Below are 52791 nucleotides of genomic sequence, written 5' to 3'. Positions count from 1 at the left end.
GCCAAGCCCGATGACAGTGACGAGCGCGTTGAAGCACGACCATCCGACCGCCGGCGCCGGGCGGTCCGACTCCGAGTAGTGGACCCAGAACACGCAGCCGAGCTCGTACGCGGCACCGCAGAAGAACGTCAGCGCCAACATCAAGAGGTCGCGCGACATCAGGCCACCACTGCCGAGCCCGCCGCCCCGCAGACGCACACCACGCCCGCCAGATGCGGTCGCGCACAGCCGAAGATCCGCGCGCCGCGCTCCCAGCCGTGTTGCTTGACGAGCTCGATCAGTCGCTGGCGCTGCTGCTCGACCAGCTCGGCGAAGGCATCTTCGATGGCCTCGACGTCAGGCATTATCTCGCCTCGCCTGCCGTCACGAACCCATGCCAGTGGCCTCGATTGCTCGCATCCACCGACGGCGTGAGCGTCAGCGTCTCGAAGGTGTCGCCGGTTCGGTTCCATCGCGGGTCGCCCGGAATTGGATCGCCGCCGCCGATCGGGTTGCGGAAAGGCACGTAGATGCGTTCCCTAATCGTTGCGTTCCCGCAGCAGGACCCAGGGCAGTCAAATGTGATGCCGATGTGCGCGTCGTCATCGGTGCCGCCGGCCCAGCGCGGATTGAGATCGACGAGCCTCACCGAGGCACCGCCGCCCGAGGCACGATCTCGCGCGCCGCCAGCCTCGCCAGCGCCGCCCCGACGTCACAGCTAGCGTCGGCCTCGGTCAGCGCGCAGCCGCATGTCAGGGAGTGCGTGGCGTGGTCTCGAAACCAGCCGGCAGGCCCGAGGCGCGCCACCTCGGCGAGACGCTCGTCATTGACGGGGAGACGGACGGGGCGGAATGGCTCGTTCACGACCTAGGCCATTCTCCAGGCCATCCTGGAAATAGGACGGTCGAGTACCCCGGGCAGTCCGACCGAAGTAGAGAATGATCCATGAACGCATTGCCACAGTTAGCACACAAAGGAAGCGGTCTACCGTCGCGATCGATCGGAAGTGGATACGCCAGTTGGATTGACGAGACGGTGATGCCGGACGACCCGTTGGACGCAGTGGTGCCGTTCATGTCGAGGAAGCTCACGTCATCACCTCGCAGACAAAGGTCACTGGCAGACCTGCCGAACCGGCAGCCGCCCGCTCGCGCACAGCCCGGCGATATTGCCCGAGGTGACGAGCGTCCCGTCGGGCACGACCTCGCCGACGTGCCAGATGCCGCCGCCGTTGGGATGGAAGCAGCACCAACCGCCGCCTCCACCACCGCCGGGGAGCCCCGCCTTGATCGTGACCGGCGCCTGGCCTCCGTGGGCCGCAAGCCAAGCCTGCGCGTGAACCAGCTTCGCGTTCGCGAGCGGGTCGTGCGCCGAGAGCGCCGTCGCATCGGCCGATACCGCGGCCTGGTCCTTCGCGACCGCGTCGCGCGCCACGCACAAGGCGAGATTGAGCGCTGCGATCTCAGCGTCATAGGCATCGTGGGCAAGCACCCGATCGACCGCCGCGACAACATCCGCCGTGGCGTTGCAGTCGGTGGCGACCTTCTCGACGTGGGCGCACGAAGGCACGGCGGGGATGGCGATGAGAAAGAAGGCAACGATCAGCGCGTACGCGAACAGGATCCTCTTGATAGCTTTCATGCGGCGGGTCCTCCGTTGGTGTGCAGGTGTCGATCGACGAGGGCAACCATATCGGTTGTCGCGATCGGTTTGATGACGGTCTCGGCGAATCCGAGATGAGCAAGGCTCCCGAGATCGGTGGCCCCGGTGACGGCAACGATCGGGAACGACCCGAGCGGGCGCAGCTCGGCGATGAGGTCGAAGCCGTTCATGTCGGGTAGGTCGAGGTCTGTGATGACAAGGTCGGGGAGGATCTCGATCGCTGCCGCGATGGCCTCGCCTCCGGATGCCGCCCCGTGTGCTGCATGACCCGCGCGATCGAGCACGGACAGCCAGAGGCGACGCAGGTACAGATTGTCTTCGACGATGAGAATCATCCGCGACGCCCCGGGTGCGTCTCCAGCGCTTGCAGACGCCGGCCGGCCTCGTCGACGCGCTCCTTCAGCACCGCGACGTCTTTCTCCAGCGGGAGCAAACGCGCATGGGACATCGTCCTGATGTCGGCGCGCAGGGCCTCGAAGCCGTCGACCAACGCCTTGATCTGAGCCTCTTCGACCCCGGCCGTGGTGCCAGCGCCGCGGATCATCTTGATCAGCGTCACCAGGGAGACCGCGGCCGTCAGGCCCATGATGATGTGTTCGGGCTTCAATGAGCGCTCCTCCAGGCCGCAAGCGCACCGAGCAGGGCCGCCAGGGCGGCGATCACTTTCGCGGCAGTGGCCCAACTCCAGCGTCGCCGACGACCGATGGCCGGAAGGTCCCGCTGGGTATCGGCGCTGCCACGCTTGACGTAGGCCCGGAGAAGGCGAGCAGCTTCGAGGCAGGCAGCCGACGTGTGCTCGGCCGCGCCTGCGGCCTCGAGGGCGATAGCTCCGAGCTCAACCGAACCAGCGTTTCCGAGGCGCGATCGAAGTGCTCGTCCATCTTGGACAACTCCAGCAAGACGCGCGACCCAGTGCTCGAGGATGAGGCCAATCGGCTCGGACGGGGCCTCGGACGGCGTGCGTTCAGCGTCATTCATGGGCCTCCCGTGAGTGGTTCGAACGGTTCATCATTTCGTTTCAGTCACGACCGGGGCCGGGGCGGTCTCCGGTGGTGCAGTGGCCTTCACGATCTCGCGAAAGATGGCGTCGCGAGCTGCTGCTGCGACCTGAGCGACCCTCGCGTCCAGATCGGCGATTGTCTTGATGGCGTCAAGATCAATCTTTCCTTCGATGATGAGGGGGAATATACGGGGCATGCGCCGGTCTCCTTGTTCATCCCTGCCAATAAGGGATCCTGATTGTGTTTCCGCTAAAGCGGCACCGCAGCCATCCGGTCTGAGCCGCCGACGTAGGACCGGGACTGCCGACTTGGGCCAGAGTTGCAGATGCTCCAGCGCCCGGAGCATCGACTACAGAGAACTGAATTTCTCCGGTCAAGATGATATCGCCGCCGGCCACAATGTCACTTGATGAGTTCAATCCAGCGCATATCACGCCAGCGGGAAATGTGGCGCCGGAAGATAAGATGACCGTGGTGCCGACAATAAAACCTCCGGCGGTGGTCTCAATGTTACCGTTCACGGTCAGATGACCAGAAGGAACGGACACATTACCGTCGACGGACAGGTTGCCGCCGACATGCGCGTCGTGCTGGAGATCGGCATTGCCGGCCGTTACGGCGAATGCGGTCCCGGTTGCGTTCGCCGTCAGGATCGCATTGTTGACGGCCAGCCCATTGTTCGCATCGACGTGTCCGGTCAGCGTCGACGTGTCCGTGACGTGGAGTTGATTGCCGACGGTTATGTCACCGCTGGTGGCGACGTCGCCTCCGACGTGAACGGTGTGCGTGGGCGTGGTCTGATTGACGCCGATACGGTGATTGGTCGCGTCGACGACGATGACGGAGTCGCTATCGTATCCCCCGCCAGATCGCCCAAACAGTACCGCGTTCGTCGTGGCGGCCGGCAGGTCGGTATTGAGGATTCCGAAGAAACCCAGGGCATTAGACCGGCGCCCCAGAAACTGAGCGTTCGATCCAGCCGTGATGTCAGCCACGTCGGCCGTCGAAGATCCGCTGACGCCGACAACAGATAGGCCCACGCCCTGGCGAAACTTCGAATTCGTCACGGCGTGGGATGCGATTGTCGCCGTGAACGTCCCCGTTCCCGATCCGGTCACATCCCCCGCGAGCGTGATCGTCTGGTCGCCGGTGTTCGTTCCGCTCACGGCGCCCAGGGCGGTCGCGTTACCCGCGATAGCAAGCCGCCCAGTCGATACGGCCGCCGCCACGACCCCTCCAGCGGACAGGTTCGCGATGTCCACGTGCCCGGCCGGCTGGATGGTGACCTTGAGTCCACCTACCCCATCGAAGGCGAACCCATCGAAGCTCGATTGCTCACCGTAGAAGCGAAGAAGGCCAGTCGTTGGCTGAGCGCTCCGATTGTCTCTGCCGATCTCAAACAGCGCAGACGGATGCCCGATGTTTACCTGGTGCGACGACAGACTGTCGGCCGTCTGAAACGTGACTACCTTGGTCGTTGTGTCGATCTTGACTGTGGTGGAGTCTCCCGTGAGCAATCCGCCCACGGTAAAAACGATGGACCCATCAGCTAGTGAGCCACCGGTCAAAGCGGTGACGTCGGCTAGGTTGGTTCCACTGGTTGGTACTCCACCAGCCGAGGCCACATGGAGCGCGCCCTTGCCTCCGAAATCTATCGGGTCAGCGCCATTTCCAATCTTAACCACAGTGCTCATGTTTGCTCGTACTCGACCCTGAATGCGTCTACATCGGTCGAAGCAGATGTTGAGAGCGTGTCGTTCACTACCACAAGTTCGATCGCCGTTAGCCACGCGCTGACCACGTTCAGGTCCACGGTGTCGCGAGCCGTTCTCACGAAATCGGAGCTCGCATTTAGAAACAGCGTCGTCGCGCTGCCCTGGCTTTGGCGGAAGCGGATGCCCGCGGTGAGGTGGCCGCCGGTGATGGCTACCTGGGGCGGTAGTTTCCAGTTGCGCGGAGAGATCGAAGAGAACCCGAAGGACCCAGAATCGTCTGGGAAAACGCTGTGTACGATTGTCTCTCCAGCCGGGTACGTCCGCGCCGGAGGATCGTAGACGACGGCCATGCCCATCGTTGTCGTCAGTGGCCTATACGCGCCTGTGTTGACCGACGTCGTCCAATATCGATGCCCGGCCGTCTCGTCGAAAGCGAGCCTGATGTGTCCTGGGCCTGCCACATTCGCCGCACTCCCGAAGGCGACGTCCATGTAGCAGTCCAGGCTTCCCGCGTGCGCCTGGCCCCAGAGGATGCCCGCGCCAAAATCACAGAACCTGCCGCCGCAGTAGAGGACGAAGTTCCCGTCGCCCTCATACTGATCGATGATCAGGCCAGGGGCGTTCAGATCGAACGCGCCGTCCCAGTAGTCGTGCGCGAAGAACCCCACGTGAAATGGAGTGCTGCTAGTCGAGGCGACGAAGTGGTGGGGATGAACGTTACCAACCACGCGCGTGGTTGGTACGACATCGTGGAGGGTGTTGAACTCGATCCCGTGGGTCATCGTCGCCATCGGGATGCCCTTCTGAAAGGTGCCGAATTCGACGAAGTTGTGATCGCCGGTCTGCATCCGGATCGGCGTCACCGAGTCCGACTGCTGCCCGATGAGCATGCCGACCCGAGATTCCCCGACGCCCGTGTCTCCGGCAACCACGACCGTGCCTCGCAGATCGAAGGCAGGGGCAAGCACCTGGAGCTGGTAAAGCTCCGTTGACGGATTGACGCCTCCGATGAGTGAATTCGTTCGGATGAACGCGCCGACGCTCTCGCCACCCTGGGTAAGCGGAAGCTGAAACGAGTTCGGCCCAAGCCGCTGCCAGGTGATGGTGCCGACGCGGGCGGTGATGCCGTCGTCGATCTGATGGAACGCCGGCAGGTCCTGCGCGCCAACGGCGTCAGCGGCGTTCAGGGCCCGGAAGGCGCCGAAGTCGAGGTCGCGCTTGAGAATCTCGCGGCTCATCAGTACCCGACATTGAACTCAAAGACATGGCCCACGCTCCCGCCGGCGCCGAAGAATGAACCGCTACCCGTCCCGCCCGGGCCTTTGCCTACGCCGCCGGGGCAGCACGCCGCCGCGCTGAGAGACGGTCCCGATTTCGTGCCGTAGTAGAGCAGCACCGCGCCGCCACCCCCGGCACCGCCGCCGCCACCCGCCGCAAACGCGCCGTCGGGAGTTGCCCCGCCATCGCCGCCGGGTGCCATGATGTCGGAACTCGTTGCGAGCACGACGTGCTGAGCGAAGATGACCACGAGACCGCCGCCAGCCCCCGACCCAGCCCCTGGATGCGTCGGAGAGCCTCCGCCGCTGCCACCCGAGCCACCGCCCATGAGGCCGCGGAGCGTGCCCGTCCTCGCGCCGGCCGAACCCGTGCGCTCGATGACCCAGCCGGGCTGCGAGAACGCTCGGGCGATGTCCGTGATCGTGCCTGCCGCGGGCGCCGTGAACGCTCCCGCCGCCCCGCCCGCGCCACCCGTGTTCCCCGCGCCACCCGCGCCACCCGCGCCGCCAAGGGCGAACGTCACGGCATCGCCAGGCGTACCAGCCACGGTGGTCACGGCTCCGTTGGCACCGCTGGCCCCGCCGAGATAGACACCGGTCGATGATCCGTTGCCGCCGAGCCCCGCCGAGCCTATGCCGATCCCGCTTGCGTCACCCCCGTTCTTGGGTGCCGCAGCGGCGTCGATTATCTTGCCACCCGAGACGACGGTCAGCGTGCCCTTGACGTTGATCAGGAACGAATTCGCGACCAAGATCCCGGTCGCCCCGATCGTCAGGTTGACGTAGTTCGCGCTGGCCGAGAGGTTCGTCGTGCCCGACGAGATTGTGACGTCGCCATCAGCGCCGGTGCCGAATATGGAGACAGCCGAACGCTTGGCGTTGAAGGCTACCCAGTCGAGCAGGACCTTGTAGGGCTGGGCGAAGGTGGCGGCGTTGGGTGGGTCACCGTCAGCCGGTAGCGCGCCGACTGGCGCGCCATTGGCCACTGGCCCTGCGTCTGGCGGTTCTACACCGGTCGGATTCCCCGTCGTGTTCGTTGGCATGCGTCTCCTATGGACCCCTCACGACGGGTGTGCTGCCGTCGCCGGGGATAAAGCGGACCGAGTTGCCGCCGAGGTTCGGGTCGGTTCCGAGGATGCGGCCCACGGGCCATCCGAGCAGGCGCCCGGCCAAAATGACCCAGGTCCCAACGAACGAAGCCTTTCCTGGTCGCCACTCTTCCACGATCTCGTTCAGGATCGTCTGGCCCGAAGCGGACTCAAGATTCGCAGCCGTATTCTCGAAGATGATCCCGAAGCGTGAGTAGAAGTCCGTCCGCGTGTCGAACATCCAGCCAGGGCGCCCGCGGTCCACGCAGAGCATGAGGTCGCCGAACGTGATGTCCGCAATCGTCCCCGCCGACCCTGTGAGTCGCGACCAGCGCCCGTTGTCCTGGACGATGATCGGGCCGACATAGCCCGCGATCACCAGAGACCTCAGGATGCCGTAGTGGCTGCCGGCGAACATGTGAAAGTCCCAGGCCCCCAGCAGCCGCACGGCATAGGCAGCGTCAGACTCGCCCGGCCCGCGGCGCAGACTTCTGTCCGCCCCGATCTGGTCGAGCGCATCGGACGGACCGACGATGAGGCGCCTGAACGTTGCCGATGCCGGGTCCGTGTCGAGCTGCCCCGCAGTCGGGAAGCGCTTGAGGACGCCTTGTAGGATGCGGTCGGCCTGGGCGTCATACTGGGCGCCCGCTGTCTTGGCTAGCGCCTTTCCGACGGCATCCAGGATCCAACTCGGTCCCTGCGTCTGTAGCCAGGTGGAGTAGGACATGGCTCAGACCCCGACCCAGGTCAGCGTCGACGTGATGTCCGCCGGCGACCCGATCGCGTTGGCCGCGATGACGAGGTTTGTGGGCGATCCATTCAGCTGGAGACCCGACACGTCGATAGCCCCCGCATCCATGAGAAACGCCTCGAGGACCGCGAGGCGGATCGTTCCCGCGACAGCCGTGCCGGCGACATAGGGGTCCCAGCTGGCCTTCGCGGCGGCCTGGACGGTGGCGAGCTGGAGGATCGGAACGGTCACCGTACCCGTCGCGGTCACGGTGGTCACGGTGGCTGCCGCGACGAGCGACAGGTCACCGACCTCCTCGCGCTGGTCGATGTAGAGCTGCACCGCGGCCACGGTCGGCGATCCGAGTGGGTTGGTGACGCCGGCAATCGTGACGAGGACGCGGCCGGGGTAGTTCGTGTCGAGCGCGACCTTGACCCGCGTGACCAGCGGGCTCGCCGCCAGCGCCCAGACCTGGTGCTTGTCGGTAGTGTCGCCTTCCGCGTCGAGCGACGGCCAGCGAGCCTGGCAGCGGGCGAGCAGCGCGGAGTCGGTCTCCGGGTCGAGGCCCTGTTGCGTGATCGGCGTGCCCGGTGACGTGAACGAATACTTGTCGCCGACGAGGAACGATGGGTTCGACCCGCCGCCGTCGTTGGCGAAGTGGATCGTCGGCCCGCTCGGTATGGTGAAGTTGGTTGCCGTGGCGTGCCCCGTGTTCCAGAGGCCGCCGTTCGTCCTGTACTCGAACACGGCGACCCCGACCTGACCGGCCGTCGTGATCTGAACGTCGTACGCCGTGGGGGCGGCCGCGGGCGTCCCGCCGACCGTGACCACGCCGAGGCCGACCGCGACCGCAGTGACGGCGGAGAAATTGGGCGCGACGTTGTTGGCAGTGACACCCGGGAGAGGGTTCTCGCTGACGTTGGTCAGCGTCCCCGGACCGTCGGCGAAGTTGAGGCCGTTCGCCGAATCGTTCGCGCTCTCGGCCTGGAAGGTGACGGTGACGGAGCCATTGCTCGGGATCGTGCCGGACGTGATCGACGTGTAGCGGTTGCCGGTTATGCGCGAGCGGACCGAGAAGCTCCCCGACGTGACCGAGTAGGGCCCGTGGCTCGCGTCGCACGACAAGACCACCGCCTGCTGAGTGAACGTCTGCGCGAAACGGGGGCCTGCCAGGCTGATGTTCCGCGTGATCGAGAAGATCTGCTGCGCCAGGTTGGTCAGGTCGTCGCCGGTCGCCTCGATCGGGAAGCCGTTCTTGACGATCCTCGCCTTGAGGAGTCCGAAGTTCTGGAGGGGGGCCGTCCCGTGGAACTGCATGAGCGTGCGAATGAACGCGCCGCTCAGCCAGTCCGTCGTGGGGAGACGGGCGTTCTGCAGATACCCGATGAGCAATCCCTGGATCTGCTCCTTCGACAGGGCAGGCACGGCATCGTCGACGGTGGTCACAGCAGCTGCCACGTCATCGCCTCCGCGAGTCCGCCGTCGTTCCCGTCCTGAGGCACAACGCCGGGCCCGAGCTGCACGTTGGCCGGCACCTCGTCGAACGCGAGGCCATCGGTATCGATTGCCCCGGCGTCCATGATCGCCTGATCGAGTTCGGCCAGCCGCACGACACCACCGAGCGGGACGGTGCCGAGATAGAGCAGCCACGCCTCCTGTGCCGCCGCCTGCACTCTCGTCTTGTCGGCCGCGCTTACCTTGACGTTCCCGCTGGTACTGAGTCCAAAGGCGGTGGCCGGCTTCACGCGGACCGAGGCCAGGACGTTGCGCAGCTTGCCGGCGATAAAGGTCTCGATCCCGCGCGCCGCGACCGCGCTGATCGGACCGTGCGAGTCGGCAACGACGATGTTGATCTGGCCCGCCGTCACGGGGTCCGGCGTGACCTGGATGCGGCTGGCGGCGTTGTACGCGATGCGCGCCCAGAGGTAGAGCACCGGCTTGGTCGCGTTGAGCGAGAGCGTCGACCACCGAGCTCGGCACCGGGCGGCGAGGTCGGCGTTGCTCTCTTCGTCACTACCCTGGACATAATTCGGTCCGCCCGGTGAGATGATCGTGAACGTGTCGCCCTTGCGGAAGCTTGGCGTGGCCCCGCCAGACTGGGCGATGACCGTCCACCCTCCCGCGAGACCAGTGTTGGTGGCGAGGAGCGTTCCCTGAGCGGCGAAGGGACCGCCGTCGAGAGAGATCGAGAACTGCGCTGAGCCAACGTCGCCGGTCGCGTCGATCCTGAGCACCATCGTGTGCGGGTCAGGGATGGTTGCGCCCGAACGAACCGGCTTGATCTGTCCGATCGAGGATCCGCTCTGGGTGACGGGGTCGAAGTCGGCTGAGGCCGGCTGGAGCGTGAGCCCGGCGAAGGCGGTGACCATCTGGAAGATGACGCCGGCGCCGGACGGAGATGGATCGTCGGCGAACGAGGCGCCGGCGGTCGCGGCCTGAAACGGCACCGGGTCCGAAGCCTCACCCGGCTTGGTCGAGAACGCCGCCGTATTCGAGTAGTGGTTGCCGCTCGGCGCGATCACGGTCATGTCGCCGACCCCGAGGTTGTACGGCGGCGCGGCCGGGGCGGAGAAGAACTGCAGGTTGAACGTCGTCGAGGTCGCCGCGATTCGTTCGAGCTGGTAGACCTGCTGGGCGAGCAGGTCCATGAAGATCCCTGTCGCCTTGCCGAGAAACCCCGAGGCGACGATGTCCGGCAGGTCCTCCGCGATCTGCTCGTCGATGGCCCGCGCGATCATGTCGACGTAGGCCATCTCGACGCCGACCTTGGGTAACCACTCGGTCACGGCCGGGATTCCCGCGCCCTGCAGCGCCGCGAGATATGCCGCCCGGATCTGGTCCAGGTTCTGAGGCGTGAGCAGGTCGGCGAGCGTGTACGGGGAGGCCATCGGCTACCTGATCGAAATCGTGTAGGAGGTGAGCCGAGCGTCCTGGCCGGCCGCGCCGCTGGTGCCGACGATCTTCACGGGACGGAGACCGGTCGGGTTGGTGATCGACGAACTGATCTGGATCTCGACGAGGCTGGTGCTCGTCGTCGTGGTGGTACCGACGAGGGTCCCGTCAAGCGCGTCGTAGGTGCCTCCGACATAGATCCTGAACGTCGCCGTCCCCGAGGCACTGAGAGCGCGCCCGACGAGATCGACCAGCACGGTGCTCCCGGTGAGGCCCGAGAAGTCGACCGTGATCTGCTCGATGATCTCGGCCGCTCCCGTGTTCGTTGCGACGGTCTTCGGGAACGAAAGTTCGATCCCTCCCGCGCCGCTCCCGGCTGGTCCCGGCGGCCCCGAAGGCCCCGGCGATTCATCGCGCCCCGGCGTGCTGGTCACAGTCGCTTCGGCCACTGCAGCCCCAGCGAGCGCCGCAGCCGCGGTCTGGCCCTGGTTCAAGATCGCGACCGTGAGGTCGTTGACCGCCAGCACCAGCGTGAACGGCCCATCCGCGTCGCTGATGACGAGCGTGACGACCAGGGTGCTCGCCTGCGCGTTGAAGTCGAAGACGACCGTGTCACAGGACTGGACGCGCTTGTCGAGCTCGCACTGAGCGATGATGGAGCTGCGTAGCTGAGACAGACCCGACGCGGTCAACCCCGCGTTCAGGTAGCCGCGGAGATCGAGCCCGTATGCGGTGTCGTCGGGCAGTGCTCCGGTGGCCGTGACAAACCGCCGAGCGAGTGCGTTGATGACGTTCGCCCGGCCCGAGACGAGCCCCCAGCGCAACGGCACGCCAGACCGACAGTCGACGTCGGTGCCGAAGTCTGTCGCCGCGGCGGTGGCCACGGACAGATCGTCATCGGCCCCGCGGTGGAACTAAAAATCCGCGGTCTATTTTACGAGGACATTCGTGGCAGAGTATCGACTCGCCTGAGCCTTGAAGGCCGCCTGCGCTGCGGCCAGCGTCGAGGCTGCGCCGCCAAGCCCGAGCGCCGTCAAAGCCGCCGTGACCGCAACCACTACCGCGTCGAGGTAGGCGCTCTCGGCAGTCAGGTACGGGTCAGAGGTCACCGGAGCCACTGCGCCGAGAGAAGCCCCGAGCGTGATCATGTCCCCGTTCCAAGTCGCCGTGACGCCCCCCTCGCTGCCGGACCAGAGAGCGCAGTACGGCGCTGACGGGTCTCCGCCGCCCCACCCGACCAGGATCGAGGTGCCAGGACTGATCGCGTCGATCGAGAGTCCCGGAATGCCGTGGCGGAGCGGGACCGCCGGCATCGATGGCAGGTCGGTGTCGTCGGGAACGAGGTCGACCAGGCCGCCGCCGTACTTCACCACCTTGGCTGGGTGGAGTGCGCGAAGCTTGCGACGGGGGTCGGCGGTCGCGCCGATCGCCGCGAGCGAGGCGCCCGGCCCGCGGCCGAAGTCGGGAGAGGAGGACATGCGCCATTCTGGACAGACCAGAGCGCGATCCCAAGAACCGCGATCGGACGCTGCCTGATCCGGCGTTCAGCTTGACCGCTGGCGCCGGCGCGGCCGACGATGCCCGGTCGGAGGCGCGCATGGGTATCTGGGTGTGCAAGAACTGTCAGCACGTTGGCGGAGCGATCGTCAGACCGGGCTCGACCCTTCCAGCGTGCTCGGCGTGCGGGCACAGCACGATCGTCCCGCTAGTTACACCGAAGGGCCAGGAACTCGCCCGTCAACTCGGGATCGACGTTGGATCAATGCTCGATGAAGAAGACCGCCGTCTCCATGCGGTCGAGAAGTGGACCTGGCAGAAGGGGATGATAACCAAGGGCGTATGTGCAGTCGGGACAGGAGTGACCGCAGCAACCTGCGCGGTCGGGAATTCGTCGGGCGGGATCATGTTCTGGGGGTTCGGGACGGTGCTTCTGGCTGGGGCGATGCTGGTGTCCTACGTCAGGCGCCCTGGTCACTGAACACCTGGTCACCATTGCGTGCAACACGAGGGTGGGCGTACCGTTGCATCTATGCCGAAGACGAGACGGGTGGTCGAGTACGCAGGGCGGAAGCCTCGGGGGAAGGGCGGCAAGCTGTGGGGATACGGCTATGCCGACGTGTCCAGGATGCTCGGCGTCCCAGAGGGGACACTGCGGGCCCGGGTCTCCCGCGGCACCTTCAACCCTGGAGACATGGAGGCCCTGTTCACGGCGTGGGCGCGCGTTCGCGGCATCATCGCGGCGCTGATGCTGGCGATCGCTGCCATGGTCGCGGGCTGCGGTGAGATCACCGCCGAAGATTCCCCGGACGCTGGCGGCGGTGCCGGCGGTGCGCAGACGATCGATCCCGGAACCGGAGGCCGACCTGCAACGGGCACCGGCGGGGCCAGCGTTGTGACGGGAACCGGCGGAGCACCAGGCACTGGCGGCGCGGCGGCGGCCTACTCGTTCTGCGAGCCAACGGAAGCGCTCACGGTGGACACGGCGAGTTGCCAGAAGTTACAGCCCGGCGGGACGTACAAGAACAGCATGCGAGACGGGTACGTCTGCGCCTTGTGCGACCCGCCGACGACCGGCATGGCAATCAAAAATCTTCCTTGCCTCTACACGAACCGCCTCTGCACGCACGCCTGCGAGGAGTGCAACTAGCCCGCCGCGACCCACGCCTTCGTCCGCACCGTCTCCCCGTCGATCGAGTGCTGCACGAACGACAGCCGCCGCCCTTCGAGCGAGACGCCTGGGACAACCCGCGGCACCTCGAACCCCAGGTCGACCCAGCCCTCCGAGGGCAGCGCGACGAGTTCCTGATAGTCGGCCGGCGCCTTGAGTCCCGCGTCCGGCCAGGTTTCGCGCCCGATCCAGATCGTCCCGTCCGCCAGGACTCGCCAGGCCACGGCCCCGGCGTGGCGGCGGTCGCTGGCGATGGAGGTCAGCGCGGCTGCCACCGGCTGCGCCAGCTGCGTCCAGGCCAGCAGCTGCAGGGCGAGCACCGAGGAGTCGGCCGTGTTCGACAGGCTCTCGCCGGCTGCGCGAACGAGGTCAGAGACCACGGCTCTGACGGTGGTGTTGCGGTAGTGCTGGACGCGCGCCTGCCTCACCAGACCGCCGGCACCTCCGATCACGCGGATGTACTCGGTCGCCTGGAATTGCCCGCCGCGCACAGCAAAGCCAACCAGACGGAGACCGCCGTCGAGGGTGAGCGTGACGGCGCCAGTCACGTCGGTCTCCGTGTCGACGACCAGGTCAGCGGTCCACGCGCCGAGTTGGGGCATGTGGATGTGGCCTCGGATCACCGGGAGGCCGTTCAGCTCGGCGAGGGCCATCGGCTACTCGGCGCCGCCGACGGTGTCTGGCGCCGCGCCGTGGATGCCGCCGTCGGTTTCGCTCGGGGGTCGGGAGAGAGAGCTTCCTGGCTGCGGTTGCAGCTGCTGGGCGAGTGGGATGGGGGAACCGGCGGTCTTCGTTCGCGTCTTCGTGTCGATCGGGACGAACTCGATCCCCTTGATCTTGATCGACATGGACTGACGAATCGAACCGGGCTCCGGCGGAGCCACGCCGATGACCACGAACTTCGAGATCCCCCAGAGAGCCAGGGCGGGATGCTCGATCGTCGCGGCGAGGGCGACGGGGAACTTTCGCCCCGCATCCTTCGTCGGCCGGCGCCAGATGGACGGCGCGATCGCCTGCATGAACGCCCACTGGTCCGGCGTCCAGAGCAACCCCTCGATCTCGACGGGCCCCGGGATGTAGCCGTTCGCGGTGATGGCGAGGCCGTCGGAGCCGGCGTGTTTCTTCTTGTCGATCGCCAGCGTCGGCAGGCCATGCACCTTCCAGAGGCCCGGGAGCTGCGAGTGGTTGAACACAGCGAAGTCCCACGGATTCGACAGGAACGTCGGGCCGGTCCCGGGCGCGGTCGGGTTCCAGAAGACGATCTGGGACGGAGCGGTGAATGTACCGTTGACCGCCGCGACCTGGGCGGAATTGACGGCGAGACCCGGCGTCAGAATGGCCATCAGGCGGTCCCTCCCTGAAGCGCGATCGTTGCCAGCGCGCTCTCCAGTGCCCCCGGGAGCATGCTCTCGACGGCGCGAGCGGTGGCCTCGCCGATCTCGGCAGCCGTAGCGGACGCGCCACCCGCGACGGAGACGGATACCGACACGCCGCCCACGTTGATCGACCCGCCGGCGCGAGGAGGCTTCGCGGATCGGAAGTTGTCGTTCAGGATATCGGAGTCGAAGCCGTCGTCGAAGCCATCGGCGGACCACTCGCCGAGCTTCCTGAACTTTTTCGATGGCGAATGCGCGTCGATGCCGCCCGGGCTCATCACGCCGGCAACCAGATCGGCGCCGGCCTTCTCGCCGACACTCTTCCAGCCGAAGCTGAAGCCGGTGTCCATGTAATCGACCAAGGTCTTCCTCTTGGCCACGACGCTCCCAATCGGAGACTGGTCGCGGCTCAAGAATGCGGCCCGGGCCTTTCTGTCCTCGTTCTCGGCTTTCTTGGCTGCGATCGCGTAGGACTCGAATTCAGGCGTTGTTCCGTGTCTCTGGGCTGCCAGCACTTGCTCATTGCGGTCCAGTGATTCTTGCTGCTGCTTCTTCAGGCGCTTATCTCGCTTCGTCTCGATCGCGTTGGCCTGGACAAGAGCACGTACGCCAACGTCGCCCGTACCGGGGATGCTCCCGATCAACTTGAAGAAGTCGATCGAGAACTCCTCAAGTGCCTCAATGCCGAGCGTGATGACACCGGCCAGATCGAAGGTCTTGATGCTATCGCCGATCCCCTCGAACATCCCCTCAAGGGCGCCGAAGATGCGTCGGCCGTTCGGGCTCTCTGGGTCTAGTCCTTCCAGCAGCTTTCCGATTGAGTCCTTGAAGGTGTTCAGGCCGGGGCTCTTCGCGAGTTCCTGGTAATACTGATCCGGCAGGTCCTTGAGGTGCGTCAGCTGGGCGGACAGCGTTTTGCCCATCTCCACGCCGGCACCGCCGAGGCTCTTGCCGGTCTTCTTCCCGATCATCGTGTAGAGCGTCTCTAGCGCGACCTCGGTGTCGATCTTTCCCTTCTCCAACTGCTTCTTGAGCGTGGCTGCGCCCTGTCCGGTGCGCGCCGACAACTCCTTTAGGAAGTCCTTCTCGCCGAGACCGAGTCCGCCAAGGACGCGGTTGTCCACGCGCCCGGTTCTCTTGATTCTCTCCAGGGAGGCCAGCGCCTCCCCCATTCCTTCTTCTTTGTTCGGGGAGAAAGCGGCGATGTCGATCGAGGCCGCCAGGGCACGCGTGAGGTCCTTGCCAGCGAATCCAACCTTCGCCAACGACTGCGCTGCGCTCTTCAGGCTATCGTCGGTGAACTCGGTGTACTTCGCGATCCCCTCGATGTACTCGAGGACTTCACTGCCCTCCGCCGCCCCGAGGAGCAAGCCGAACGATCGGTTTGTGCGCTCCGCCTTTGCCGCCACGGAGAGCATCTCCTCGCCGATCTCCTTGAGCTTCTCAAACGCCTCCATAGGCGCATCGATCAGAGCGTCGACGCCGCGACGAAGGAACTCGAACTCGGCGACTGACTCGGCTTTCTTTATGAACGGTTCAAGCCCCTTGTGAAGCAGGTTCTTGAGAGCGCCGGTCAGTGTGTCGGCCTCCTCCTTGTGCTTCTTGTGGCCCTTCGCGGCCTTGTGGCTAGCTCCCTCGGACTTCTCGGTCTCGCCCGAGAGCTTCCGAAGGCCGTCGTTGATCTTGTCGAGCGTCTTCAGGAACGAGAGAGCTTCGGCCTGGTCGACGTCGAGACTGAGCAGCCAGTCTAGTCCTTCGTCAGCCATGGCCTACTTCTCCAGAAAGTCGATCACCCGCAGCACGAACTCCGCCAGCAGTAGCGCGCCGAGCTCGGCGTCTTCCCCATCCTCGCGCCGAATGAGAGCGGTCAGGGCGGCCGCGGCGGTGACCCGGCTGGACTTCACCGCCTCCAGCGCGTCTAGATTTTTTTGTGCTTGGTCGCTCGGCTGGCGCCGACAATCTTCCCGCACTGATTGGCGAGGATCTCCCAGCACGCAGGCAGAGACCGCTCCTCGATGAGCGCGCGGAACGCTTCGGCAGATGGCTCGACGATGCCGGCCAGCACGAGCATCTTGTGAGCTTGCATCTCCTGCGCGTCATCCTGGAGCAGCGCTCTGAAGCGTGGCCACTCCCTGGCCAGCTTCTTCGCGTCGACGACGATCTCGATCTCCAACTCGTCGTTGCTGATGATCCGCAGGTCGGCGCCGGCATACTTGGCTTTCAGGGCTTGGATCTCGTCGTCAGTCATGCCCCCGACGCTGCGGCCGTCGGGCTAGATCCTCAAAAACTAGACGAAGTCCGGCGGCGCGATCGGAGACCCGTTCATGAGGATGTTCGTCGGCTGGATGGTCAGCTTGACCATCGTGGGGTCGGTGCCCTTCTGGTTCGACGCGGATGCTTCGGTGATCCGGCAGCCGAGGATAGAGTCGCTGGTGAAGGCACCGGCGAACGTCTCCGAGTAGCTGACGAAGATGTCGAAGAAGGCCAGGCCGTACCCGCCAGCTCCCGCGGCGGTCAGTCCGGACAGGAGGTTGTCCCACTCCAGGCGCAGCATCTCGATGTCGCAGGTCAGCGTGCGGTCGCCTGCGGTCATCCCGATGATGTTCATCGACGTGCCCTTGACGATCCCCGGGTCCAGCTTGTCGGAATAGTTGATCGACGAGATGCCGAGCATGACCTGGCCAGCGATCACGGTCTCGACAGAGACGTAGCTGTATCGGTTGCCGTTCACGAGCGGGTAGCTGATGGGGCCTGGCATGTTGGCTCCTAGACCGTGAGAGCCGGGTTGCGGAACCCGAAGGTGGCGGTGATGAACTTGAGGTAGCCGAGCGGCGTGATGGAGATCGAGAGCGGCTCGCTGTTGGTGGAGAGGAGGTTCTGCGTGCGCGAGAGCTGCGCGAACTTCCCCGGCTTCACCGGGTCATAGCCACCCGACACGAACCCGGGCGCCAGGATGGCCGCCGCGATGGCCGAATCGATCGACGACTCGATGATGAAGGCATCACGCGGGTCGATGGCGCCCGTCTTGAGGTTCACGCGAACGGACCCATTCAGGTACTTGAGCAGCACCCGCCTCGCCGCGCGGGCCGCGACATCCATCACGCGCCGGTGCTGGATGAGACCGAAGTCCGAGCCAGGCGGCGCCATGATGAAGCCGTCGGCGATGAACGTCCCCGGCGTTCCGGCCGGGCCCGGGAACTGGCGCAGCGTCATGAAGCGCTGCGAGTCGAGCAGCGTTGGATCCCAGCCCGTCGACCCGAAGTTCGGGTAGAGGTTCGCCACGCCCGTGATCTGGGCCGTCGAGTTGACGAAGCCAGCATCCTCGCCGGCCGGGATGGCCGCAATGTGCGCGCTGGCTACCCAGGCGCTGTTGCGGCGCTCGATACGCCCGTCGAGGGGTTGGTTGGCGGCGATGTCACCGACCGAGACCATCGTCCGAAGCGACGACAGCGCCGTGAAGGCCGCTACGATGGTCGCGTCCGCTTCCACGGTCGGGCACTCGATGACGCCGTAGACGTAGCGGAACGCTGTCTGAGCCGCGACCAGGGCGGCGTCGACGGTGGCGAACTCGGTTGCCGCGGCCGCTGCACTCGCTGGAGTCGCCGCGACGTGGATCGACTCGAAGTCGATCGGAAGTGCCATGAGGGCAGTGAGCGCCGTGTTGAGGTCGGTGTTGTTGCAGGTCGCCGTCGTCGTGCTGAACGAGTAGGTGTCGCCTGCCACGAACGTCGACGCGAACGTGAGCACGATGCCCGTGTTCGGAATGGAGTAGACGCCGCCGCCCGGCGTGGCGATCGGCGCCCCGGTGTTGTTGCCGCCGTCCAGGGAGGCAGTAAACACCGCGGTTCCGAGGGCGCCGCCAGTGGTGATCGCGAGGATCACGGCATAGGCGTCGAGCGGGCTCGACACCTGCGTCACCCAGCCGACGGTGCCCGTCCCGCTGAGCGTGATGACTCCGAGGGTGGAGATCGTCCAGACCGCGGCGACGGTGTACGTCTGCGCGGCGAATGTGAGCGTGGTGAGCGTGCCGGGGACGACGATCGAGAACGCCGACGCGGTGCTGACCACCGGCGTGCCGTAGGCGCCACCACCGACGGAGAACGCGACGGCCATGGTGCCGAGGGCGCCCGCCGTCGTGATCTTCGCCAGGATCGCCTGCGCCGGAGCCAGCGTCACGGTCACGGTACCCGCGCCGGTCCCGGTCTGCGTCACCGACCCCGCTGTGCCCGCCGTGCTCGGCGTGAGCGGCATCGCGTACCGCGTCCCGCCCTTGTAGGCCAGGGCCTGGACGAGGGGCCCGATGCCCAGGGCCGCCTGCGCGGTAGCGTTGTCATTGACGGCGTAGATCGTGTTCGGGATGCCCTTCGAGCAGAGCCCCATGGTGACGGTGATGCCCGCGACGCTCGGCGGTGCGCTGCCGAGACCGCCGTCCTGGAAGACCGTGTTGACGTTGGGAAGAGTCATCGTTTGTTACCCCATCTTGTGACCGACGGTGGCGAGTGCCACGGCCGCGTCGAACTCGGACTCGGTGACTTCCTTGTTCTCTGGCCACTGCGCCCCGGCCTTCGCCGCTGCGAACCTCCAGTAGGCCGGGTTGGCGCGCGGGCCCTTCAGCTTCCCGATCGGGATCATGCGCGAGCCGAGCTTGTCGCCGGCAACACCGGGGGCCGGTGATCGATCCTCGCCCGGGAAGATCTGCGGGAGCATCCCCTTGGCGGACGCCCACGCCTCGACGGTCTTCTTCGGCGCGCCGGATGTCTTGTCGGTCTCGTCGTCCATGGGTCTCCTATCCAGTCGCGACCAGCGGGAGGATCGTCTCGGTCAACGGGAAGTCCTCGATGGGAAGGCTCAACACGTCCTTCTCGCGCGTGAACGGGATCGCGAACGTCAGCATGAGCCGGTACTCGACGCCTCTTTGAAGAACAGCTGCGGTGTTCCACGTGGCGCTTTGCACGCCATCCCAGCCCCAGCCGACGTCATGGGCAGCGGCAACGAGGTGCTTGGCGATCGACTCGCAGTCGGCGATGTCCTTGCCCCAGATCCCCGCCATGACACTGCACTGGCGCTTCCACAGCGGCCGAGGGTTGGACACGCCGTCTCCGCCCTGCGCGTCGGCTGGCGTGATCGACTCACTTCGCGGGACCCAGACGATGCGGGGGTAGTCGCCTTCCTTCGCCAGGGCGACCTCGCCCATCTCGAACTTCGGCATCACCCCCAGCAGCGACAGATCCGCCAGGTTGCTCTTGAGTTGCGCCTGCACGGCGGCGAATACATCTAGGAGACCCACTACTCCGCGTCTCCCCCGCCCGTGCTCGGCGCCCCGAGCCGCTTGCGGATGAACGTCGCCGCCTGGCGATTGAGGGCCCTTCCCCAGATCGGACCGAGACCGCCGGTCGACTTCTCCGGCAGCATCTGCCGCCGCGGGATCGTGATCCCGTTCGCGAACGTGGCCGGCTTCGCCTGCGTCTCATAGACCGTGCGCAGCCTCGTGTTCCGCCCGACGAGGCGGCCAGTCTTCGGGTTGTGCCAGAGCGTCCGCCCGCGCAGGCGACTGTGCGGGGCCACCTGTGCGCCGTACTGATGAGCCGGGGCGTACTTGACCGGGATCGAGATCCGAAAGCCCCTGTCGACGACAGCGCTGTTGACCGACGCAGCCATGCGGCCGGTGTCGAGTAGCGGCTTGCCGTCCCGGTGCTTGAGCGGCTCCCATGCGTTGCCGTACGGGTCGCGCGACTGCCGGAACGAGTCGGCCACCTGCTTCATCGCCGCCACGCCCATCACGGCGGCGAGGTCCTGGACCATGCCCGCGCGGGTCACGCTCTCGACTCGCCGCCGGAGGAGGTCGAGCTTGCTGAAGTCGCCAGAGAGCGCCACGTCAGTCCCCTCGGAAAAATCCGGGCGGCCGGCTGGTCTCGCCACGCGAGTTCCATCCGCGGCTCGACGCGCTGACGACCCGGGCGCGGGTCGCGTCGGTGCCGGGAACGATGTCCGTCGAACTGTCGGTCACGTCCGGGGTCATGAGACCGGATGCCACCTGCTTCAGCCACGAGTTCGCGTCCTGGACACGGAGGCGCAGGTTCTCGTCGGCGCCGGCGGCAGGGTTGTAGCCGCGCACGACCAAGAGGTCGTAGACCGCCAGGACGCAGCACGCGCGCACCGTCGCCTGGTCGACCGTGAACAGAGGCATCGTGAACCGAGACCGAAACGCCGAGTCGATCATGGAGCTAGCGCCGCGGAGCGACTGCTCCACCGCCTCGGGCGGGATGCCCGAGATCGCATCCTCGGAAATCCCGTAGACCGGGATGTCCGAGGGCTGCGCGTATTGGGTGATCGGCGTGGGCATTTTCTCGTTACGACGTGGTCTTCTCCGCCGCCTTTTCGTCGGTCTTGCCGCGGCGCTTGCGCGCCTCGGCCGGCGTGGCATCCGCGGCGTTCTCGACCGGAACGGATCCGGCGACGAGGGCCTCTAGTTCCTGAATGCGGACGCGCAACTGCTGGTTCTCCGCCTCCGCGCGGGCGTGAGCTCCGCGCACGTCGACCAGCTCGCCCGACAGCTTCAGGAACTGCGTCTTGCTGGCCGCGAGCTCGGCCGCCATGATCTGGTGGCTCATGCTCGCGGTCTCCTGCACCCCCAGGCGCGGGTCGCCGAGGATCAGGCGGTAGGACGCCTGCCCGCACCGATCCTGGTCGGCGGTGACGATGTCCTGCAGGATGCCGCTGTTCGCGTTCGGCCTGGACGTCACGATCTCGGGCGGGTCCTCCTCCTGGTCGAGGACCTCCAACTCCTTGTACCCCTTGGTCGGAAAGAACCTCTTCGCCTGCCAGAGATAGGGGACATCAATGGTGGAGTGGGCGGTCACCCGGACCCGCCCGATGAACTTGCGCTCCTCCATTACGGCACGTTCTTGATGGCGGTGAACGGCAGCGTGAAGCCGCCGGCGCCGCGCGCCTCAATGGAGAACACGAACTTGCGCATGTTGAAGACGTTCGGATCGCTCGGGTTGACGAGCGGGATCCGGTGAACGGCCTCGCGCTGCTGGAAGGCCAGCGGCTTGACCCGGTTGGTGGAGAACATGTACCAGGCGCCCGCCGTGTCATCGATGAGCCGCTCGTTGACGATGAGCGTGGTGTCGCCCTGCCACACGTTCGTGGCGGCGGCAGCGGCGACGATCTCGGTGCCCGCTACGTTCCGCACCGGGATGGTGATGTTGGTCGCCTGGACAATCTCCTTCGCCGTCTTCTCGAGCGTCGGGCCGACCATGAGGATCGTCGGCTGCAGCTGCAGGGAGATGCCCGCCTCGCCCTTGAACGACCGCATCTGAGCCTTCGCCGTCGCGTAGGTCGTCGCCGTCAGCGTGGAACCCGTGTTGTAGTTCGAGTACACGCCCAGCGAGGGGTCATCGATGTCGACCGGGTGGTTGGCGTCGAAGAACGGCTGTCCGTCGTAGCCGACCGCCGTGAGGCCGCTCAGGAGCTGCTTCGTTACCACTGCCTCGGGCCAGCGGGCGCCGGCCTCGGCCTGCATCTCGGGGGCGCGGGCATAGACCCCGGCTTGGTCGTCGGCGATCTTGTCCCGGTCCACTTCGTAGGTGTGGTGGAACGGCTTGTTGGTGATCGGATAGGCGCGGGCCTTGATGGCTCGGACCGTCTTCTCGCCGACCCACTCCTCCATGTCAGCCATCTGGGCGATCCAGTTGTGGATGGTGGTCTCGGTCGAGCTCGGCACGAACTCGGCGAACTTGTCCCAGTACGGGAGGTGATCGAGATACGCCTTCTGGAACCGCGTTTCCGACTGGACGAAGAACGCTTGCAGGAGTGCGGGAGTGAGGGGCGAGGCTGCCATGATGTTTCTCCGGTGTTCTCAGTTGGGGACGCGGGTTAGGTGACGGTGGCGCCGCCGAAAACGGCCTTTAGGTACCAGGCCGGGCTGGCGGGGTTGGCCCACTCGAACTCGACGCCCGAGCCCTTGGCGGTCAGCGTGGTGATCGTCGCGAGGCCCGACGGGGTGGCCGGGGTGATGGTGCCGACCGGCGTCGACGCGCCGCTGATGACGACCGCTCGCTTGATCTGGCCGATGTAGAGGCCGTTCGCGAGCGTGTAGGCCGTGGTGCCGGTGACGGCCAGGGTGCTGATCTCCGTGTTGACGCTGAGCGCGCCCGCCGCAGAGATCGCCTCGATGCTGCCAATGCCGAGGAACGCCGTTCCCGTGCTGAGCGCCGGGTTGAGCGGGATCTGCGGCGAGACCGAAACGAGCACCTTCTTGCCGGAGGAGTCGATCTCGACGATGACACCGGCGACCGACCTCGCCCCCGCATTGCTGGTCAACGCGACGGTGTTGTCGTCCGCCAGATAGCAGAGGGTGTTCCCGGAGCAGTTGGCCTGGAGGATCTGATCCGTCGAGGTCGAGTTGTTGAACCACCCGCAGCCCGCACGCACGCGCAGCTTGTTGGTGCTGAGGCCGACGAAGTTGGCGCCGTCCGTCGCGCCGCCCGTCACGGACGGCTGGCTAGGCGAGAGTTCCGCCCAGCCAGCGCAGACGAAGCCGACGCCTGCAGCCGCCGGCCGACCGTAGCCGGCCTTGGTCATGACGAGCGCGCCGTTGTAGACGACCACGCCGGCCGAGAGCTGGATGTCGAATGCCTCCAGCAGAACCTTGTCGACGCCCTTGGTCTCGGTGGCGCGGGGAGCGGTGAGTGCGGTCATGGTCTAGTTCCTCGTCGTGTTGGTTGCGGTGATTGCCGTTGGGGCGCCGTTACGCCGACGCCCGCCCGAGCTGGGCGAGCTTGAACTTCCGGACGTCCTCGATGGTCTGCGCCGGGTTCGCGGTCAGCTTCGCCATCTGGATGTCCTCCGGCGTGATGACATCGCCGGTGGCGCCGCCGCCGGCCGGAGACCTGGTCTCGCCGCGCGGGACCACCACGGCCTTCGTCGCCAGGTAGGCCGTCAGGCGCGCGAGGTTCTCGGCGTTCGGCGTTCCGGCGAAGAGGATGAGTGCGTCCTTCTCGGCGGGCGGGACCTTGCCAGCCTCGATCGCGCCCGAGATCGCAGCGTCGAACTCCGCCTTGATGCGCGCGCTCTCGCGGGACACCTCGGCGGCCCGCAGCATGACCACCTCGGTGGCATTCGCCTTCCAACCCTCGATCACCCCGAGCGCCTCGGCGCGGGATGCCTTGCCGGTCGTGCGCAGGATCTCCCCGTTGAACGAGGCGATCGCCGACAGTTCGACGGCCACCACGTTGTCCGGCGCGGTCGCCGTCAGGCCGACGAGCGTCAGCATGCTGGCTCTCGTCGTCGACGCGCTCTTGCAGGTCTTGCAGTACATCTCGTCGCCGTCGTCGTCGTCGGTCGGAGCCTTCAGGGAGACAGAGCACTGCTTGCAGGCCATGGGCTTCATGGGGGTCACTCCTGGGTCGGTTGCGGTTGCGGTGGCTGCCGCGGTGGCGGCGACGAGCGGCTGGACGTTGTCCAGGGCCTCAACGTTGGTGAGCGCGACGTTGAGGACCACGAGGATCCGCATCGTCTCGATGTCGTGCAGGAACGCCGGGGAGAAGCGCGTGTACTCGCGCGCCTCGATCATCCGCCTGGCTCGGTCAGTCCAGTTGCAGGACGTCGCCCAGAGCTCGCCGTTGCGAACCTCCGGAATCCAGGACGAGCACGACGCCGGGGCCTCCACGGGAGGCTGGGCCAGCGCCTGGTGCTCGTAGTCCATCGTTGGCGGCGTCCCCTTCTTGGCGAACGCGGCCATGACCGACTTGGCGGCATCGTCGTCGAAGAGGAAGTCGCCCTTGCTCGACTGATTGATCCCGGCGCGGAAGACCCGGAACTCGCTCGGCGCAACGACCGGCTGCCCTTCGGCGGGCGGGTCGAACGTGGTCGAGTACGCCGATGTCAGAGCGCTCGTTTGCGAATTCCGTAGGCTTTGGCGGCCCTTCACACGTCAAGGGTCCGGGCCAGAGTGCTCACACTCAAAAACGACTATGTAGATTGCCGGCTAGATCAACGTCGGCGTTCGGCCATCGAAACGGTGTAGAGTCCGGCGCATGTCGACGTCGACCTTGGCCCCCGTGCGCATCGCCGTGCTCGGCGCCAACGGCAAGATGGGGCGCGCCATCGTGCGCGTCGTCGCTGGCACGCCGGGCGGCGCGCTCGGCGCCGCCGTCGAGCGCGCGGACAGCCCGGCCGTCGGCCAGGACGCCGGCGTGCTGGCGGGCGGCGCCGCGCTGGGTGTCGCCGTCCAGGGCGCCGCGCCGGCGGCCGGCGCCGCCGACGTCTGGATCGACTTCAGCGTCCCGGCCGCGACGGTGGCCGCCGCGCGCGCGGGCGCCGCCGCGGGCGCCGCGCTGGTCATCGGCACCACCGGCCTCGGCGCCGCCGAGCGCGCCGAGCTCGAGGCCGCGGCCCGCCGCGTCCCCATCGTCTTCGCGCCCAACATGTCGGTCGGCGTCAACGTGCTGCTCAAGCTGGTCGCCGACGCCGCGCGCGCCCTGGGGCCGAGCTACGACATCGACGTCGTCGAGGCGCACCACCGCGCCAAGCGCGACGCCCCGTCGGGGACGGCGCTGCGTCTGGCCGAGGCGGCCGCCGAGGGGGCCGGACGCGACCTCGCCGCCGTCGCCCGCTACGCCCGCCACGGCGAGATCGGCGCGCGGCCGCGCGGCGAGATCGGCATCCAGACCCTGCGCGGCGGCGACGTCGTCGGCGACCACACCGTCTTCTTCTTCGGCGACGGCGAGCGCATCGAGATCACGCATCGGGCGTCGTCCCGGGACACCTTCGCGCAGGGCGCGGTGCGCGCCGCGCTGTGGGTCGCCGGCCGGCCGCCGGGGCTCTACGACATGCGCGCCGTCCTCGGGACGTGACCAAATTGCACCGGCGACGCAGGCTAGATCAGGTAGAATTCTCGCCATGTCACACGCAGGTAAGCGCTACCGGTTCGACATGCGTGGAGCGCACGAAGCCGGCGAGCTTCGCCATCCTCAGATCGTGATTTTGGCGTGGTTTCCTGACGCCAGTGACCTCGAGCCCGTCAGCATCGCCGATTGCTGGCTGTTTGCCTCGGAGTCTGTGCGACCAGATGCTCCGGATTATTTCGTCCGTTTGCCGGACGACCGACGAGACGCGAGCGGTTCAGTGCCGGTTCTGTCGTTCTCGTCTATTGACCTGGCCGGAGTCAAACAGGGGGCCCGGATCTCGGAGATCGGGTATACGCAGAGCGACGACGAGTGATTCCGTCCATGGGTTGCCACCGGGTAGTCCAATCCAACCTCTACTCGCCGCGCGGCCTAGAGCGGTTCTTGAGACTCAACATTCGTCAGTATAGGTTCTGATCTAGCCGGCTCGGCGACTGTGTATGCGACGGGGGATCCGTCGCTGGCGTTTGCTCTCCCTTGGTGATTGGTGGGGGAGAGATTTCCGCTCATGAATCATCGCTGGGCCGGTGGCTACTTCAGCCGGCTCTCGATCTCGTCCCTGATCGAAGCGTCGTATTTCCCGACGTCGGGGGACCAGTCCTCTTCCATGTCGCTCTTGTCGCCGCGTGGGGCGGAGTCGCTGATGCCTTCGTCCTCGGCCTCCTCGCGGCTGAGCGCGCTCTTGGTGCAGCGGCAGTTATGAACTAGGAATCCGTCGGCGACGAACGTCCGCGCTCCCTCGATCTCCAGGTTGTAGACATTGCCGGTGTACATTTTGAGATCGATGTCGATGTGCGATTTGATGAAGGCATGGGAAAGAAGGGGCGAACGCCCATCTCGTTTCCGGAGCAGGAAATCGTCAGCCTCTACCTCGGCGGGGAGACCACGGTATCCATCGCTGCGCGGTATGGATGCAGTCGCACGCCGATAAATCGGCTTCTTGCGCGCCACGGTGTTGTGCGCTCGATTTCCGATGACAACGCCCGGCGATATAAGACCATGGACATCGAGGCCCGCCGACTCCAGGTTCGGGATGCGAACGCGGCGGCCCGCGGCCGAACGGTAAGCAGGGAGGAGATTCTGAAGCGCGCCCTGGCACGACAGGGCACGTTTTGCAGCAAGAACGAACGCGCCGTGTATCAGGCTCTGCGCGCGTCCGGGATCGAATCTATTCCAAATTTCTCGATCGATGGTCGAAGCACGGATCTTGCGGTGGTCTCCGAGAAGCTGGCGATAGAACTCGATGGCGGCCAATGGCACGACACGCCGAAGAAGTCGGCCTATGACGGTACCTTCGAAGAATTGGCCACTTCGCTCGGCTGGCGCGTCCTGCGCTACCGAGGATTCACCCTGAAGTACCCACAGCTGATCGCGCTCGACATCAAGCGAATCTGCGCGGACCCATCGACCCTGTGCGGCCATCGGGTGGTTCGCCGTCACGTGAAGGATCTTCTCCAGGTTGCGGATCACTCGCAGGCAGCCGTCGTGATGGGTCACAAAAACCTGCGTGATCGGGTGATAGGCGCCATCGTGAGATCGAACCAGATCACCCCTTCGCAGTCTGCCGATCTCGACAGACCCTGACGGCGTCTCGATCATCGTCCACGGCGCCACGCAGTTAACGTGATACGGCTGCGGGTGACTGTCCCAGAACGGGTCGTCGGCCGGCAGGATCAGATCCTCGAAATCCAGACAGGGATCGTCCTTGCCCTGGCTCCCATCATCGACGAGTTCCCATCGCCAATAAGGTCGCTCCTCCTTGACGGCAGGGTCGCTGAAGATCTCTTCGCGCCCATCGTTGTAGGCGGACATGACCCCACTTCTGAAAATCGTTTCCAGCCGCGCGCCATCCTCGCCGCCCCAGTCGTCCGCGAGCTGTTGCCCGACCTCCGCCTTGAAGTCCTCGAAGGTGGTCCCATCCGCGACGGCCCGATCGAGCGCGTCGAACACGTCCTGCACGAGGTCGCCCTGGGCGGCGACTCCGACCTTGATCGCCGTCTCTCGCTCGTCGTCGGTCAGCTGCTCCCACTGCTCATCGGAGACCGGTAGCTTCTTCCTGATGGCCGCGACAGCCTCGTGGAAGCGGTCCGGATCGATGGGGATGCCGGGCAGTTCGGCGACGGCCATGACGGCTAGGATTGCGCCAGCATCGCCCAGCGCTCCTCGAACGCCATGCGCGCCTGCTGCATCAGTTCCTGCGACACCGGTATGGCGACAGTGAAGTAAACCAGCCGTCCGGGGTCGTCATGCGTGCGTGCTCCCGGAATCATCCAGAGGCGATCGGCTGCCGCCCGACCGGCGGTTGCATATGCCTCGTCGGTTTCGGCAACGGGTGCGTCCGCCTTCACGATCGGATCGTCCCCGAGGCCAACGAACTTATAAGCATCACCGATGATCATGGTTCACAGCTTCGGCTTGATTGCGACCCTGATGTACCCGCTCGGGAACTCGTCGCTCCTGCCGTTCGGGAACGTCTCAGGCAGCGTGCCCGGGAAGTACACGACCCACTCCGCGAGCATCAACGGGGTCCGGTCGGTGTCGCCAGGCTGCCAGGAGTACCGCACGTGGCCGTCCGTCGGAGCCCCGACGATGGTGGCCGAGCGCTCGGTCGCGAGAGAAGGATCGTCACCGTACATCCGGAAGCGAAACGTGACCGTGCAGTTGGTCAGGTCGCGGACGCTGTCGTCGCCGTTGAGCAAGACCTGGTCGATGAGCGGGAGCAGATCGCCCTGGGTCATCGGGAAGTCATTGACCATGGGTGGCCTCGGCCGCAACTGGCGGTGGAGGCGCTGCCGCAACCGACTCCTCTCGCTCGGCACTGTCGAGGTACCTCGCGATCGCCGCGTCGACAATGAGGCGCTGCTTCGTCTCGCGCGCATCCGCGAACGCCACGAGCTTCGCCATCGTCCCCTCGCTGATCCAGCACGAGAGCTGGACGAAGCCGGGCTGGTTGCGCCGCGGGCGGACCTTGGCCCTGACGTCGCTTGCACGGCGGCGGCGGCGCTTCGGCGGTGGGTGCAAACCTGCTCCCGGGGCCGTCACGACGGCAGTCCCATCAGTCGATCGACGGATGTTCGGAAGCCTTCCGCGAGCGAATCCAGCATGCGGATGTAAAGCTCCTCATTCGTCGGCACGACACAGGAGAACTCGTACTCCGTTGATGTTCCATCGCCGGTGCGCAGAAACACCGCTATCCCCACTGTTTCTTCACCGCTGGCGTTGTCGCGCTTGAATCTCAGGGAATGGAGGCCCGCGCCTGCGTTCGGTGCTGCGTGCGGCCGATACACTTCAACGACGGCGCGTTTTGTCCTCTCCCACGCTTCGGCTATCGCGCTCACTTCTCGATCATCTTCCTGGCCGCGAGCCGCCCGCCGAGATTGCCCAAGATCCGTGCCCGCTCCGTGACCTGCGCGATCTGCGCCGGATCCATCCCGCGCAAGATCCCGGGCAAGCGCCGGCGCAGGTCACTGGGGCTGCTCGATTCCGAGATGGCGGACAGCACGGCTTCCAGGTCCGGCGCGAGCGCCTTCGCCGCTGCGCGCTTTGCCCTGTCCGCCACGGCATCTCCATAGGTCTTCGCGCGCTGCTTCCCCTTCTTCGTCCTCACGGCGCCGAGGGTGGTCGCGTTCTCGGCTCGGTCGAGCATGGCCAAGATCGCGCGCTCCGCGACGTGAACTTCGGCGGCGCCGGCCACGATGCTCGCCCGAATCGGTCCAGTGCCCGTGCGGCGACGCAGCTTCTCCTTGAAGCGCTCGATCGGGATCGACGACATGCCGCGGATCGCGCGGTCGCCGTCGTTCCGATGGGCGACGTAGGCGGCCCTCGCATCGTCGGCCGATGCAAATCCAAGAAACGCCTTGTCCTCGTCATGCATCTTGAACTCTGGCGCCTTCGCCTGATGCACGATGTGGACGTTCGGGGCAGTCTCGTCGGGACCGAGGTAGACGTCGAGCTCCTCGTCATCGCTACCGACGTGGCCCTCGATGTAGCCGTAGTCGAAGTACATCATGGTCGATCCGACCGTCTTCCCGTTGGCGTCAGTCCAGAGGCGCACGGTGCCGGCAGGGTTCTCGATCGCGACCGGGAGACCCGCGAACTCCCGCCGGCGGATCGGGAGGCGAGCATCGGCAGCGGAGAGGTGCTCGGGGCCATCGGCGGCTGCGTGCGCTGCTTCGTCTCCAGCGGCGGGCCCATGGTCGCCAGGCGCTGGGGGCAACGCGGCCGGACCGTGCCCCGGGGCACCGCCGCCGCCCGGCGGCAGCTGCGGCCTACTCTTCTCGGCCTCAGCCCGCTTCGCCGCCATCTCCTCGTCAGACAGCATCGGGATACCCTGGCGGTCGTAGATCGCGTCGACGTCCGTCCTGGGGTTGGCGTCCTTCAGCGCCTTGACCGCGTTCCCGAGGGTCAGCATGCCCTGGTTCTCTTCGGTCTCGGTCTCCTCCGGGATCACCTGCGCCTCGATCCGGGGGGCCAGTTCAGCATCGCCGAAGTTGTAGAGAGCCCACCACGTGAAGACCTGCTCGCGGAGGGCGTCGTAGATCGCCGCGTCCTCGACCCGCTTGTCGAGGCGGACGTGGTCTCGTATGTCGGCGCCTTTCGACACGCCGAGCCCACCGCCGCCAGCCTCCGACGGCAGGTCCTGGCCGAGCACGGCGATCGCGATGTCCTTGTCGAGATGGGTCTTGAGGTCGCCGAACGTCTGGTAGCCGCGGCTCTTCGCTTCGAGGAGCTCCAGGTCGTAGCTTGTCTCCGGGTCCTTCCCCTGGGGCAGCATGACGACTGCATCGTCGGCCATGTTGACCAGGTCGCCCTCGAACCGATCCTTCGCCTCCGGTTTCGCGGAAGCCGGAACCTTGCCCTTCTTGATCGGCTTGCCATAGACCTCGTTGTACCGGCCCCAGTCGCGGTAGTTCCACTGGCGCATGAGGTACTTGAACGCGATGGACCGAACGATAGCGCGCAGCCACCCGTACTGAAAACCGAACGGCGCCCACACGAACCACTTGCCGTCGGAGCGCGGGTTCACGTCGATTCGCGGTAGCTTCACCATCCCGCTGCCCGTGATCAGGATGAACGTCCGCTCCGACCAGTCCCAGTAGACGAACTGCGGGTGCCACAGCTTGAGCCGTGGTAGCTCGCGATACGCCGGGCTCAGGCGGTCTTGACCGTTGCCGAACCACAAGATCTCCGCGACAACGACCCCTTCGTACGCCCCCCACGACGACAACGCGCGCATCGTCGCGTCTGGCGCGACGTGCTTCAGGATGCCCGTGGTGTCGTCGTCTCCGCCGACTTCGGTCGCGATGCGAACCGCCTTCCGCTTATCGGTTGCCGGCTTCACCTCCACCGGCGCTGCCATGAGGCCACCGACCCGGGTCGCCATGACGCCCGATATCCGGTCGTCTCTCTCCATCGCGTCGACCAAGATCGCGCTGTTGCGGAACTGGCCGTAGTCGTGGGCGGAGAGCACCGCCTCGATCTGCCGGACGCGATCCCAACCCGCGAACGATGAGATCGGGATGTCTACGAACTGGTTGCGATTCGGCGAGGCCACGCCCCACCGATGATCTGGTCTGGGCTCAGCTTCTCAAGAACGAGGGGCTAGATCCGGCGGGGCGCGGTCGTTGTGCGGCCGGTGTAGTCGGCAGGCTCATCTTCATCCGCGTTCCACGCGTGCGCGAGCCAGTCCACCTGGTCGTCATGGTCGTCGTTCACGCCCGTGAAGTCGTCAACCTCCTCCAGGAATGCCTTCAGCCACGGTGGAGACCCGAGTGGGACGAGCACGCGCCCGTCGTTCCACGCGGCCGCCACACCCTGTGCGCGCTGGAACTTGTCGCCCTCGGTCGGGCTCTCCTTACAGCGGATCCCAGGGTCGACATCCTTCAGCGTCTGCACCACGGCCTTACCGGGACCAGCTCCCTCTACGTTCGCCTCCGCGTCGTGGTGCCGGTCCTGGAACGCGCGGAGGTCGGCCACGAACATTGGGACCGTCACCTGCTCCCGGTAGCCCTCGAGTATGTATGCCGTGCGGGTGCTCGGGTCGCGGCCGCGAATGGCCAGCGCCCCCATCGCGCTGTAGTCGGCGGTCGTCTTCTTTGACGCAGCGGGATCGGCGCCGATCACGATCCGGCAACCGGTCAGGTCCAGTCGGGCAGGATCGTAGTAGTGGGCCGCGCCGAACACCTTCGACCCGCGCGGCCGCGGGCGCCCCTGGTAAAGGGCATCGAACGAGAAGGCCCCCATCGTCACGCGCAGCGCCTCCAGATAGGCGCGGCTGTACATCGGCTCCCATAGCGCGTCCCCGAACTGGCGTCCGAGGACGTCGTCTTCCTCGGCCAGGGCCGGGATGTTCAGGATCTCGAAGTCGCCGTCCTTCGCGAGCCTTCCGATCAAATCGTCTGGGTGCCACCTCGTGTGGATGACGACGACGCTGGCCGAGTTGGCGACCTCCTCGAGGCGGGTCATCACGACCTCTCGGAACGTCTCGTAGACGCGGTTGCGGATCGTCCGACTGTCGGCCTCCAGGCGGTTCTTGAAGGGGTCGTCGACGACGAAGAGCCCGTTGACCCCCTTGCCGGTGATGCCGGAGAGAAGACCAGCGGCTAGCAGACCGCCTCCCTGCTCGGTCTGCCAGCGCTTGAGGCGCGTGGCGTCGTCGCGTAGCTCGACCCCCGACCCAATGGCCAGGTCCCTGACGATGCGACTCTTGTCGGCCGCCTGCTCGTCGGAGTAGCTGGCATAGGCGTGTGTGTCCGCCGGAGACCATTCCATGCGCCAGGCGAGCGCGTGCGTGATCAGCGTCGTCTTCGCATGGCGGGGCGGGAGAGAGATCGCCAGGCGGATCGGCCGCCGCGTCGACTCCTCGAGCCGCTTGATGATCGGGTCGAGGTGAGGCGGCGGAGGGAGGTGCGGCGAGACACTCGCGATGTAGTCGCGAAGCCGCGTCTTCAGCTGCTGCGCCCTCAGCAACTCGATCAGCCGAGCTTCCTTCTTGGCGCGCCCATCCGCGGGCACTGCTTACCCCTGGTCCTGAATGTCTCCGGTGGTGGGCTCCGCTTCTTCCCGCCCATGGTCTGCATCTCCACCTTCGCGGTCAGCAAGCTCCGCCGTCAGCTTCGCAATCAACCGCTTCCGCTCGCCGCTGGTCATCTCCTTCGGGTCGCGCTCTTTCACGTCGACCTCCAGGGGCTTCCCGGGCGGGGTACTGACCTCAGTCCTGGTTCGAGGTGTGCCGCGGGCCCGGTTGATAATGTACTCGGCGGCCTGCTCCCGGCGTGGGTGATCTGCGTCGGCCAGCACTTCGTCTAGGACGCTCAGCGCGGCTGGCTCGAGGATCTTCAGCGCCGCCTTGTATTCGGCCGGGATCTTCGGTCGGCCATGCCCCTTGGCGGCCTTGTTTCCCTCTCTGAACCGCGTCGACTGGCCGCCTCGCGGCTTGCTGGGTTTGCCGTTTTTTCGCCGTTTTCTAGGCGTCGCCATTGCCCTGCTCCGTTGGGTCGTACTCGACGCGTATAGCGCAATCCACCTCGGAGGCGTCTTTGCGTATAGCGCTTGGCCCTCGTTCTTCGGTCTCGCGTATATCGTTTCCCTGCCGACCCGCCGGCTCGTAAGCCGCCACCGCAGCCCGGATCAACCCGCTTCTAGTCACTCGTTCCAGCGCCCGCTTGCGGTCCAATGCCTCAAGTTCAGCGGGAGAAAACCGCGTCATCACCGGCGCGGCCTCCGTCCTGCGGTTGTTCTGACGGGGCACTTGGCCAGCGTATAGCGCTTGGGCGTCGGCTCAATTTCGAGAGGCGTTTAGTGTATAGCGTTTCCCGTGAAACATTGGCGCAGGGTCGCGAGGCGGGTTGGACGAATGGACGGGGCTAGGCGTTGCGGACCTTCGTCGGCCCCGGGTTGCCGCGCGCTCTAGTGGGGCTGGTGCCGACCATGGCAAATGGTCGTTGATTGGTGTCCGCGGACAGTACCGCTATCGGTTCTCCGCCATGGAGGATCACGGATATGACCGGCCGCACGATCAGTGGGCCAGGGTCCCAGCCCCACGGTGCTAGCTGTGCTGGCTGGACAATCGCCGGCAGCGCCTGGGCGCCCAAGATGACGGGCGATGGGCGGGTGATTCGGAAGCGCGTCTCTTGGTCGACGAACGGTCCCGGCGCCAGTCCTGGGCGCGCGGTGTCGTGGGCAATGGGAACGATCGAAGATGGGCGCCGGACGGCCTCGACCGGGGTCCAGCCGCCCGTTTGTTGCGCGGGCGCCTGGGAGTTCGTGTCGGGCATGGGTACAAAGGACGGTGGCGGCCGACGCAGAAGATCACCTTGGATCCAGCCTCCCATCGGCGCACCGGCGCCAGGAGGCATGGGCTGCCCCGCTGCTGGCACGGCGATGGAACGGGCCAGCAGCAGCGGCGGGGCAGCGAAGCCCCACGGCGGCATGACCATCGGCATGGGCGGGGCGGGCGCGGGCCCTGCCATCGCCAGCCGCGCGCTGGGCGGCGCCGCGTCCCATCCCCAGGCGGTCAGCGCTTGTGCCGCGATTAGGGCGGGCAACGCGGCGCTCGGCGCTGGCGGCGGGAGTCTTCCTGGTGGCGGCAGGGGCGTGGCCATACTCGGGGCCCACGCGCTCAGCGCTGCGACGAGCGCCGATGGTAGACCACCGGATGAAGTCGGCCACCCTGGCGCAGCGGGTGCCCGAACCAGGACCGGCGCGGCCAGGAAGCCTGCCGGGTTCATCAGGACGCTGATGTCAACCGGCGCGGCGAAGGGTCGAGCCAGCACTCGCGCCAGCGGCGTGACCGAATCGAAGCCCCCGGTCGGCATGAGCAGGGCTGCGGGAATGTCGCCGGTCGTTGAGGTGCGCGCGGTAGGGCGGGCGCTCTGGGCCAAGGCGGCTTCGAAGCCCCACGGGGCACCGATTGTGGGCAGCAGCGCTGACGGGAGTGCCTGCCAGGTCGAGCTCGCGCGCGACAGCAACCGCCCGGCGTCGAATCCGCCGGTTGCCATCAGGACGGCCGTAGGCACGTCGCCGAGCGGCGCTGGCAAGCGGGTCAACGGCCTGACCAATGGCAGGAACGCGTCGAATGGCGACGTCAGCACCAATAGAGCAGCGGGCACAGGCCCCGTGATGACCTCGGAGCGAGCTGCCGAACGAGCGATCGCTGGCGGCGCATCGAATCCCCATCGAGCACCAAGCGCTGGGGGGGATCCTGGTGATTGTGGCATCCATGCCAACGCTGGGCGCGATGGGGTCAGCGGTGCGTCGAAGGCACCGGTCGGACTGAGCAATGCCGCCGCGGTGTCGCTGGGTACAGGCTGGACTAGCGGTCGCGTCCGAACTGGGGGCCCGGAAGGATCAAAACCTCCAGTCGGCCGTAGAAGTGCTGATGGCACTTCCCCGGGGACGATGTTCCCTGTCGGCGCCTGCCGACGTGGCGTGACCTGCTCGGCCGCAAAAGAAACCGCCGTTGCCACCGCGATCGCCGGCAGTGGGTCAGACGCTCGATCCATGCGCGTCGGTTGTCGACGCTCGCCGATTGGGATCGCCATCGAGACGAACGCACGCCCAAGTGGCGGCAACGCCTGAGATGACGGCGATGGGAACCGGCTCGCCCCCATCATGCCCGATGTGACGCTGTCTGGGGCCCAGGAGGTCAGCCCCGCGGGGGCCGTCAGCGCGAGGGCACTGATCGTGACGTTGCCGTAGGAGGCGGAGAACGTCGCGCCGATCTCGATGGAGACCGTGAGAGTCTGGCCGGCGCTCGCGGCCTGGAAGACGATCGTGAAGTTCGAGGCCAGAGGGGTGTTGAAGCCCGGGTCGGCCTGTGAGTCCGTCTGGGGGCTCGTGACCCCGCCGCCGGTCATCGAGACCCGGAAAATGGAGTCGGCACTGTACTGCCCGAAATAGCAGATCAGCGTCTGGGAAGACGTCCCCGCCGGCACCGTGAACGAGAATCCGTTGCCGGTGACCGCCGTCCCTCCGCTGTAGATACCGTCATGGTCGCTGGTGCTGGGGTCCGATGCCGAGAACAGTCGCCCGTCGTCGTTGTAGCCTAGCTCGGTGAACGCCGCTCCGATCTTGGTGTAGTCGGACAGCAGACCGGGCGTCCCCGTCATCCGCGTCCGCGACACGTTCGCTTGGTAGTGCTCCCAGTCGGAGGCGCCCGTTAGGGTCTTTGTCCCCGTGGTGTTCGTCCTGCTCAGCGTGAGGACCGCCACCTCACGACCCGCCTGTCTGCGGCGTCACGTCGTCACGCGACCAAGTAGGCCCTGTGCACGAAGGTTTGCCACCATCGTCGCACGCACGAGGCCCGGCGCAACCGTCATTCCCGTCGGGACCTGCGGGGGTCCGGTGATGCTTCCGAGTCCCGCCGCCGTTATCAGGTTCGTCGCCGCCAAAATCTGCGCCGCCGTGGGGGCTGGCGGCGAAGTGGCGGCGAAGACGTCGGCGATTTGGATGCTGCCCGGACCGTGGTCGATCGCGAACTGCGCGATGTCCGCAGCGATCGACATGATGGGGTTCGGGATGGCAGTTGACATCGCGGGGCTTCGGCCCTATTCAGCCTTCGGAGGCAGCGATCAGGAGGCGAGACCTCCGCTCATGGGACTCGATCTTCTTCATGAAGGGCACGCAGACACCCTTCCGTGCGCATCGGATGCACTCACGCGCGAAGCAACGCGTACAGAAGCCAACCTCGGGCTCGTTCGCCTTCGGCACGTCGAAGACCTGATTGCAGTGGCAGCAGGTGAACGTCTTGACGTGCGTGGCGTTGCCAAGCTCGTCGGTGTACGTCGATAGTCCGCCCTGCGAGACGCGTTGCTGCGCCATCGCTCGCGCTACTCCATGACGTCGGCGTCGACCACGATCGTGACGCCACCACCGAGCGTGGTCACCAGCCAGCCGACACCGTTGGCCGCCGTCGCCGGGAGAATGATCTCGTCGCGCTGCTCGAGCGCGCGCCAATCCCAGGTGCCGCGGGGGTTGAAGCCCTTGTCCTTCTGGGTCGTGTTCGCCGTGTAGGTCGGCTCGGCCGAGGCGTTGCTCCCCGCCGTGAAGACCGACGCCGGATCGCCCGAGTCGCGCGCCGCCGGAGTCACCGCCGTCGTGGTGCCGGCCGCGGTGAAGCGCTTGGCCTGGACGCGGATGTTCGAGTCGGTCGACACCGTGCCGACGTTCGAGCAGGCGAAGCCGATGATCCTGGGCCGGATCGCCGCCGTCGAGACGATCGTCAGGGCGGTCGTCGCGGTGACGGTCTGAGTACCCTGTGCGCTATAGATGGACATGTGCTGGCTCCTGGCGGTGGTGGTGGGCTATTACGTCCGGACCAGCGCGGTCGCGCCAGCCTGGAGGATGTGGTCCGGGCACGTGTACCCGGACAGGACTTCGGCTCGCGCCCCGGCGCGAGTGACGGTGACCTGAACGCACTCCCATCGGCCGCCCTCGGCCTCCTGTTCGACGATCGCCCTGAGAGCGGCCTCCAACTTCGGGCCGGGCGCGAAGCTCGTCTCTATCGGTTTCGTCTCGAAAACGGCGGGGCAAAAGAGGCAGTTCATCGCCCTCATGGTCTCCCTGCCCGTGCGCCACTCAATTTCCACCCCCTCTTTGATTCGCGACGGGGGCCGGCTGACCATCGTCTAGATCATGGGGACCGAGCCTCGTTTCTTGGCCCCGCGCGCTAGCGGTCGAACAGCACCCAAGGGCTCACGTGGAAGACGACGACTTCAACGCAGACGACCTAACGATCGTCGATGACGGCGCCCTCCCGGCAAGCACCCTCGACGACGAACCCACGCGACCGCACAAGACGGAGCCCGGGCTACTCGTCTCGTTGCACGAGGGCTCCGGCGAACTCCCCGTGGACCCTCAGTGGGTGGCTGGGTTTCGGTCGGGGGTGTCGGCGGCCTCGGCAGACTTCGCCCGGGCCATCATCGACGAGTTGGTCAGGCGCGGGGCGCGACGCGCAGCGGTGGAAGCGTTCGCGGAGGCGGTCAAGAAGCGGGCGTTGTCCGAGTGAGCGTCAATCCGTGCCGTCCTCTTCGGTGTCCTCAATGATCTGCCTCTCGTCGTCCTCGTCCGTGCCGATGTCCCCTAGCCGCTCCTTGGCCTCCTCCATGTGCTCGACGCCGGCCTCTACGATCTGCCGCGTGCGCTCCAAGGTGATGTTCATGAGCTTGCCGATCTCCTCCAGCTTCATGGGTTTCCCGGTCAAGCCCCCGTCGTCGCTCCGGCTGCGGATCTGACGGAGCGAGCAGGTCTCCGCAAGCTCGTGGACTTCGAGGCCCGGGAAGTTCAACTTCAGCGCCCCCGTTTTTTCGTCAACATCGAGATACAGGTGATGGCGGCAGAGCACCCATGGGCAGGGGCCTCGGATCTCACGGACGCAGTCTTCGTAGGTTTTCGGCCGTCGCCGGCGGACGCGTTTGAGCTCTATCTCATCCTGGGCGGCCGCTCTGTGCTCGCGTCTCTTGAGTTTGGCGTTGCCGATCGACTTGACCTTCGTGCGCAGCTGCTTTGAGGCGGAGTCAAAATCGAGCTGCAGCGGGCGGATGTGAAGGACGCTGCGGACGTTACGTGCGGGGGGACCGTCCTCGCCTCTGACAAAGGCCGGAACGACGTCTCCCACGGCAACCCATCCGAACCCGCCAATCCAAAACAGCAGCTGATCCATCTCCGGCGGAGACGGACCCGGCGTAAAGCAGTAGTCGCAGACGAGGTGCGGATCTCCCTGCTGCTTGCCCTTCTTCGATCGGAAGACGAGCCGGTACAGCGGCGACGGGCGGAGGGCGCCGCACACCTCGCACTTCTCGTAGTCGTCCGGGCTCGCCGCCGGCAGACGAGGAACCAAGTCCTCGTCGCGGAGTACCCGAAGATGGATGCGAGGCGGCGGCGCTGCCTCCATCGCTGCCAACGTCACGCCTCGCTCGTCTCCTGGGACCGGCTGAACTGACTGCTCTTCACGCCCCTAGATATGCCGCCCGATTCGGTGTCGGATCTAGCCGGAATCGATTAGTCACATCGACTGGTTCGCTGCGTTGGCCTTCCTGCGGCAAAGGCGGCACACGAGATGCTCGTAGACCTGCCACTCGCCCTTGGACTTGTTCCACTGGCGCTGCTTGCCAGACCATGTGGTCTGCGGGGTTCGGGGGTGGCCGCGGCGGCACTGGGGGAGGCGAGACGCGCTCATCGTGCTCGCGATCCTCGAAGTGCAGCGACGGCGTCACGCGCGCTTCGAAAACCGAAACCAGCACGCGAGCTGTGCGCTGGCCACTCATTGCCGCACAGGCATCGGATCTTGTAGTGCCAGGTGCCATCGTCGGACCTGCCGATCTTGATACGCTTCATGACGAACCACCGCACCGTCCGAACAGCGCGATCAGGACTGCTCCGGCGAACGCCGCCAGCACGACCAGTAGCCAGCGCCTCGCGCTCTGGCGGCGCTCGTGGTCGGTCATCGCGGGCGGGTACTTCACGACGATCTCCGTTCGTTCGTGCATGATTTCATGCAAGCTTTCATGCAGCGGCTGGTCCTTTCTCCGCCGGGGCGGGCGTAGCCCTGGGCGACTTGAGCCCCGTTCCCCCGCAGTGCTCGCATCGCGCCGCCTTCGGGGTGTGCAGCACCTTGGCCCGCGCTGGCGTCCAGCAGACCCGGCAGCCCTCGCAGTGGAGGTGGGTGATTGCCCTCTCGCAGGTCGAGAGAGTGCAGCCACAATCGGGGCAAGGGTCGGTGGCCGGATCGAGCGGGAGGAGTCCCTTGCAGCGGACGGGACGGACCAAGCCTCCGGTCAACTCGTAGCAGCTGCCCGCCCTGCACTTCGGGCACCGGTGATGATGGAGGTAGCCAAGGCATGCCCTCTCGGCAAGCTCGGTGCCGCAGAAGGGGCAGAGGGGCGTGCGTTGGGCAGGGGTCACGGGGTGGTGGGCTCCGGGAACTGCCGGGGCCAATCCCCGGCGGGCCAGTGCGTTGGGTCTCCGCCCTTACGGTTACCAGCGGCGCGGCCGGCGGGAGTAGCGATCTGCTTCGTGAAGACCCGCACCCCAGCGCTAAGGCACTGGTCGACAAGCGACCGGGCCCAGGTCGTATCCATAGGGCGCGCCTTCTGTCCGCTCTCGGAGCCGATGATCGCCCAGTCAATGCCGCGAACGTCGACGCTGCCGATATCTTCGAGTAGTGGCTCGAATGAAACGAAGCGAACGGCGGCGGGGACCTTGCGCAGTTCATCGATGCGCCAGAGGTAGTCTGGGCTCTCGACGCTGACGCCCAGCCAGACGTTAGGCAGCGGCCAGCGCGTGTCGTAGCCTTGCAGATCGCGCCCCGGACCAGCAGGCATGCTCCCGTCCGGAGCCCGGAAGCCAGCGCGCTCCAGCGCCTCCCAGCGACAGCCCTCGGCCGGCGTCATCCGCGCCTCGCCGTACTGGTAGCGGATCCACTCGAACCAGCGCGGCAGCCGCTCTGCTCGCTTGGTCAGGACCTGGAAAACATGCTGTGGGCAGGCCGCCATCACCCCGAAGACGGCCGCAATGTACTCGTCGGGCACCTCCTCATGGAAGAGGTCGCTCATCGAGTTGACGAAGATCTTGCGGGGCTTGCGCCAGCCGAGCGGCTTGGATAGCGCCTCCGGCACGAGGCGGAGGTCGAAACCCTGCTCATACGGGTGACCGGGCACGCCGCGCCAGCGCTCGGCGAAGGTCTCGGCGTAACAGTGCTTACAGCCAGGCGAGATCTTGTCGCAGCCACGCGTCGGGTTCCACGTAGCGCCCGGGGTGATGGTTCCGTCGGGGTTGACCGTGGCGGTCCATTCGATCGTCGTTCTCGACATGACTCAGTCCATTCCTTTCCAGGGCTACCAGTCGGAAGATCCGCCGCCACCACCGCTGTCATTGAAGTCCGAAGACCCACCGCCGGAGGAACTGTCATCAGACGACGACGAGCTATCGTTGCTGCTCCAGGACGACGACGGAGCCGGATCAGGATCTGGCGTTCGATAGCGCGGCGTCTCGCGGATGACCTCTCGCTCGATCACGCGCGGCTGAGAGATCGCCTGCCCCAGGATCAGCCCCGTCGCGAAGTCGTTGCCGCTGCGGTCGATGATGACCGGTGGCGAGTACGCGGGAGGCGCGGGCGGCACGGGAACATAGCGGCGCACTGGAATCGCAGCCTCATGTTGCCGACGCGCCGGTGCGGGGGGAGCGGTCGAGCGGCTGCTGGCCTTCTCTTCGGCCTCTGCCTCTGCCCGGATGTTCCGCGACGCCATCTCGGCGGTCTCCCGCTGGGAGTTCTCGATCGCGGCCTTCATCGCGGCACGCTGCTTTCGGATCGCCAGGTATGCGAGCAGGATGAACCCGCCGATGAAGCCGAATCCGATCACGAAGGGCAGCGCCGAAACCGGGTGCTCGATCGTGGTCACCGGCTGGTTGATGACGGTCGCCCCTGCGCGCGAATGGGACACGGCCTCAGCGCGAACGAGAATGTCCCGCACGCCCTGCGTCCAGTCGCCCGCCTTGAAGCTGGGGTTGCCGGCCTTCTTGATCGTCTCGGCGGCGCTGGACCCGGCCACGTCGATCCCGTAGTAGACCGTCGTGAAGTGCCCACGCGGGTTGACCCCGATGCAGACGGCCGACGGTGACGCTGACCCGCAGGCGCGGATCGCGCTCTCCATCTCGCCCTTGCCGATGTCGCGGAAGACAACGGTGGCAGCGAATGGAGTTGGCGTTGCCGCCAGATCGGCCCGGGCGGATGGAGACAGGACACTCGCGTCATCGGTCACGTTGATCATTGGGTTCCCTTTCGTTTGGCCGGTCGTTTCTCGGTCTCCGCGATGGCGGCGGCTTGGATGGCCTCGCGTCGGGCGGCATCCGCGGCTGCAACAATGGCCCGCGAGTACGCCGAGGGCCGGCAACGCAGGCCCTTGTAGACGCTCAGCCAGGACAGCGGGTCCGTGATCCCTCGCTTCCCAGCGCAGACGTCCCGCACGCGGGCTAGGTGACGCGCGCCGAGCATGACGTTGTACCGGGGGAACATCAGCGCCTCGTCTGAGAGGTGCTCGTAGCCGCGAGTGGCGAAGGTGCCGCGCTTGATCTGCATCAAGCCCAACTCACCGGCGGAGCCCCGGGCGGTGCGGACGAACCGGCTCTCGTGCTGGATGACGCTCGCGATCAGGATGGGGTCGAGGCCACGGTGGGCGGCGGCTTCGAGGATGATCGGTGCGAGTAGGCGAGCGCGAACTTCGGCGGCGCCCGGTACGGCTGGGAGATGCTGGAGGCGGAGGATTGCCAGGGCGAGGGCGGCGGCGGTCACGTCGATCCTCCAAGCGGCAGCTCGTCCTGCTCGCGCTCGTAGAACGTGACGGCGCGCATCGGATAGCCGAACCCCATCGAGAGGCCGAACGTCTTGACGTGGTGGCAGCCGGGCGGCGGGTTGGCGACGAGGTAGTGGACGAATCCGATGCGCCCGCCCGGGCGAACGACGCGCGCGGCCTCGCGCAGCAGGTGCGAGGGCAAGGGGTAGTCGACGCCGTAGAGCTCGCGGGCGTAATACTTGGAGTAGGGCGGATCGATCAGCACCGCCGCGGCCGCGCCGTCTCGGATCGGCAGCGCGCGGCCGTCGGCAACGGCATCGGGGAGCGCGGCGGGCCGCAGGTCTATGCGCAGCCCTTCGCCCCGCGGAAGGCCGCCCGAGCATACGTGCAGAACCTCGTGGCGCGCGCACCGGAGCCACGGCAGCAGCTTCCCGATCAACGCCGCCGGGTACATGCCGAAGACGCCGGTCGGCTGCGCTGCGCCCTGCGCGAGGTCCTCGAACAGCATGCAGATGGGCGGCCGCCGTGGCGCGACGCCACGACTCAAGCTCTGCGCCGGAAACGACTTTCCATTGGCCATTTGCACTCGTCGCTTCGCCCGCGCTGTCTCCGTGAGGTGCTCCACTGTCTTCACGCGCTGGTGTGGAACGTCTCGTTTGCCGGCGTGCTTCACGGCGCTCCTCTGTTCGCGCGAGCAAAGAGGGGATCGCTCAGCTCGCCGCCAAGGCATGCCGGCGAGAACCAGATCCGCTCACGGTGCGGGTTACCATTCGGGTCTCCCGATCGCTGCGACGAGTAGCCGCCGTGGGCCTTCCAGGCATGCACGCGCCATCCCGGCAGGTCGTGATCGCCTTCGAAGCCACAGAGGGCAATGCGCAGGCGTGGGTCGGCGCCGTTCTCGCGACACCACGCGCTCACCTCGGAAGCTATGCCGCGCCCGCCGGCCGCGTAGTCGATCTCGCCTTCATCGTAGGGCGGGTCGAGGAAGATCCCGGTCGTGCCATGGCGCCATGTCACCGAGTCGCCCATCACGCGAGACCAGTCCCCGCAGGCGACCCGCACGTTGCGCAGACGCGCGGCGATCTGCTCGAAGTACTCGGTGAGCGCTCCGATCCGTCCTCCGGCGTGGATGCCGCTACCGGCGTTGTCGAGTTTGGGGAGCTTCCGGTTGACGCCGCGGCCCGCGTTCCCCAGGTGCGGGAGGTCCGGTTGACGCCGCGGCCCGCGTTCCCCAGGTGCGGGAGGTCCGGTGGACCCCCTGGCCCGCGTTCCCCAGGTGCGGGAGCTGAGCACCAGCCGGACCCGATCCAGCTGCAGACACCCCACACCCACCATCCCGCCAGCCGAGCATCGAAGTACTCGGGATCGCGCATCACCCGCTCGCGATCGAGTGATCCGACCAGCGCGTGATGGCGCGCCTCCAGATCGGCCTCGTTCACCGGCCAATCCGCCCATCGCGCAACCTCGGCGGGATCGGCCTGCAGCGCACGCCAGAAATTCGAAAGGAAGCAGTCCTTGTCATTCACGCTTTCGATCTTCGGCGCGTGCGGACGCCCGAGCAGGACAGCGAGAGATCCCGCGAACGGCTCTACATAATTCGGCACGTCGCCAAACGCGCTCCAAACGACGGAGGCGACGCGGGACTTGCCGCCGAACCAAGGAAACGGGGCGCGGATCGGCGTCACGTCGAAGCCTCCGCGGACGGGAACGCGATCTCTTGCGAGAGTCGCCCCGCGATCGCCTCGCACCAGCGCTCGTCCGCCTCGATCCCGATTGCCGCCATCCCGAGGCTCTTCGCAACAACGAGCGTCGTGCCGGAGCCCGCGAAGGGGTCGAGCGCGGCGCGCCCAGGCGCCACCGAGTAGCGCAGCAGCGGTTCCACGATGCCGATCGGCTTCTGCGTCGGATGGACCGCGTTGCCGTGACAGGACCGCACCTGCAGCACCGAGCGCGCCAGGCGCGGCCCGCCATCCTTGGATTCGTATGCGTGCTCTCCGATCTCGCCCCAATGCGCGGGCCGGCGCTTTCTGCGCACCTGCCGAGCGGTGGCGTCCATCGTGACCACGGGTGACTTCCACACCGCGTCCCACTCGCCGCGGTACCACTGCAGCACGTTCTCGTGGACGCGGCGGAAGCGATCGGCGGCGGAGCTGCTGCCGTTGTGCTTCTCCCAAACTAGATCCTGCGCAATCTTCCACTGCGAGAACTGCATCGCGCGGTCGAGGAACATCCGCATCGAGCCGAAGCACCACAGAGGCGCCGATACCGGGACGCCGGCGGCGATTGCGTCGGGCCAGTCGGTCTGCCAGCGGTCCCAGGTCAGCGAGGTCTCGCCGTACGGAGGATCGGCGATCACGGCTCCGATGGACGAGATGTCGAGCGCCGGCAGCACTTCGCGGCAATCTCCGAAATAGACCGCGATCGCGCCCTGTTGGAAGTAGGGCTTCACGAGATCACGTACTCCACGACCGCCCCACGCCCGGCCTTCTTCGAGTTGATCGAACGCCTCGCCTTCACTTTGTGGATCTGGAAGTCCTTCGAGTAGAGCCGCTCCACCTCCTCGCAGCCCGAGTTGCTCAGCAGGACATGGACGCCTCGCCTCTTGAGCACGAGGGCCAGGTCTCGAAGGTCCGCCTGATCCTGCGGCCCAAACCCGCCCGCCGCGTAGGAAGCGAACGACGATGTCTCCGACAGCGGGACGTAGGGCGGATCGAAGTAGACGAGGTCGCCGGCGATCGCCCGATCAGCGACGCGCCGGAAGTCCTCGGCGTTGAGCGTTGCAACGTTGAGGGCGGTGGAGCAGGCGCCGAGGTTGAAAGCGTCGAAGAGCGTCGGCCTCTTGTAGTCGCCGATCGGGACGTTGAACTCGCCCTTGCTGTTGACGCGCCAGAGGCCGTTGAAGCAGGTCTTGTTCAGGTAGATCAACCGCGCCGCTCGGTGGAGCCCCGACCGCGGCCGCTCGGATCGGATCTGGTAGTAGGTGCTCTTCGGGTCCGCCGCGTGCGTCTCTGCTAGCGTCTCTAGTCGCTCCGCCAGTGCCTTCGGCCGGTCCCGCACGGCTTCGTAGGCAGCGATCAGATCGGGGTTCGCGTCTGACAGGAACGCCCTCCTTGGGCGCAGCGCGAAGAACAACGCGCCCCCGCCGACGAAGGGCTCGTGGTAGGCACCGAAGGTCTTAGGCGCCCGCGCCAGAAGCTCGGGGACCAGCCTGGCCTTCCCGCCGGCGCATTTCACGAATGGACGGGCAGTGCTCACGCGAACAGCCCCAGGGCGATCGCAGCCATGACCGCCGCGCCAGCCAGCGCGACGACCCCGACCGCCGCCAGCACGAGAGACGCCCGGGACGGCGCCGGACGGCGGGCGTGATGGATATGCCTCGCCGCCTGGATCGGCGTGATGGTGCCCCCGGATTTACCCGCCGGGGGCTGCGGGTGGCCCTGTTGTTCCTCACCCGGCGAGCCCGATGCACTCGGCGGCCTTCGGTGGGATGCCGGGGAGGGTATCGGCGCGGGCGCGGTGGAGTTGCTCATGGCGCCGCCTTTCTCGCTTCGAGCGCGTCCCATGCCTCTTTCGCGTGCTCGATCAGGCTGTCCATCGCTGGCGATCGAACGCTGAGCCCTGCCATGACGCTGACCCGCACAACGGTGCGCGCGGCTTCCAGTTCGTCGCGGAGCCGCGCGAGGTCACGCCGTTTCCGCCACCACAATCGAAGGAGTTTCATTGCCCGCCTCGCCCGGCTTCATGGGCAGCGCGCAGGGCGGTCATGGTCGGGAAGCACTTACCCCGCGACCACTCCATCATCGCGCGGTAGCCGGGATGACCATCGGCCTCGTACCGGTCCATGTTCCGGTTCCAGTGCTCGATCGACGGCACCTCCATCAGAACGCTCCCGCAGTGGGGGCAGCAGGGAAGACCACGGCCGGAGGGAGTCGGCTTGGCAGCGACCTTGTCGATGCTGTCCCACCAGACGCAGTTGGCGCCGTAAACGATCCGGCGGTCGGGACGTGTGGTCGCCATCAGCGTTCTCCCTTCTCGATCACGCGGTCCAGGTACCATCTCGCCTTCTTGAGGTCCTCGAGCGCGGCACCCTTGCGGCCGGCGCGCAGGATGTACTTGATGGCGTTGCCGAGGCAGAACCCGAGGTCGAACGCCTCGATCACGTCGATGGCTTCGAGCCCGCCTGACCGATAGTGAGGTGGGTGGTCAACCGCCTCGATCTTTGGTTGCGGCGGCGGCGACGGCGCCTTCGGCTGTCCCGGCCAACTGGTCATCGTCCGGTTCCTTCCGCAAAGAGCGCCCACGTTCGCGGGAAGCGGTCCGCGATCAGAGCTCCGACGGCGTTCGCATACTGCCTGATCTCCCATTGCGCGCCGGGCGCCATCCGAAGCGCGAGAAAACCGAGCCAGCCGCGGAGGTTGCTCGTCGCGCGCATCCGCGAGTAGCGCCCGACGGGCAGGTGCACGCGCGCCAACTCCTTCGGTACGCCCATCGTGAGCGCGGCCTGGTAGATGTGCTCAGCGTCCGAGTAGATTCGCATCAGCGCCGCCTGGAAATCGCGGGCCTTCTGTTCGTCGATCGCCTCGGCGCCCGCGACCGTCCCCGCTTGCCTGTTCTTCCCGTCGCTGCCGACGAGCAGGCGCTCGAGCGACGGGATGTAGTTCACGTCGGGGAGCGGCGTGTAGCGCGCCGACATCTCGTTGTAACCGAACGGGACGCGGTGGCGGTGCCACTCGCGGAACACGAAGATCGGCGCCTGGACCTCGATCGTGAGACCCGCCATCTCGAAGGGTGTTTGGTGCTTGTTCTCCCAGAGAAACCGGAGGAGACGCTCGTCCCCGTCCGTCGGCAGGCCATCGGTGACATGGCGCCCTCCACGCTCAGTAGGGCAAACAGTCATCTTGTCGTCGATGAACGGCCGCGGTCGAGGCGTCTCGCTCGCGAGCGCGGAGTCGGTGAATCTCGCGCTCTGACTGATCGCTCCGCAGGAGCAGACCAGACGGCCCCATCCCTTGAAGCCCTTGCCGGTCGACATCCGGGCCGCCTCAATGATCCTCTCGTCGCTGCCCCAGTTCTCGATCGCCTCGATGTATCCGTGATCGAGAACCGCTACCCTCTCGGTGGTCGCCATCAGAACGCCCCGTCCGGCGGCGGCGTCGTGTCCACCTCTGGGGCCGGGCTCGGCCCTGGCGCCTCTCCATCCCCCGCCGCTTTCCCGCCGCCCTTCTTCTTCGACCTCAGCGCCTTGGTCGCCTTGAGTCCCCTCGGCCTTTCTACGCCATCGTCGGCCGACTGCGCGGTGGCGAGCTTCCCGATCTCCTCTTCCTGTTCACGTAGGATCTCGATCAGCTTCTGGCGGAGTGCGCCGGTCGCCTCCTCCGCGACGACTCCCTCGGCTTCGGCGAGCCAAGTCCCTGCATCCACCTTCGCGACAAAGCCGCCGTCGACCTCGCTGACTACGACGTTGGGCAGCAGTTCCGCGAGCCGCTCCATGATTCTCTCGGTCTTCGCCCGCGCGACCGCATCCTCGGCTGCCAGGATGACATCGACGATCTTGTCGCGCAGGATTGACCGCGCCTCGTGCTCCGTATCGCCCTTTGCCTCCACGGCGTCGAGCCAGAGCGGGGGACGCGCGGCCATCATTGCGCGGAAGCCGGGCGCATGCTCTCCGTTGGTCTCGCAAGGAAGCACGATCGCGTCTGAGATCACTCCATCGATCGCTTCGATGGCCCGCTCTCTCCGCTCGCGCCTGAGTCGGCGCTCTCGCATCTCCTCGGCCTCTTGCGGGGTAGCGGCCTCGGTCTGCTCTTCGGTCGGAGCCTGGCCCTTCCGCTCGGCCTCGCGCGCCTTCTTGAGTCCGGCATCGAGCTTCAGTTGCCGTTCCTCGTCGTCCATCGGACGCTCGTTCTCGATCTGGTTCGTGTCGAGACGGATCGTGCGGATCACCCCGCGGAGATGGTCTTCCTCGATGCGCACCTCGACCTCGCGCTCTACCGACTTCGTGGCGATCGACTGGTTCATGACCATGATCGATGCGTGCAATTCCTTGAGTTGGTCGGAGAAGACTTTCGTCACGGCCTTCTTTTCGGCCTCCACGGCGGCCTCTTTCGTGATCAACGCGGACAGGTCAGCGCCGACGGCGATCAGTTCAGGATCGGTCAGCGGAACACGCAATCTCATCGTTCCCATTCGTCTCTCCGGTGATTGGTTGGGTATCAGCGATCTCGTGGAGCAGGGTGCAGATGGCGATCGACTTGGCGGCGATCTCGTTGCACAGGGAATTGACGCTTCTACGCGAAGCCTCGGGATAACTGATCGCACCGACGATCGCCTCCGTCTCCAAGGCTCGGCGCGCGTCGTTTATGATCCCCATCGCGGCCTTCACGCGACCGATGACCTCGGCGATTCCGTTAGGCGATGGACTACCGGTCATTGTCAGTATCCGTGAAGTGTTGCTGTCCACCGTGGCCTCCTGTGAATCTCTCGAAGTCTTTGTCCAGGAACTGCGTTGTGGACGGTCGCCAGCGGACGGGGATTTCCCCCGTCGGTCCATTGCGATGCTTGGCCACGATGATCGCCGCCTCTTGGATCTCCGGGGGCGCCTCGGCCTCGGCTTCGGTCAAAGGGTCCCGCCAAGGGAAAATGATCATGTCGGCGTCCGCCTCGACAGCCCCCGAGTCTCGCAGGTCAGAGGGCACGGGCTTTCGCGCTTCCTTGGCGCTGCCACGATTGAGTTGGGAGATCAGAATCAGCGGAAGACCAAGCTCACCGGCGAGTCCCTTGAACGCGGATGACATCGCCGCGACCTCGCGCTCGCGGTTCTGGGTCCGATCGGCAGAACGAACGAGTCCCAGATAGTCGATCTCGACCAACGCCCTGTCGTCCGGATCTTGTGTGCCAGGAACCAGGCGACCCCGAGTGAACTTCTCTCGCCACCGCCGCGCCTCTGCGCAGATCTGCGTGTGGGTCAGGTTGCGCCGGTCGTCGATCCAGATGGGGAGACCGCGGAGCTTTTCCGCCGCGGGCAGCAGGCCGCTTCTCCAGTCGGAATAGTCGAGCTTGCCCGTCACGATCTTACGTCCGTTGATGCCGGACTCCGACGAGAGTGCCCGCTCAATCAGTTCCTGGCGCAGCATCTCCAGCGAGAAGACCAACACCGGTATGCCGCGCTTCGCGTTCTCGATCGCGACCTGCTCGGCGAATGCGCTCTTCCCGAATCCCGGCTGCGCCGCGACGATCACGAGTTGCCCAGCCCGGACGCCACCGATGACGTGGTCGAAGTCAGCAAGCCCGGTCTTGATCTGGTAGCCGTCCGGATTGGCCGCCTTCTTCTCGATTTGCTCGAGCGCCGGGTCGAGTGCATCGCCGATCCGAATGGGACCACCGCCTCCCTGGACGTCGAGCGATGAGATCTGGCGGCGGTGCTCTGGCAGCAACTCTTCCATGTCAGCGCCGCCATACGCTCGCGCCATCGTCTCTGCGCACGTAGCGATCAGACGCCGCGCCACCGCTCTCTCTCGGACGATCGCCAGGTGGTGATCGAAAACCACCGGGTTTGCGTAGCCGAGACTCTCCACGAAATAAGACTCCACCCCGAGCCCGCCAAACCGCTGATAGCTTCCGCGCTGTTTCATCCGTTCGGCAACCGCGATCGGGTCGACTGCGTCCACCTCGCGCATTGCCTCCAAGATCTCTCGATGAATCGGTTTCAGAAACTCGTCCGCCCGCACGTCGGCGAGATCGGGAAGCAGACGAGGAACCATGAAGAGCGCTCCGATGACCGCTTTTTCGGACTCCTCCGAATAGGGGGCCGAGCGCTCTGGTTCCCGCGCTCCATCGTCCCGTGACATCTCAACGACCGTCACGCGAGCCTCCGGTAGATGGGGCCGCCGGGCCGGGCAGTCTTTGGCTCGGGCGCCGACACGCCGTGCAATTCCTCCTGTAGGTCGGTGAACTTCGAGCACCAGGCCCCGAACCCGAACGACGACGACCCCAGGATATCGGAGGACTTTTCATACTCACCGGCCTTCGCCTTCGCGAAGAGAAGGCGCATCGTTGGCAGGATGTCCGCGCATACGGCGGGGTCATCGTTCGCGGCAGTAACAACGCTCTCGGCTTTCTCGGTCGATCTAGTTGGAGCCACCCAAGGCATCGCCGCCGGGAAAGCCTCCGCGCGAACTAGTCCGAAAAGCTTGACCAACCCCCACGCGGTCACCTCGCCGTTCGGGGGGGATATTTCTGGATGGGGACCGTCCACGCGCGCACGCGTCTGATCCGGATCTCCGAGAGGGGGATTGGATCCAGACACACCCAGATCTCTTGATTGTGAAGGTGAAGGTGAAGGTGATGAGCAGACTTCAAGCAGTGCTTGTGGTCTGCTTGTAGCAGTGCTTGAAGTAGCGCTTTGAGTAGTGCTTTGAGTAGTGCTTGAAGCTTTTGCCAATCCGCCCTTGCGGGCGCGCTCTACTGCTATCTCCTTGTGACGCTTCGCCTTTTCAAGCTCTAACGTCAGTCTCTTCTGGTGAAACGTCCCGTCGTCGCGAAAAACGAAGAAGCGCTCCACCGATGGCCACAGTCGAGCCAACGTCGACTCATCCGTGCGGAGCAGCCTGCTTAACTTCTGCTTGTCGTTTGCTTGGAGCACGCCGCCTCGCGTCCAGAGAGCCCGCAGAATGGCCCCGTAGAAGCCGTGCTCCTCGAATGAGAGATCGGCCGTGTCGCGGTCGTAGTCGCTGATGTACAGCGGCATGAAGATGTCGACCTTGGCGTCAGCCACTCGCGCCAACCTCCTCCGCACCGCCCCGCAGCTCGGCCTCGTCCATGGCTTTCACGGTGGCAATCGCGTCCTCGGCAAAACACGCGGCGCAGTCGGGAGCGCAAGCAACATCGGGGTAGCGGAGAGCCGCCGTGCTATCAGCGTGCCGCGTCCTCTTCGTGATCCGCTCCAGCGCCTCCAGCATGACCGTCTCTCGGCGGGTACGGGCGATCACGCTGCCCTCCACATCCCCGCCGCAATCCTCAGGTCGATCAACTCGGTCAGCTCACCCAGGGCAAGGCCACGGTCGTAGAGGGCGGCGACGAGCTCGCCGTGGCGCTTGTGGGCGTGGTCGAAGCGAGGGAACGGAGGGGTGAACGACGGGAACGGCCCGCGGCCGGGGTGGGCGTGGCGGCGGGCGTTGCGGGAGCGGAGGCGGTCCTTCATGTTGCCTCCGCTCGTGTGGCCCGCGACGGCCTCGGAGCATCGAGCATACGGTCCTTGATCGCCGCGAACGTCTCAGCGGCCCAATCTGATCCCGCGTGATCGATCTCTTCCGCCAGGTCCCCGCCACCCCAAAGAATCTGCCCGCGCCCTCCGCAAAGGAAGTCCTCGATCAGTTCGCACAGAAGGAGGCACGGCAGGCAGCGAACCGACGACGACCACGAACCGTCGGCCAGCCATGATGCCTTGGCGTAACGCTCACCAGGAAGCACGTCCACATGGCACTCATCGCAGCCGTGGCGCTTCCTGGCTCGCGGGTACGACACCTCGAAGATATCGGCGGGATCGTAGTCTGTGGAGCACATTTACTCGCACTCCTTCCCCGCCGCCCCATCTAGGGAGGTGCGGGCGAACCCTGTGCACTTTCTTGCGATAGAATGAGGGGGTTGAAATCCGTGTTCGCCAAACGAAGAGCCGCACCGGCACAGTTCTCTGAACGTACCCAGCCAAGCCTCGTTCGCTGCACGTATCCCGCCGTGCTTGTCGCAGCGGCAATGGCCATTCACCATGGAAACGTTTCCTCCGCACGGATCGGACCCGCTGCCGACGTCGCAAACCCCTTCCCACACGACTACGTCCCCTCCTTGCCAGCACCCAGGCTGGTGCTGGACGGGAAGTTCCGTTCGAAACTATCTACGCGGTCGCCCAGCCCGACGTGCCGAAGCCATCGAATGACATCGCCTCGCACCACATCCTCCCGCCTCACCATGTCGCCTGGGGCTGGGGTGGCGGACGCGCGACCCTTGGCCTTGTCGCTGCGTCGCTGGAACTTGCATGCTTCGTCGAACGAGTAGATGCGGACGCGGCGGCCAATCATGAGGCGCCACGCATTGCCGCCTGGAACCCAACCACGAGACCGCAGCCACTCCTCTTGCGAGACAGCCGCCGGGGAGGCCGAAGGACGCGCAAGCGTGTCCACCCCCGACGTTGCAGGTTCGGGTTTCGACGGAACAAAAGCGGCCCCGGAACCGCCTCCGCTTCCACCCGATGTCTCTCCTGTTTCCCTCACGGCCGGTTTCCCAGCCTCGGCTAAAGGACCGCGCGATTCGGGCTCCGCGGTCCTGGTTTGCAAACTCGGCCGCCCCGCCTCTCGCTCTCCAGGGGTGGGCTGGGCTGCCGTGATTTGCGCCTCCAGCGAACGACGCGCCGTCTCCGAGTAGGTGCCCTTGGGATGGGCCCGCGCGCAGTCGCCGCAGAGGCCCTCCCAGCACAGCTCGTCCTTCCCGCAGAACCGACACAGGCCGGCGGCCTCCCATCGCTTCACGTCCTCGACGGTGGCCACCGAACCCGCGCGCTCGGCGCCGCGGGCGGAGGAGGCCACCGGAGGGCGGCAGCCGGCCCTGAACCCGAGGCGGACGCAGTCCTCGGCGAACTCCAGCGTCGACAGCCCGTCTGTGCGGCGGCGAGCCTTCTCGACCAAGGTCCGAATCGTCTCGTCGGTCGGGTCGCGCCTCTCGGTCTTCATAGCTCGCCTCGCTTAGCGCGCGCCCACTCTTTGCCCGCCTCTGTCGCACGCAGACACGGCGCGTTGGCAACGCCGTCGTCAACCATCAGTCCTTCGCTGATCATGAGATAGCCGACCTTCCACTCAGATGCGCCGCGCGGGCGCCAGCCCTCGGGCCGGAGCGCCATTGTCATCGCCGTGATACGGCCCGGCGTCGCCATCACTCCGCACCTCGACGGTCGGCGCGCGCGGCGATACCAATGCGCGAGTGGAAGTAGCAGAACTCTCCGCGGGCGCAGTTGCAGCGTTCGAAGAACGCCTCGTCAGCCCGTCGGCGTCGATCAATATCTCGGTCCTGCCGAGCGAGCGCCAGCTTGAGCCGGCGCAGCATCGCGGGCGTCACCTTGAATTCGCCGACGCTCTTTCGCTTGCGACTCATCGGTCACCTCGACGGTCGGCGGTGATGAGGGCGGAAATGACTTCGTTGACGACAGTGACCGCCTT

The 52791-nt window shown here is 66.3% G+C and carries 70 protein-coding genes and 1 pseudogene (1 of these 71 only partly in view); 5 read left to right on the top strand and 66 right to left on the bottom strand.

The genetic code is table 11. The features are described 5' to 3' along the window. The 15 genes from EPN98_RS21715 to EPN98_RS21645 all read right to left on the bottom strand — a co-directional run. Nucleotides 1-159, bottom strand: partial view of a hypothetical protein gene (locus EPN98_RS21715; protein WP_293365031.1) — the 5' portion only. 96 nt of this gene lie to the left of the window's left edge; 159 of the gene's 255 nt are visible here — the first part of the coding sequence; its start codon is at nt 157-159; its stop codon lies beyond the left edge, outside the window. After that, the gene (locus EPN98_RS21710; protein WP_293365030.1) at nt 159-344 is read right to left on the bottom strand and encodes a hypothetical protein; all 186 of its coding nucleotides are present in this window, start codon (nt 342-344) and stop codon (nt 159-161) included. Before EPN98_RS21710 ends, EPN98_RS21715 begins: the two co-directional genes overlap by 1 nt. Then, nucleotides 344-628, bottom strand: coding sequence for a DUF6527 family protein (locus tag EPN98_RS21705; RefSeq protein ID WP_293365029.1), 285 nt, complete (start codon nt 626-628; stop codon nt 344-346). Before EPN98_RS21705 ends, EPN98_RS21710 begins: the two co-directional genes overlap by 1 nt. A 464-nt stretch (nt 629-1092) precedes the next feature. Beyond that, nucleotides 1093-1620, bottom strand: coding sequence for a hypothetical protein (locus EPN98_RS21700; protein WP_293365028.1), 528 nt, complete (start codon nt 1618-1620; stop codon nt 1093-1095). Next, entirely contained in the window at nt 1617-1976 is a 360-nt protein-coding gene (locus EPN98_RS21695) for a response regulator (RefSeq protein WP_293365027.1), read from the bottom strand. The genes EPN98_RS21700 and EPN98_RS21695 overlap by 4 nt, the downstream gene beginning before the upstream one ends. Further along, complete coding sequence (locus tag EPN98_RS21690; protein WP_293365026.1) at nt 1973-2248, bottom strand: hypothetical protein; 276 nt, start codon at nt 2246-2248, stop codon at nt 1973-1975. The genes EPN98_RS21695 and EPN98_RS21690 overlap by 4 nt, the downstream gene beginning before the upstream one ends. 401 nt (nt 2249-2649) lie before the next feature. Continuing rightward, nucleotides 2650-2838: a hypothetical protein gene (locus EPN98_RS21685; protein ID WP_293365025.1), complete on the bottom strand. Its 189-nt coding sequence runs from the start codon at nt 2836-2838 to the stop codon at nt 2650-2652. 16 nt (nt 2839-2854) lie between these two features. After that, nucleotides 2855-4336: a hypothetical protein gene (locus EPN98_RS21680; protein WP_293365024.1), complete on the bottom strand. Its 1482-nt coding sequence runs from the start codon at nt 4334-4336 to the stop codon at nt 2855-2857. Beyond that, nucleotides 4333-5595, bottom strand: a complete 1263-nt coding sequence (locus EPN98_RS21675; protein ID WP_293365023.1) for a hypothetical protein — start codon at nt 5593-5595, stop codon at nt 4333-4335. The genes EPN98_RS21680 and EPN98_RS21675 overlap by 4 nt, the downstream gene beginning before the upstream one ends. Beyond that, the gene (locus EPN98_RS21670; RefSeq protein ID WP_293365022.1) at nt 5595-6620 is read right to left on the bottom strand and encodes a hypothetical protein; all 1026 of its coding nucleotides are present in this window, start codon (nt 6618-6620) and stop codon (nt 5595-5597) included. The genes EPN98_RS21675 and EPN98_RS21670 overlap by 1 nt, the downstream gene beginning before the upstream one ends. A 64-nt stretch (nt 6621-6684) precedes the next feature. After that, entirely contained in the window at nt 6685-7449 is a 765-nt protein-coding gene (locus EPN98_RS21665; RefSeq protein ID WP_293365021.1) for a hypothetical protein, read from the bottom strand. Between the two features lie 3 nt (nt 7450-7452). Then, nucleotides 7453-8898, bottom strand: a complete 1446-nt coding sequence (locus tag EPN98_RS21660) for a hypothetical protein (RefSeq protein WP_293365020.1) — start codon at nt 8896-8898, stop codon at nt 7453-7455. Continuing rightward, nucleotides 8895-10340 carry a baseplate J/gp47 family protein gene (locus tag EPN98_RS21655; RefSeq protein WP_293365019.1) on the bottom strand — a complete coding sequence of 482 codons (1446 nt, stop codon included), beginning with the start codon at nt 10338-10340 and terminating at the stop codon, nt 8895-8897. The genes EPN98_RS21660 and EPN98_RS21655 overlap by 4 nt, the downstream gene beginning before the upstream one ends. Before the next feature lie 3 nt (nt 10341-10343). Further along, nucleotides 10344-11228 carry a hypothetical protein gene (locus EPN98_RS21650; protein WP_293365018.1) on the bottom strand — a complete coding sequence of 295 codons (885 nt, stop codon included), beginning with the start codon at nt 11226-11228 and terminating at the stop codon, nt 10344-10346. A gap of 45 nt (nt 11229-11273) precedes the next feature. Next, entirely contained in the window at nt 11274-11822 is a 549-nt protein-coding gene (locus tag EPN98_RS21645; RefSeq protein WP_293365017.1) for a hypothetical protein, read from the bottom strand. Nucleotides 11823-12535: 713 nt separating this feature from the next. On the opposite strand from EPN98_RS21645, the gene EPN98_RS21640 reads away from it, so the two are divergent. Continuing rightward, a complete protein-coding gene (locus tag EPN98_RS21640; protein ID WP_293365016.1) occupies nt 12536-12991 on the top strand; it encodes a hypothetical protein in 456 nt (151 codons plus the stop codon). On the opposite strand, the gene EPN98_RS21635 is transcribed toward EPN98_RS21640, so the two are convergent. From EPN98_RS21635 to EPN98_RS21565, 15 genes are read right to left on the bottom strand one after another with little or no spacing between them, the layout of a single operon-like run. Next, nucleotides 12988-13665 (bottom strand): hypothetical protein, encoded by a 678-nt coding sequence (locus EPN98_RS21635; RefSeq protein ID WP_293365015.1) that lies wholly within the window; start codon nt 13663-13665, stop codon nt 12988-12990. The genes EPN98_RS21640 and EPN98_RS21635 overlap by 4 nt on opposite strands. Before the next feature lie 3 nt (nt 13666-13668). After that, nucleotides 13669-14355, bottom strand: a complete 687-nt coding sequence (locus EPN98_RS21630; RefSeq protein ID WP_293365014.1) for a hypothetical protein — start codon at nt 14353-14355, stop codon at nt 13669-13671. Beyond that, entirely contained in the window at nt 14355-16154 is a 1800-nt protein-coding gene (locus EPN98_RS21625; protein WP_293365013.1) for a hypothetical protein, read from the bottom strand. Before EPN98_RS21625 ends, EPN98_RS21630 begins: the two co-directional genes overlap by 1 nt. Nucleotides 16155-16157: 3 nt before the next feature. Then, complete coding sequence (locus tag EPN98_RS21620) at nt 16158-16292, bottom strand: hypothetical protein (RefSeq protein WP_293365012.1); 135 nt, start codon at nt 16290-16292, stop codon at nt 16158-16160. A gap of 14 nt (nt 16293-16306) precedes the next feature. Continuing rightward, nucleotides 16307-16636 (bottom strand): hypothetical protein, encoded by a 330-nt coding sequence (locus tag EPN98_RS21615; protein ID WP_293365011.1) that lies wholly within the window; start codon nt 16634-16636, stop codon nt 16307-16309. A gap of 39 nt (nt 16637-16675) precedes the next feature. Continuing rightward, the gene (locus EPN98_RS21610; RefSeq protein ID WP_293365010.1) at nt 16676-17146 is read right to left on the bottom strand and encodes a hypothetical protein; all 471 of its coding nucleotides are present in this window, start codon (nt 17144-17146) and stop codon (nt 16676-16678) included. Nucleotides 17147-17154: 8 nt separating this feature from the next. Continuing rightward, nucleotides 17155-18852 carry a DUF2586 family protein gene (locus EPN98_RS21605; protein ID WP_293365009.1) on the bottom strand — a complete coding sequence of 566 codons (1698 nt, stop codon included), beginning with the start codon at nt 18850-18852 and terminating at the stop codon, nt 17155-17157. Between the two features lie 6 nt (nt 18853-18858). Beyond that, entirely contained in the window at nt 18859-19167 is a 309-nt protein-coding gene (locus EPN98_RS21600; RefSeq protein ID WP_293365008.1) for a hypothetical protein, read from the bottom strand. Nucleotides 19168-19174: 7 nt separating this feature from the next. Further along, the gene (locus EPN98_RS21595; RefSeq protein WP_293365007.1) at nt 19175-19675 is read right to left on the bottom strand and encodes a hypothetical protein; all 501 of its coding nucleotides are present in this window, start codon (nt 19673-19675) and stop codon (nt 19175-19177) included. Next, nucleotides 19675-20262: a phage virion morphogenesis protein gene (locus EPN98_RS21590; RefSeq protein WP_293365006.1), complete on the bottom strand. Its 588-nt coding sequence runs from the start codon at nt 20260-20262 to the stop codon at nt 19675-19677. The genes EPN98_RS21595 and EPN98_RS21590 overlap by 1 nt, the downstream gene beginning before the upstream one ends. Before the next feature lies 1 nt (nt 20263). After that, entirely contained in the window at nt 20264-20731 is a 468-nt protein-coding gene (locus EPN98_RS21585; protein ID WP_293365005.1) for a phage protein Gp36 family protein, read from the bottom strand. Between the two features lie 7 nt (nt 20732-20738). Continuing rightward, nucleotides 20739-21281, bottom strand: coding sequence for a hypothetical protein (locus EPN98_RS21580; RefSeq protein WP_293365004.1), 543 nt, complete (start codon nt 21279-21281; stop codon nt 20739-20741). Beyond that, on the bottom strand, nt 21281-22231 hold the full coding sequence (locus EPN98_RS21575) for a Mu-like prophage major head subunit gpT family protein (protein ID WP_293365003.1): 951 nt from the start codon (nt 22229-22231) through the stop codon (nt 21281-21283). The genes EPN98_RS21580 and EPN98_RS21575 overlap by 1 nt, the downstream gene beginning before the upstream one ends. 35 nt (nt 22232-22266) lie before the next feature. Beyond that, nucleotides 22267-23091, bottom strand: coding sequence for a hypothetical protein (locus tag EPN98_RS21570; RefSeq protein ID WP_293365002.1), 825 nt, complete (start codon nt 23089-23091; stop codon nt 22267-22269). Nucleotides 23092-23140: 49 nt separating this feature from the next. Continuing rightward, complete coding sequence (locus EPN98_RS21565; RefSeq protein WP_293365001.1) at nt 23141-24322, bottom strand: phage protease; 1182 nt, start codon at nt 24320-24322, stop codon at nt 23141-23143. A 106-nt stretch (nt 24323-24428) separates the two neighbouring features. On the opposite strand from EPN98_RS21565, the gene dapB reads away from it, so the two are divergent. Then, nucleotides 24429-25247 carry a 4-hydroxy-tetrahydrodipicolinate reductase gene (gene dapB / locus EPN98_RS21560; protein WP_293365000.1) on the top strand — a complete coding sequence of 273 codons (819 nt, stop codon included), beginning with the start codon at nt 24429-24431 and terminating at the stop codon, nt 25245-25247. A 46-nt stretch (nt 25248-25293) separates the two neighbouring features. After that, the gene (locus EPN98_RS21555) at nt 25294-25614 is read left to right on the top strand and encodes a hypothetical protein (protein ID WP_293364999.1); all 321 of its coding nucleotides are present in this window, start codon (nt 25294-25296) and stop codon (nt 25612-25614) included. A 215-nt stretch (nt 25615-25829) separates the two neighbouring features. Here the strand turns inward: EPN98_RS21555 and EPN98_RS24580 are convergent, their stop codons facing one another. Continuing rightward, on the bottom strand, nt 25830-26072 hold the full coding sequence (locus EPN98_RS24580; RefSeq protein WP_366558513.1) for a hypothetical protein: 243 nt from the start codon (nt 26070-26072) through the stop codon (nt 25830-25832). 36 nt (nt 26073-26108) lie between these two features. Here EPN98_RS24580 and EPN98_RS24575 point away from each other — a divergent pair, with 36 nt between their 5' ends. Beyond that, a complete protein-coding gene (locus EPN98_RS24575) occupies nt 26109-26882 on the top strand; it encodes a DUF559 domain-containing protein (RefSeq protein WP_366558512.1) in 774 nt (257 codons plus the stop codon). A 42-nt stretch (nt 26883-26924) separates the two neighbouring features. On the opposite strand, the pseudogene EPN98_RS24570 reads toward EPN98_RS24575, so the two are convergent. From EPN98_RS24570 to EPN98_RS21495, 12 genes and pseudogenes are all read right to left on the bottom strand, one after another. Then, nucleotides 26925-27425 (bottom strand): annotated as a pseudogene (locus EPN98_RS24570) (phage minor head protein); the annotation flags it as partial. A 5-nt stretch (nt 27426-27430) separates the two neighbouring features. Next, nucleotides 27431-27697: a hypothetical protein gene (locus EPN98_RS21545; protein ID WP_293364997.1), complete on the bottom strand. Its 267-nt coding sequence runs from the start codon at nt 27695-27697 to the stop codon at nt 27431-27433. 3 nt (nt 27698-27700) lie between these two features. Further along, entirely contained in the window at nt 27701-28054 is a 354-nt protein-coding gene (locus EPN98_RS21540) for a hypothetical protein (RefSeq protein WP_293364996.1), read from the bottom strand. Next, the gene (locus EPN98_RS21535) at nt 28044-28202 is read right to left on the bottom strand and encodes a hypothetical protein (RefSeq protein WP_293364995.1); all 159 of its coding nucleotides are present in this window, start codon (nt 28200-28202) and stop codon (nt 28044-28046) included. Before EPN98_RS21535 ends, EPN98_RS21540 begins: the two co-directional genes overlap by 11 nt. Nucleotides 28203-28336: 134 nt before the next feature. Beyond that, nucleotides 28337-28636 carry a hypothetical protein gene (locus EPN98_RS21530; RefSeq protein WP_293364994.1) on the bottom strand — a complete coding sequence of 100 codons (300 nt, stop codon included), beginning with the start codon at nt 28634-28636 and terminating at the stop codon, nt 28337-28339. Further along, nucleotides 28633-30852 carry a DUF935 family protein gene (locus EPN98_RS21525; RefSeq protein ID WP_293364993.1) on the bottom strand — a complete coding sequence of 740 codons (2220 nt, stop codon included), beginning with the start codon at nt 30850-30852 and terminating at the stop codon, nt 28633-28635. The genes EPN98_RS21530 and EPN98_RS21525 overlap by 4 nt, the downstream gene beginning before the upstream one ends. A 47-nt stretch (nt 30853-30899) precedes the next feature. Next, complete coding sequence (terL, locus tag EPN98_RS21520) at nt 30900-32312, bottom strand: phage terminase large subunit (protein WP_293364992.1); 1413 nt, start codon at nt 32310-32312, stop codon at nt 30900-30902. Between the two features lie 3 nt (nt 32313-32315). After that, a complete protein-coding gene (locus EPN98_RS21515) occupies nt 32316-32777 on the bottom strand; it encodes a hypothetical protein (protein ID WP_293364991.1) in 462 nt (153 codons plus the stop codon). 386 nt (nt 32778-33163) lie between these two features. Continuing rightward, the gene (locus EPN98_RS21510) at nt 33164-35509 is read right to left on the bottom strand and encodes a hypothetical protein (RefSeq protein WP_293364990.1); all 2346 of its coding nucleotides are present in this window, start codon (nt 35507-35509) and stop codon (nt 33164-33166) included. 24 nt (nt 35510-35533) lie between these two features. Beyond that, a complete protein-coding gene (locus EPN98_RS21505; protein ID WP_293364989.1) occupies nt 35534-35830 on the bottom strand; it encodes a hypothetical protein in 297 nt (98 codons plus the stop codon). 19 nt (nt 35831-35849) lie between these two features. Beyond that, a complete protein-coding gene (locus EPN98_RS21500; protein ID WP_293364988.1) occupies nt 35850-36119 on the bottom strand; it encodes a hypothetical protein in 270 nt (89 codons plus the stop codon). Between the two features lie 8 nt (nt 36120-36127). Continuing rightward, nucleotides 36128-36574, bottom strand: coding sequence for a hypothetical protein (locus tag EPN98_RS21495; protein ID WP_293364987.1), 447 nt, complete (start codon nt 36572-36574; stop codon nt 36128-36130). A gap of 422 nt (nt 36575-36996) precedes the next feature. Here EPN98_RS21495 and EPN98_RS21490 point away from each other — a divergent pair, with 422 nt between their 5' ends. Further along, nucleotides 36997-37305, top strand: a complete 309-nt coding sequence (locus tag EPN98_RS21490) for a hypothetical protein (RefSeq protein ID WP_293364986.1) — start codon at nt 36997-36999, stop codon at nt 37303-37305. 3 nt (nt 37306-37308) lie between these two features. Here EPN98_RS21490 and EPN98_RS21485 read toward each other — a convergent pair whose 3' ends face one another. From EPN98_RS21485 to EPN98_RS21380, 23 genes are all read right to left on the bottom strand, one after another. Continuing rightward, complete coding sequence (locus EPN98_RS21485; RefSeq protein WP_293364985.1) at nt 37309-38205, bottom strand: hypothetical protein; 897 nt, start codon at nt 38203-38205, stop codon at nt 37309-37311. Nucleotides 38206-38301: 96 nt separating this feature from the next. Beyond that, nucleotides 38302-38475, bottom strand: a complete 174-nt coding sequence (locus EPN98_RS21480; protein ID WP_293364984.1) for a hypothetical protein — start codon at nt 38473-38475, stop codon at nt 38302-38304. Between the two features lie 154 nt (nt 38476-38629). Beyond that, nucleotides 38630-38785, bottom strand: coding sequence for a hypothetical protein (locus EPN98_RS21475; protein WP_293364983.1), 156 nt, complete (start codon nt 38783-38785; stop codon nt 38630-38632). A gap of 411 nt (nt 38786-39196) precedes the next feature. After that, nucleotides 39197-40108: a DUF5131 family protein gene (locus EPN98_RS21470; RefSeq protein WP_293364982.1), complete on the bottom strand. Its 912-nt coding sequence runs from the start codon at nt 40106-40108 to the stop codon at nt 39197-39199. A 24-nt stretch (nt 40109-40132) separates the two neighbouring features. Then, nucleotides 40133-41065: a hypothetical protein gene (locus tag EPN98_RS21465; RefSeq protein WP_293364981.1), complete on the bottom strand. Its 933-nt coding sequence runs from the start codon at nt 41063-41065 to the stop codon at nt 40133-40135. After that, nucleotides 41062-41586 (bottom strand): transglycosylase SLT domain-containing protein, encoded by a 525-nt coding sequence (locus tag EPN98_RS21460; RefSeq protein WP_293364980.1) that lies wholly within the window; start codon nt 41584-41586, stop codon nt 41062-41064. Before EPN98_RS21460 ends, EPN98_RS21465 begins: the two co-directional genes overlap by 4 nt. Next, nucleotides 41583-42167 (bottom strand): hypothetical protein, encoded by a 585-nt coding sequence (locus EPN98_RS21455; protein ID WP_293364979.1) that lies wholly within the window; start codon nt 42165-42167, stop codon nt 41583-41585. The genes EPN98_RS21460 and EPN98_RS21455 overlap by 4 nt, the downstream gene beginning before the upstream one ends. Nucleotides 42168-42256: 89 nt before the next feature. Further along, complete coding sequence (locus EPN98_RS21450; protein ID WP_293364978.1) at nt 42257-42616, bottom strand: hypothetical protein; 360 nt, start codon at nt 42614-42616, stop codon at nt 42257-42259. Beyond that, the gene (locus EPN98_RS24565; protein ID WP_366558510.1) at nt 42616-43272 is read right to left on the bottom strand and encodes a DNA adenine methylase; all 657 of its coding nucleotides are present in this window, start codon (nt 43270-43272) and stop codon (nt 42616-42618) included. The genes EPN98_RS21450 and EPN98_RS24565 overlap by 1 nt, the downstream gene beginning before the upstream one ends. Further along, nucleotides 43269-44036 (bottom strand): site-specific DNA-methyltransferase, encoded by a 768-nt coding sequence (locus EPN98_RS21445; RefSeq protein WP_293364977.1) that lies wholly within the window; start codon nt 44034-44036, stop codon nt 43269-43271. The genes EPN98_RS24565 and EPN98_RS21445 overlap by 4 nt, the downstream gene beginning before the upstream one ends. Continuing rightward, a complete protein-coding gene (locus tag EPN98_RS21440; protein ID WP_293364976.1) occupies nt 44033-44821 on the bottom strand; it encodes a DNA adenine methylase in 789 nt (262 codons plus the stop codon). The genes EPN98_RS21445 and EPN98_RS21440 overlap by 4 nt, the downstream gene beginning before the upstream one ends. A 292-nt stretch (nt 44822-45113) precedes the next feature. After that, nucleotides 45114-45308, bottom strand: coding sequence for a hypothetical protein (locus EPN98_RS21435; RefSeq protein WP_293364975.1), 195 nt, complete (start codon nt 45306-45308; stop codon nt 45114-45116). Then, entirely contained in the window at nt 45305-45604 is a 300-nt protein-coding gene (locus EPN98_RS21430) for a hypothetical protein (protein WP_293364974.1), read from the bottom strand. Before EPN98_RS21430 ends, EPN98_RS21435 begins: the two co-directional genes overlap by 4 nt. Beyond that, complete coding sequence (locus EPN98_RS21425; protein WP_293364973.1) at nt 45604-45858, bottom strand: DUF3310 domain-containing protein; 255 nt, start codon at nt 45856-45858, stop codon at nt 45604-45606. The genes EPN98_RS21430 and EPN98_RS21425 overlap by 1 nt, the downstream gene beginning before the upstream one ends. Continuing rightward, nucleotides 45855-46715, bottom strand: a complete 861-nt coding sequence (thyX, locus tag EPN98_RS21420; RefSeq protein WP_293364972.1) for an FAD-dependent thymidylate synthase — start codon at nt 46713-46715, stop codon at nt 45855-45857. Before thyX ends, EPN98_RS21425 begins: the two co-directional genes overlap by 4 nt. Further along, nucleotides 46715-47758 (bottom strand): hypothetical protein, encoded by a 1044-nt coding sequence (locus EPN98_RS21415; RefSeq protein ID WP_293364971.1) that lies wholly within the window; start codon nt 47756-47758, stop codon nt 46715-46717. The genes thyX and EPN98_RS21415 overlap by 1 nt, the downstream gene beginning before the upstream one ends. Continuing rightward, nucleotides 47733-48017 carry a hypothetical protein gene (locus EPN98_RS21410; RefSeq protein ID WP_293364970.1) on the bottom strand — a complete coding sequence of 95 codons (285 nt, stop codon included), beginning with the start codon at nt 48015-48017 and terminating at the stop codon, nt 47733-47735. The genes EPN98_RS21415 and EPN98_RS21410 overlap by 26 nt, the downstream gene beginning before the upstream one ends. Beyond that, a complete protein-coding gene (locus tag EPN98_RS21405) occupies nt 48007-49449 on the bottom strand; it encodes a DnaB-like helicase C-terminal domain-containing protein (RefSeq protein ID WP_293364969.1) in 1443 nt (480 codons plus the stop codon). Before EPN98_RS21405 ends, EPN98_RS21410 begins: the two co-directional genes overlap by 11 nt. Further along, nucleotides 49446-50360 carry a DUF1376 domain-containing protein gene (locus tag EPN98_RS21400; RefSeq protein ID WP_293364968.1) on the bottom strand — a complete coding sequence of 305 codons (915 nt, stop codon included), beginning with the start codon at nt 50358-50360 and terminating at the stop codon, nt 49446-49448. Before EPN98_RS21400 ends, EPN98_RS21405 begins: the two co-directional genes overlap by 4 nt. Beyond that, nucleotides 50353-50574 carry a hypothetical protein gene (locus EPN98_RS21395; RefSeq protein WP_293364967.1) on the bottom strand — a complete coding sequence of 74 codons (222 nt, stop codon included), beginning with the start codon at nt 50572-50574 and terminating at the stop codon, nt 50353-50355. The genes EPN98_RS21400 and EPN98_RS21395 overlap by 8 nt, the downstream gene beginning before the upstream one ends. Continuing rightward, nucleotides 50571-50786, bottom strand: a complete 216-nt coding sequence (locus tag EPN98_RS21390; protein ID WP_293364966.1) for a hypothetical protein — start codon at nt 50784-50786, stop codon at nt 50571-50573. The genes EPN98_RS21395 and EPN98_RS21390 overlap by 4 nt, the downstream gene beginning before the upstream one ends. Further along, on the bottom strand, nt 50783-51148 hold the full coding sequence (locus EPN98_RS21385) for a hypothetical protein (RefSeq protein WP_293364965.1): 366 nt from the start codon (nt 51146-51148) through the stop codon (nt 50783-50785). The genes EPN98_RS21390 and EPN98_RS21385 overlap by 4 nt, the downstream gene beginning before the upstream one ends. 1359 nt (nt 51149-52507) lie before the next feature. Next, nucleotides 52508-52726 carry a hypothetical protein gene (locus EPN98_RS21380; protein WP_293364964.1) on the bottom strand — a complete coding sequence of 73 codons (219 nt, stop codon included), beginning with the start codon at nt 52724-52726 and terminating at the stop codon, nt 52508-52510. Nucleotides 52727-52791: the final 65 nt, after the last annotated feature.

The organism is Phenylobacterium sp. (assembly GCF_004299445.1).
Lineage (GTDB): Bacteria > Pseudomonadota > Alphaproteobacteria > Caulobacterales > Caulobacteraceae > Phenylobacterium.
The sequence above is the reverse complement of the archived record's forward strand: the minus strand, read 5'-3'. Positions and strand labels throughout refer to the sequence as shown.

What these genes read in the sequence shown, in the direction of transcription:
- EPN98_RS21475 (WP_293364983.1), bottom strand. Translation starts at nt 38,785, where the DNA reads ATGCACGAACGAACGGAGATCGTCGTGAAGTACCCGCCCGCGATGACC.
- EPN98_RS21600 (WP_293365008.1), bottom strand. Translation starts at nt 19,167, where the DNA reads ATGGACGACGAGACCGACAAGACATCCGGCGCGCCGAAGAAGACCGTC.
- EPN98_RS21545 (WP_293364997.1), bottom strand. Translation starts at nt 27,697, where the DNA reads ATGATCATCGGTGATGCTTATAAGTTCGTTGGCCTCGGGGACGATCCG.
- EPN98_RS21430 (WP_293364974.1), bottom strand. Translation starts at nt 45,604, where the DNA reads ATGGCGACCACACGTCCCGACCGCCGGATCGTTTACGGCGCCAACTGC.
- EPN98_RS21665 (WP_293365021.1), bottom strand. Translation starts at nt 7,449, where the DNA reads ATGTCCTACTCCACCTGGCTACAGACGCAGGGACCGAGTTGGATCCTG.
- EPN98_RS21505 (WP_293364989.1), bottom strand. Translation starts at nt 35,830, where the DNA reads ATGTCAACTGCCATCCCGAACCCCATCATGTCGATCGCTGCGGACATC.
- EPN98_RS21465 (WP_293364981.1), bottom strand. Translation starts at nt 41,065, where the DNA reads ATGATCAACGTGACCGATGACGCGAGTGTCCTGTCTCCATCCGCCCGG.
- EPN98_RS21450 (WP_293364978.1), bottom strand. Translation starts at nt 42,616, where the DNA reads ATGGGCGACTCGGTGACATGGCGCCATGGCACGACCGGGATCTTCCTC.
- EPN98_RS21585 (WP_293365005.1), bottom strand. Translation starts at nt 20,731, where the DNA reads ATGCCCACGCCGATCACCCAATACGCGCAGCCCTCGGACATCCCGGTC.
- EPN98_RS21580 (WP_293365004.1), bottom strand. Translation starts at nt 21,281, where the DNA reads ATGGAGGAGCGCAAGTTCATCGGGCGGGTCCGGGTGACCGCCCACTCC.
- EPN98_RS21495 (WP_293364987.1), bottom strand. Translation starts at nt 36,574, where the DNA reads ATGTCCATCTATAGCGCACAGGGTACTCAGACCGTCACCGCGACGACC.
- EPN98_RS21470 (WP_293364982.1), bottom strand. Translation starts at nt 40,108, where the DNA reads ATGTCGAGAACGACGATCGAATGGACCGCCACGGTCAACCCCGACGGA.
- EPN98_RS21615 (WP_293365011.1), bottom strand. Translation starts at nt 16,636, where the DNA reads ATGACTGACGACGAGATCCAAGCCCTGAAAGCCAAGTATGCCGGCGCC.
- EPN98_RS21645 (WP_293365017.1), bottom strand. Translation starts at nt 11,822, where the DNA reads ATGTCCTCCTCTCCCGACTTCGGCCGCGGGCCGGGCGCCTCGCTCGCG.
- EPN98_RS21695 (WP_293365027.1), bottom strand. Translation starts at nt 1,976, where the DNA reads ATGATTCTCATCGTCGAAGACAATCTGTACCTGCGTCGCCTCTGGCTG.
- EPN98_RS21635 (WP_293365015.1), bottom strand. Translation starts at nt 13,665, where the DNA reads ATGGCCCTCGCCGAGCTGAACGGCCTCCCGGTGATCCGAGGCCACATC.
- EPN98_RS21535 (WP_293364995.1), bottom strand. Translation starts at nt 28,202, where the DNA reads ATGGCGAAGCTCGTGGCGTTCGCGGATGCGCGCGAGACGAAGCAGCGC.
- EPN98_RS21640 (WP_293365016.1), top strand. Translation starts at nt 12,536, where the DNA reads ATGGAGGCCCTGTTCACGGCGTGGGCGCGCGTTCGCGGCATCATCGCG.
- EPN98_RS21710 (WP_293365030.1), bottom strand. Translation starts at nt 344, where the DNA reads ATGCCTGACGTCGAGGCCATCGAAGATGCCTTCGCCGAGCTGGTCGAG.
- EPN98_RS24575 (WP_366558512.1), top strand. Translation starts at nt 26,109, where the DNA reads ATGGGAAAGAAGGGGCGAACGCCCATCTCGTTTCCGGAGCAGGAAATC.
- dapB (WP_293365000.1), top strand. Translation starts at nt 24,429, where the DNA reads ATGTCGACGTCGACCTTGGCCCCCGTGCGCATCGCCGTGCTCGGCGCC.
- EPN98_RS21435 (WP_293364975.1), bottom strand. Translation starts at nt 45,308, where the DNA reads ATGAAACTCCTTCGATTGTGGTGGCGGAAACGGCGTGACCTCGCGCGG.
- EPN98_RS21700 (WP_293365028.1), bottom strand. Translation starts at nt 1,620, where the DNA reads ATGAAAGCTATCAAGAGGATCCTGTTCGCGTACGCGCTGATCGTTGCC.
- EPN98_RS21675 (WP_293365023.1), bottom strand. Translation starts at nt 5,595, where the DNA reads ATGAGCCGCGAGATTCTCAAGCGCGACCTCGACTTCGGCGCCTTCCGG.
- EPN98_RS21380 (WP_293364964.1), bottom strand. Translation starts at nt 52,726, where the DNA reads ATGAGTCGCAAGCGAAAGAGCGTCGGCGAATTCAAGGTGACGCCCGCG.
- EPN98_RS21555 (WP_293364999.1), top strand. Translation starts at nt 25,294, where the DNA reads ATGTCACACGCAGGTAAGCGCTACCGGTTCGACATGCGTGGAGCGCAC.
- thyX (WP_293364972.1), bottom strand. Translation starts at nt 46,715, where the DNA reads ATGGCGACCACCGAGAGGGTAGCGGTTCTCGATCACGGATACATCGAG.
- EPN98_RS21385 (WP_293364965.1), bottom strand. Translation starts at nt 51,148, where the DNA reads ATGTGCTCCACAGACTACGATCCCGCCGATATCTTCGAGGTGTCGTAC.
- EPN98_RS21500 (WP_293364988.1), bottom strand. Translation starts at nt 36,119, where the DNA reads ATGGCGCAGCAACGCGTCTCGCAGGGCGGACTATCGACGTACACCGAC.
- EPN98_RS21680 (WP_293365024.1), bottom strand. Translation starts at nt 4,336, where the DNA reads ATGAGCACTGTGGTTAAGATTGGAAATGGCGCTGACCCGATAGATTTC.
- EPN98_RS21425 (WP_293364973.1), bottom strand. Translation starts at nt 45,858, where the DNA reads ATGACCAGTTGGCCGGGACAGCCGAAGGCGCCGTCGCCGCCGCCGCAA.
- EPN98_RS21570 (WP_293365002.1), bottom strand. Translation starts at nt 23,091, where the DNA reads ATGACCGCACTCACCGCTCCCCGCGCCACCGAGACCAAGGGCGTCGAC.
- EPN98_RS21540 (WP_293364996.1), bottom strand. Translation starts at nt 28,054, where the DNA reads ATGGTCAATGACTTCCCGATGACCCAGGGCGATCTGCTCCCGCTCATC.
- EPN98_RS21515 (WP_293364991.1), bottom strand. Translation starts at nt 32,777, where the DNA reads ATGGCGACGCCTAGAAAACGGCGAAAAAACGGCAAACCCAGCAAGCCG.
- EPN98_RS21625 (WP_293365013.1), bottom strand. Translation starts at nt 16,154, where the DNA reads ATGGCTGACGAAGGACTAGACTGGCTGCTCAGTCTCGACGTCGACCAG.
- EPN98_RS21685 (WP_293365025.1), bottom strand. Translation starts at nt 2,838, where the DNA reads ATGCCCCGTATATTCCCCCTCATCATCGAAGGAAAGATTGATCTTGAC.
- EPN98_RS21655 (WP_293365019.1), bottom strand. Translation starts at nt 10,340, where the DNA reads ATGGCCTCCCCGTACACGCTCGCCGACCTGCTCACGCCTCAGAACCTG.
- EPN98_RS21610 (WP_293365010.1), bottom strand. Translation starts at nt 17,146, where the DNA reads ATGCCAGGCCCCATCAGCTACCCGCTCGTGAACGGCAACCGATACAGC.
- EPN98_RS24580 (WP_366558513.1), bottom strand. Translation starts at nt 26,072, where the DNA reads ATGTACACCGGCAATGTCTACAACCTGGAGATCGAGGGAGCGCGGACG.
- EPN98_RS21575 (WP_293365003.1), bottom strand. Translation starts at nt 22,231, where the DNA reads ATGGCAGCCTCGCCCCTCACTCCCGCACTCCTGCAAGCGTTCTTCGTC.
- EPN98_RS21455 (WP_293364979.1), bottom strand. Translation starts at nt 42,167, where the DNA reads ATGGCCAATGGAAAGTCGTTTCCGGCGCAGAGCTTGAGTCGTGGCGTC.
- EPN98_RS21630 (WP_293365014.1), bottom strand. Translation starts at nt 14,355, where the DNA reads ATGGCCATTCTGACGCCGGGTCTCGCCGTCAATTCCGCCCAGGTCGCG.
- EPN98_RS21480 (WP_293364984.1), bottom strand. Translation starts at nt 38,475, where the DNA reads ATGAGCGCGTCTCGCCTCCCCCAGTGCCGCCGCGGCCACCCCCGAACC.
- EPN98_RS21410 (WP_293364970.1), bottom strand. Translation starts at nt 48,017, where the DNA reads ATGACCGGTAGTCCATCGCCTAACGGAATCGCCGAGGTCATCGGTCGC.
- EPN98_RS21605 (WP_293365009.1), bottom strand. Translation starts at nt 18,852, where the DNA reads ATGACTCTTCCCAACGTCAACACGGTCTTCCAGGACGGCGGTCTCGGC.
- EPN98_RS21390 (WP_293364966.1), bottom strand. Translation starts at nt 50,786, where the DNA reads ATGAAGGACCGCCTCCGCTCCCGCAACGCCCGCCGCCACGCCCACCCC.